This window comes from Lactococcus taiwanensis, from assembly GCF_017068355.1.
In the GTDB taxonomy this organism is placed as follows: Bacteria; Bacillota; Bacilli; order Lactobacillales; family Streptococcaceae; genus Lactococcus; species Lactococcus taiwanensis.
On sequence record NZ_CP070872.1, the window covers coordinates 1,900,912 to 1,958,582 of the forward strand.

Annotated in this window: 53 protein-coding genes (2 of these 53 only partly in view); 5 read left to right on the forward strand and 48 right to left on the reverse strand. The window is 38.7% G+C overall.

Going from position 1 to position 57,671, the window contains the following annotated elements; translation table 11 throughout:
- From JW886_RS09375 to typA, 20 genes are all read right to left on the reverse strand, one after another.
- Positions 1–128, reverse strand: partial view of a pilin N-terminal domain-containing protein gene (locus JW886_RS09375; protein ID WP_205871947.1) — the 5' portion only. Its footprint begins 592 nt before the window's first position; 128 of the gene's 720 nt are visible here — the first part of the coding sequence; it begins with the start codon at positions 126–128; the stop codon falls past the left edge of the window.
- Positions 125–1,396: a class C sortase gene (locus JW886_RS09380; protein ID WP_205871948.1), complete on the reverse strand. Its 1,272-nt coding sequence runs from the start codon at positions 1,394–1,396 to the stop codon at positions 125–127. Before JW886_RS09380 ends, JW886_RS09375 begins: the two co-directional genes overlap by 4 nt.
- A 23-nt stretch (positions 1,397–1,419) precedes the next feature.
- The gene (locus JW886_RS09385) at positions 1,420–3,099 is read right to left on the reverse strand and encodes a SpaH/EbpB family LPXTG-anchored major pilin (protein ID WP_205871949.1); all 1,680 of its coding nucleotides are present in this window, start codon (positions 3,097–3,099) and stop codon (positions 1,420–1,422) included.
- Between the two features lie 67 nt (positions 3,100–3,166).
- Positions 3,167–6,661 (reverse strand): hypothetical protein, encoded by a 3,495-nt coding sequence (locus tag JW886_RS09390; protein ID WP_205871950.1) that lies wholly within the window; start codon positions 6,659–6,661, stop codon positions 3,167–3,169.
- Between the two features lie 248 nt (positions 6,662–6,909).
- Positions 6,910–7,599, reverse strand: coding sequence for a 50S ribosomal protein L1 (gene rplA / locus JW886_RS09395; protein WP_075525911.1), 690 nt, complete (start codon positions 7,597–7,599; stop codon positions 6,910–6,912).
- 217 nt (positions 7,600–7,816) lie between these two features.
- The gene (gene rplK / locus JW886_RS09400; protein WP_075525912.1) at positions 7,817–8,242 is read right to left on the reverse strand and encodes a 50S ribosomal protein L11; all 426 of its coding nucleotides are present in this window, start codon (positions 8,240–8,242) and stop codon (positions 7,817–7,819) included.
- Positions 8,243–8,424: 182 nt separating this feature from the next.
- The gene (locus JW886_RS09405; protein ID WP_075525913.1) at positions 8,425–8,634 is read right to left on the reverse strand and encodes a YozE family protein; all 210 of its coding nucleotides are present in this window, start codon (positions 8,632–8,634) and stop codon (positions 8,425–8,427) included.
- A 16-nt stretch (positions 8,635–8,650) separates the two neighbouring features.
- Positions 8,651–9,187 (reverse strand): peptide-methionine (S)-S-oxide reductase MsrA, encoded by a 537-nt coding sequence (gene msrA / locus JW886_RS09410; protein ID WP_205871952.1) that lies wholly within the window; start codon positions 9,185–9,187, stop codon positions 8,651–8,653.
- A 113-nt stretch (positions 9,188–9,300) separates the two neighbouring features.
- Positions 9,301–10,161 carry a CvfB family protein gene (locus tag JW886_RS09415; RefSeq protein ID WP_205871954.1) on the reverse strand — a complete coding sequence of 287 codons (861 nt, stop codon included), beginning with the start codon at positions 10,159–10,161 and terminating at the stop codon, positions 9,301–9,303.
- A 215-nt stretch (positions 10,162–10,376) separates the two neighbouring features.
- Positions 10,377–10,931 (reverse strand): ribosome recycling factor, encoded by a 555-nt coding sequence (gene frr / locus JW886_RS09420; RefSeq protein WP_075525916.1) that lies wholly within the window; start codon positions 10,929–10,931, stop codon positions 10,377–10,379.
- 4 nt (positions 10,932–10,935) lie between these two features.
- Positions 10,936–11,751 (reverse strand): DUF817 family protein, encoded by an 816-nt coding sequence (locus JW886_RS09425; RefSeq protein ID WP_205271980.1) that lies wholly within the window; start codon positions 11,749–11,751, stop codon positions 10,936–10,938.
- A 5-nt stretch (positions 11,752–11,756) separates the two neighbouring features.
- A complete protein-coding gene (gene pyrH, locus JW886_RS09430; protein WP_075525918.1) occupies positions 11,757–12,473 on the reverse strand; it encodes a UMP kinase in 717 nt (238 codons plus the stop codon).
- Between the two features lie 86 nt (positions 12,474–12,559).
- Positions 12,560–13,012 carry a hypothetical protein gene (locus tag JW886_RS09435; RefSeq protein WP_205871956.1) on the reverse strand — a complete coding sequence of 151 codons (453 nt, stop codon included), beginning with the start codon at positions 13,010–13,012 and terminating at the stop codon, positions 12,560–12,562.
- Between the two features lie 148 nt (positions 13,013–13,160).
- Complete coding sequence (locus JW886_RS09440) at positions 13,161–14,351, reverse strand: acetate kinase (protein WP_075525920.1); 1,191 nt, start codon at positions 14,349–14,351, stop codon at positions 13,161–13,163.
- Between the two features lie 255 nt (positions 14,352–14,606).
- Positions 14,607–15,797 carry an acetate kinase gene (locus tag JW886_RS09445; RefSeq protein ID WP_205871958.1) on the reverse strand — a complete coding sequence of 397 codons (1,191 nt, stop codon included), beginning with the start codon at positions 15,795–15,797 and terminating at the stop codon, positions 14,607–14,609.
- A gap of 112 nt (positions 15,798–15,909) precedes the next feature.
- Positions 15,910–17,133: an MFS transporter gene (locus JW886_RS09450; protein WP_205871960.1), complete on the reverse strand. Its 1,224-nt coding sequence runs from the start codon at positions 17,131–17,133 to the stop codon at positions 15,910–15,912.
- Between the two features lie 63 nt (positions 17,134–17,196).
- Positions 17,197–18,093 (reverse strand): Rgg/GadR/MutR family transcriptional regulator, encoded by an 897-nt coding sequence (locus JW886_RS09455; RefSeq protein WP_205871962.1) that lies wholly within the window; start codon positions 18,091–18,093, stop codon positions 17,197–17,199.
- Positions 18,094–18,103: 10 nt separating this feature from the next.
- Positions 18,104–19,057 carry a class I SAM-dependent methyltransferase gene (locus JW886_RS09460; RefSeq protein WP_075525924.1) on the reverse strand — a complete coding sequence of 318 codons (954 nt, stop codon included), beginning with the start codon at positions 19,055–19,057 and terminating at the stop codon, positions 18,104–18,106.
- Between the two features lie 84 nt (positions 19,058–19,141).
- Complete coding sequence (locus JW886_RS09465; protein ID WP_075525925.1) at positions 19,142–19,393, reverse strand: DUF3165 family protein; 252 nt, start codon at positions 19,391–19,393, stop codon at positions 19,142–19,144.
- Between the two features lie 102 nt (positions 19,394–19,495).
- Complete coding sequence (typA, locus tag JW886_RS09470; protein WP_075525967.1) at positions 19,496–21,334, reverse strand: translational GTPase TypA; 1,839 nt, start codon at positions 21,332–21,334, stop codon at positions 19,496–19,498.
- Positions 21,335–21,614: 280 nt separating this feature from the next.
- Between typA and JW886_RS09475 the strand changes: the two genes are divergently transcribed.
- From JW886_RS09475 to JW886_RS09485, 3 genes are read left to right on the forward strand one after another with little or no spacing between them, the layout of a single operon-like run.
- Entirely contained in the window at positions 21,615–21,833 is a 219-nt protein-coding gene (locus JW886_RS09475) for a YqgQ family protein (protein ID WP_075525926.1), read from the forward strand.
- A gap of 25 nt (positions 21,834–21,858) precedes the next feature.
- Positions 21,859–22,830 (forward strand): ROK family glucokinase, encoded by a 972-nt coding sequence (locus tag JW886_RS09480; RefSeq protein ID WP_200407539.1) that lies wholly within the window; start codon positions 21,859–21,861, stop codon positions 22,828–22,830.
- A gap of 2 nt (positions 22,831–22,832) precedes the next feature.
- Complete coding sequence (locus JW886_RS09485) at positions 22,833–23,219, forward strand: rhodanese-like domain-containing protein (protein WP_082272337.1); 387 nt, start codon at positions 22,833–22,835, stop codon at positions 23,217–23,219.
- Positions 23,220–23,300: 81 nt separating this feature from the next.
- Here the strand turns inward: JW886_RS09485 and JW886_RS09490 are convergent, their stop codons facing one another.
- Positions 23,301–23,750, reverse strand: coding sequence for a Dps family protein (locus tag JW886_RS09490; protein WP_205871964.1), 450 nt, complete (start codon positions 23,748–23,750; stop codon positions 23,301–23,303).
- 164 nt (positions 23,751–23,914) lie between these two features.
- On the opposite strand from JW886_RS09490, the gene JW886_RS09495 reads away from it, so the two are divergent.
- Positions 23,915–24,574 carry a prepilin peptidase gene (locus JW886_RS09495; protein ID WP_205871965.1) on the forward strand — a complete coding sequence of 220 codons (660 nt, stop codon included), beginning with the start codon at positions 23,915–23,917 and terminating at the stop codon, positions 24,572–24,574.
- Here the strand turns inward: JW886_RS09495 and dinB are convergent.
- The 10 genes from dinB to argS form a co-directional block, all read right to left on the reverse strand.
- Positions 24,516–25,625: a DNA polymerase IV gene (gene dinB / locus JW886_RS09500; protein ID WP_075525930.1), complete on the reverse strand. Its 1,110-nt coding sequence runs from the start codon at positions 25,623–25,625 to the stop codon at positions 24,516–24,518. The genes JW886_RS09495 and dinB overlap by 59 nt on opposite strands.
- A 49-nt stretch (positions 25,626–25,674) precedes the next feature.
- On the reverse strand, positions 25,675–26,166 hold the full coding sequence (locus JW886_RS09505; RefSeq protein WP_205871966.1) for a prolyl-tRNA synthetase associated domain-containing protein: 492 nt from the start codon (positions 26,164–26,166) through the stop codon (positions 25,675–25,677).
- Between the two features lie 23 nt (positions 26,167–26,189).
- The gene (locus JW886_RS09510) at positions 26,190–27,683 is read right to left on the reverse strand and encodes a basic amino acid/polyamine antiporter (protein ID WP_075525932.1); all 1,494 of its coding nucleotides are present in this window, start codon (positions 27,681–27,683) and stop codon (positions 26,190–26,192) included.
- Between the two features lie 189 nt (positions 27,684–27,872).
- Positions 27,873–29,003, reverse strand: coding sequence for an aminotransferase (locus JW886_RS09515; RefSeq protein ID WP_205871967.1), 1,131 nt, complete (start codon positions 29,001–29,003; stop codon positions 27,873–27,875).
- A 221-nt stretch (positions 29,004–29,224) separates the two neighbouring features.
- Entirely contained in the window at positions 29,225–30,169 is a 945-nt protein-coding gene (arcC, locus tag JW886_RS09520) for a carbamate kinase (protein ID WP_075525934.1), read from the reverse strand.
- Positions 30,170–30,200: 31 nt separating this feature from the next.
- Positions 30,201–31,145 carry a carbamate kinase gene (arcC, locus tag JW886_RS09525; protein WP_205871968.1) on the reverse strand — a complete coding sequence of 315 codons (945 nt, stop codon included), beginning with the start codon at positions 31,143–31,145 and terminating at the stop codon, positions 30,201–30,203.
- 16 nt (positions 31,146–31,161) lie between these two features.
- Entirely contained in the window at positions 31,162–32,742 is a 1,581-nt protein-coding gene (locus tag JW886_RS09530) for a basic amino acid/polyamine antiporter (RefSeq protein ID WP_075525936.1), read from the reverse strand.
- A 142-nt stretch (positions 32,743–32,884) separates the two neighbouring features.
- On the reverse strand, positions 32,885–33,949 hold the full coding sequence (argF, locus tag JW886_RS09535; protein ID WP_075525937.1) for an ornithine carbamoyltransferase: 1,065 nt from the start codon (positions 33,947–33,949) through the stop codon (positions 32,885–32,887).
- A 99-nt stretch (positions 33,950–34,048) separates the two neighbouring features.
- Entirely contained in the window at positions 34,049–35,281 is a 1,233-nt protein-coding gene (gene arcA, locus JW886_RS09540) for an arginine deiminase (protein WP_075525938.1), read from the reverse strand.
- A gap of 295 nt (positions 35,282–35,576) precedes the next feature.
- Complete coding sequence (gene argS / locus JW886_RS09545) at positions 35,577–37,271, reverse strand: arginine--tRNA ligase (RefSeq protein ID WP_205871969.1); 1,695 nt, start codon at positions 37,269–37,271, stop codon at positions 35,577–35,579.
- Between the two features lie 67 nt (positions 37,272–37,338).
- Here argS and argR point away from each other — a divergent pair, with 67 nt between their 5' ends.
- Entirely contained in the window at positions 37,339–37,797 is a 459-nt protein-coding gene (gene argR / locus JW886_RS09550; RefSeq protein ID WP_075525940.1) for an arginine repressor, read from the forward strand.
- Positions 37,798–37,983: 186 nt separating this feature from the next.
- On the opposite strand, the gene murC is transcribed toward argR, so the two are convergent.
- From murC to JW886_RS09895, 17 genes are all read right to left on the reverse strand, one after another.
- The gene (gene murC / locus JW886_RS09555) at positions 37,984–39,315 is read right to left on the reverse strand and encodes a UDP-N-acetylmuramate--L-alanine ligase (RefSeq protein WP_200407546.1); all 1,332 of its coding nucleotides are present in this window, start codon (positions 39,313–39,315) and stop codon (positions 37,984–37,986) included.
- 246 nt (positions 39,316–39,561) lie between these two features.
- Positions 39,562–40,164 (reverse strand): hypothetical protein, encoded by a 603-nt coding sequence (locus tag JW886_RS09560; protein ID WP_075525942.1) that lies wholly within the window; start codon positions 40,162–40,164, stop codon positions 39,562–39,564.
- 250 nt (positions 40,165–40,414) lie between these two features.
- Positions 40,415–43,552 carry a DEAD/DEAH box helicase gene (locus JW886_RS09565; RefSeq protein WP_205871970.1) on the reverse strand — a complete coding sequence of 1,046 codons (3,138 nt, stop codon included), beginning with the start codon at positions 43,550–43,552 and terminating at the stop codon, positions 40,415–40,417.
- A 190-nt stretch (positions 43,553–43,742) separates the two neighbouring features.
- Entirely contained in the window at positions 43,743–45,014 is a 1,272-nt protein-coding gene (locus JW886_RS09570; protein WP_205871971.1) for a tyrosine-type recombinase/integrase, read from the reverse strand.
- 58 nt (positions 45,015–45,072) lie between these two features.
- Entirely contained in the window at positions 45,073–45,282 is a 210-nt protein-coding gene (locus tag JW886_RS09575) for a DNA-binding protein (protein WP_205871972.1), read from the reverse strand.
- Positions 45,283–45,344: 62 nt separating this feature from the next.
- On the reverse strand, positions 45,345–45,644 hold the full coding sequence (locus JW886_RS09580) for a hypothetical protein (RefSeq protein WP_205871973.1): 300 nt from the start codon (positions 45,642–45,644) through the stop codon (positions 45,345–45,347).
- Positions 45,645–45,899: 255 nt separating this feature from the next.
- Positions 45,900–46,394, reverse strand: a complete 495-nt coding sequence (locus tag JW886_RS09585) for a hypothetical protein (RefSeq protein ID WP_205871974.1) — start codon at positions 46,392–46,394, stop codon at positions 45,900–45,902.
- Between the two features lie 57 nt (positions 46,395–46,451).
- On the reverse strand, positions 46,452–46,784 hold the full coding sequence (locus JW886_RS09590) for a hypothetical protein (RefSeq protein ID WP_200406924.1): 333 nt from the start codon (positions 46,782–46,784) through the stop codon (positions 46,452–46,454).
- The gene (locus JW886_RS09595) at positions 46,771–47,112 is read right to left on the reverse strand and encodes a type II toxin-antitoxin system RelB/DinJ family antitoxin (RefSeq protein WP_205871975.1); all 342 of its coding nucleotides are present in this window, start codon (positions 47,110–47,112) and stop codon (positions 46,771–46,773) included. Before JW886_RS09595 ends, JW886_RS09590 begins: the two co-directional genes overlap by 14 nt.
- Positions 47,113–47,256: 144 nt before the next feature.
- The gene (locus JW886_RS09600; protein ID WP_205871976.1) at positions 47,257–48,294 is read right to left on the reverse strand and encodes a phage tail tip lysozyme; all 1,038 of its coding nucleotides are present in this window, start codon (positions 48,292–48,294) and stop codon (positions 47,257–47,259) included.
- Between the two features lie 20 nt (positions 48,295–48,314).
- Positions 48,315–50,411 carry a hypothetical protein gene (locus JW886_RS09605; protein ID WP_205871977.1) on the reverse strand — a complete coding sequence of 699 codons (2,097 nt, stop codon included), beginning with the start codon at positions 50,409–50,411 and terminating at the stop codon, positions 48,315–48,317.
- A complete protein-coding gene (locus JW886_RS09610) occupies positions 50,411–53,014 on the reverse strand; it encodes an ATP-binding protein (RefSeq protein ID WP_205871978.1) in 2,604 nt (867 codons plus the stop codon). Before JW886_RS09610 ends, JW886_RS09605 begins: the two co-directional genes overlap by 1 nt.
- Entirely contained in the window at positions 53,011–53,427 is a 417-nt protein-coding gene (locus tag JW886_RS09615) for a TcpE family conjugal transfer membrane protein (RefSeq protein ID WP_200406919.1), read from the reverse strand. Before JW886_RS09615 ends, JW886_RS09610 begins: the two co-directional genes overlap by 4 nt.
- Positions 53,428–53,444: 17 nt before the next feature.
- Positions 53,445–53,702, reverse strand: a complete 258-nt coding sequence (locus tag JW886_RS09620; RefSeq protein ID WP_241003765.1) for a TcpD family membrane protein — start codon at positions 53,700–53,702, stop codon at positions 53,445–53,447.
- A 9-nt stretch (positions 53,703–53,711) separates the two neighbouring features.
- Entirely contained in the window at positions 53,712–54,746 is a 1,035-nt protein-coding gene (locus JW886_RS09625; RefSeq protein ID WP_205871979.1) for a conjugal transfer protein, read from the reverse strand.
- Positions 54,747–54,768: 22 nt separating this feature from the next.
- Positions 54,769–55,413 carry a hypothetical protein gene (locus tag JW886_RS09630; protein ID WP_205871980.1) on the reverse strand — a complete coding sequence of 215 codons (645 nt, stop codon included), beginning with the start codon at positions 55,411–55,413 and terminating at the stop codon, positions 54,769–54,771.
- 142 nt (positions 55,414–55,555) lie between these two features.
- A protein-coding gene (locus tag JW886_RS09895; RefSeq protein ID WP_241003766.1) for a SpaA isopeptide-forming pilin-related protein crosses the window boundary here: on the reverse strand, positions 55,556–57,671 show its 3' portion. It continues 1,508 nt past the right edge of the window; only the last 2,116 of its 3,624 coding nucleotides appear in the window; its start codon lies beyond the right edge, outside the window — the gene reads right to left on this strand; the stop codon is at positions 55,556–55,558.

The window sequence follows — 57,671 nt, forward strand, 5'->3', positions numbered from 1 at the left end:
GTCAATCCATATTTGACGATGACTAGCTGTTGGGTATGGACCTCTTCAGCTAAACTATTTTTTGTAAACACAACATTTCCCAGAAAAAGGAGTAAAATCATCCAGCTATATTTCATTTTGTGCATCATGATTGCTCCTTTCCTTTTCTGAGGGGAACGCTTTTGAGATAATGGAGGTGGTCAAGTGCTTTTGGGGATTTTAGACAATATTGTTGCGCTTTTCTTGCGGTTGGGTGCGGTCCAATAATCAACTCATGTTCTTTATCCACGAAATTTGAATTTTTTACTTTTGACAGATATTTTTTCCAGTTTTCACTTTTATTTTTAAAAATCCAACGTGACAGCTCTTTATGTTTTCTCAAACGATAAACGTTCAGGTAAAGGGGCTGATCAGGATATATTTTTTCTGCTTGTGCAATAGCGACTGATTTGCTTGTGACCAAGTAGAAACCCGCTCCAAAATCTCCTCTCAAGCTGTCATGGGCTAGTGTTGGTTTTTCTAATTTTTCCAAACTAACTTGGTAAAGGGGGCGTTGGTTGGCTAAAAGCCAATAGAGGAGAATGACCAACCCTAACAGCGCTAATACTCCAGATGCTAGCATGACCCAGAAATTATAGCCAAATGAGTTTCTGTTGATTGCTTCATTAGGTAGCTTTTGGTTATAGGGAACACGCTCCCCTGTGACCAAGAGGCGCTTATTATTTATCCCTGTTGGATAGCAAGTGACAAGCGTCACCAAATCTTTACCTTTGATCACGTTGAGCGACGAAATATCTTTGGGGTCAACCACTTTGATATTATCAATTTTGTATTTTAAGTCTAAATCCAGAACACTCAAATAGAAAACATCACCAAGTTTCAGTTTATCAAGTTCTGTAAAGAGGGTATTATTTATCCGTCCAGAGTGGGCTGGTAGAACGGCGTGTGTATTTACTCCACCTATCGGGAGGCTGGTTTGTGGGATGTGGCCGACACCTGCAAAAAGAATCTTTTCAGAATCGCCGTGATAGATAGGAACATTCCGGACATTGATTTGTGGAATCGCGATATAACCCATCATCCCACTCTCATCGAGGGATAGCTGCTTGTTATAATCAGGGAGAGCCTTCTTGAAGGCGACACCTTGACTAACAGCATAGATGTATTCGTTGTATAATCTTGCACTAGCCAACAGTTCATGCTCTTTTTGGGCGGGAATTTTACTGACTTGTGCGCGATAGTTTTGAATGGTTGTAAGATTTTGCTGAGCCACCATGAAATTTACCACGATTGGATAAAAAAGCAACCCTAGAGCAATAATTGCTAGCAGAATACTTAGAGCATTGCGCAGGATAAGACGGCGTTTTTTCTTTGGCCTCTGCTGTTTTTGAGAGGCCTTGTGTTGAATAAATTTCATAATAATCCTCTCAAAATGAAGTCCTAGTAGCTGGCTTCTTCATCGGTCGTTTGGTGACGACGAATCAAGAACGCTGTTGTTCCAATCATGCCTGATAGTACAAGAATTCCCAAAATTCCTTGCCCACCAGTGAAGGGTAAATCCAGTGTCCGATTATTGTCAATTGTGACGTTTGACAGAGGAGAGCTACCTGTTGAGACAGTCAACTGAGTGGCTGATGCGCTACCACTTGGTAGCTGATATCCTGTGGGTGCCTTGGTTTCAACTGCCCAGTAAGTCACTCCGTCTGTGGTTGCTGTGCCGTCTCCTGTGGTCCCAACAGGTAAACTCAAGCCTTCAAAGGTCGTGATGCCTGTACTAGCTGTAGTGTGATTGGTTGCTGTGCTATCAACAATAGTGCCTTTGGTCGTATCACCTCCTGCTACGGCGACTGCATCAGCAGCACTAGCTGCAGCAACAATTGTAAATTCTGCTCCTGCAAGTGGTGTTTTTGTCGAAGCATCTTCTTTGGTTAATTGTCCACCAGCGACGTTGATCGTTTCTTTAGTCGTTGACGTGTCAGTATTATCTAGAGTTGTCCCATAGGCATTGGTCACCGTTGTGGTATAGGTGGAGTTGACCGTTCCGACAAAATCCGAGTCAACGGTAGTTGGGACGGTCACTTTCAGTTGGGTATTTGTCGCTGTAGCATCGCCATCTGTTGTCAATGCTGCCGCCTTAGCAATCCCTGCAGGAGTTAGTGTAATCGTCACAACTGATGGCGAGCCAGAACCTCCTGTCACTGTAGTCGTGTAGTCTGTCCCTGACGTCAAGCCATCAATCGTGATTCCACTGCTGCTTACAGTGACACCTTTGTCGATATTTTCTGTGATGATGTATTTGGCAGTTGAATTTGCTGCACCATTGGCAATGGCTTCGGTAGTCATCATCGAAGCGTCAAAGGTTGGGGTTAAAATCATGTCTACTTGCTTTCCTTCGGCAGCTGTTGTCGTTTCATTATTGGGCGACCAATCGGCATTTGTGGCGCCATTTTTTACAGGAATAGCAGAGCCATCAATGGGATTAGTGTCGTGATTAACCTCCGTTCCTGTATTATTATTTGCCGTGGTCAAGCTAAGTTTGGGATAAACTTTGGTTGTATTGCCATTGACGACTTGGACGATAAAATCAGCAATCGGCGTAATCCCGCCAACAATTGTTGTTTCGTGGATCAGATAATAGCCATCAGGGAGGCTCGTTGCGGTAGCAATGCCTGTACTGTCAGTAGTTATCGTCGTGTCACCATTGGGTCCAGTTTGGTAAGTCGAGCTGTCAGTCGCTGACATATCCCCTGGCGTTTTCCCATCGGCTGCAACGATGGATTGGACATGGAAGGAGACATTCGCCATCCCATAGACACCACCGGCAGCATCGGGGGTGGCTGCTCCACCAACATTGGTATTGCCCGTCCCATCACCTGCTACACCTGATGTATCTAAGCTCGCTTGGTCCGAACCATCATTGGTCGTCCCTGGATAATTGGTCACATTGCCAGAAGTATCTTTACTGGGCGCTGCTTGTTGGGCATCAATGACGATAGAGCCTGTTCCTGTGCCCGTAATATCCGCCAAGACCAACGGTGCGCTAAAGCCTGTAAAGGTCGTGGCAGAGATTAATAAAATACTTGCGATATTGAACTTTTTATGGAGTCGTTTTAAGGTCATTTCTGTTTGCCTACCTTTCCTGTAAGTATTGCTGGTAACACTATCGAATCAAAAGAAGTTATGAAAATCACTGATCCTCCTTTCTGCTTCGCCATGCCAGTCCTGAAAGTGACAAGAAGCCACTGAGCGTGGCAAGCGCTAAAAGCGTACTCAAACCAATGCCCCCTGCATGTGGTAGCTCAAAATATATGACCTCAAGCTGGGTGATGGTACTGACAGTATTTGCAGCGCGCTCGTCACTCGTCAGCGTCGTTAAATATTCACTGACGGAACCGTCAGGATTGGTCGTCAGCCAGTTTTGATAAGCGATTTGACCTGACCCATTGAGCGCAGTGTAACGTTCGGTGTAAGTCCCTGCGCTCAGGGTATTCGCTGGTAAGGTATCCGTAGATAAGCCTTGCCAGACCGTCTGGTTATTTTTGTCCGTAATGCTGACGAGAATGACATTTCCATTGACAGTATTTTTATTGCTGTCATTATCTTGTCCGTCAGCGTCAAAGGCACTGATCAGATCGCTTTCTGGCTGATAGTCGAGGATTTTAGAAATTGTGTGCTGGCTGTTACTGCTCAGGGCTGTATCATCAGTTACCGTAAGAAGCGTGGTGCTACTGACCGTTTGGTCAGCATTTTCATCAGCTGACAATGTCGCTAGATAATCACTGACGGAGCCGTCAGCGTGGGTCAGCAGCCATTTTTGATATGCGGTATAGCCTGCGCCATTGAGGGCGGTGTAGGTCACGGTGTAAGTGCCTGTTTTACTGCTAACATTCGCTGCATCAATAACATTTCCTGAGCTATCAGTAATTGTGATTTGCACTGGTCCATTGACTGTCGAAAAATCATTGTCTGCATTGGTTCCGTCACGATCAAGCCCTGCGGTCAAATCACTGATCGGATTGTAAGTTGCCCCAGGTAAGATTTGGTCCGTTGCCTTACTTGTCAACTGTGTTTGGTCAAGCGCAACTTCCATAGCAATGACAGGATCAGAGCTTGTCACATTAGGGTGTGCTGCAAGCAAATCGGCCCAGGAGGCGTAATGTGTCAACGTATTATAGCCTTTATCAGTGGTTTGGGTGCTGACCGTGTCATCAGTATAACTATAACCGCCCGTCAGATAATAAGTTTTCCCTGAGCCATTTACGTTTGTCAAATCAGCTGGCGTTGCCTCCAGCTCGCCAAGCTGTGCTGCTGTTTGATCAGTGAGCGGACTTCCTGCTAAAAGGCCTGACGTAGCACTCCCTTGGTTAGCAAAATAGCCCCGGGTTGGATTACCTGCTTCGCCAAAGTTAGGATCGTCTGTCAGCGGCTGACCACTGCTATCTACTGCTAGCGTTGTCCAAATGACACTCGTGCTGTTAGGAATAAGCACTGTCGTAAAGGTATTGCCACCGACGTGGTAAGTATTCGTCGTGCTGTTTGACAGATAATAATCGAGCGGACTGCCTGGCATTGTCACATTGGACGAGTTGCCACTGCTATCAAAGCTTTGACCAGAACCACTACTAGTTTTGAGTGCTGTCGTCGTCACACCAGCTTGATTGATGGCGCTCGTTGCGACTTCATAAGGACTACCTGAATAGCTCGCCAGTAGTGCTCCAGTAACTGGATTGCTCATCTGCCAACCAATTGAGGAGCCTAGTACTGCCGAGGTGAAAGGATGAGCACTAGCAGATGCTGGATCGCTCCAAGTAGGTAAATTTGGACTTGGGTTGGCAATAGGTGTGTCTGTACCACCAGTCGCTGTCGTGTTCGCGGGCAAGCTGGTTGTTGACGGATTGCCAAAAGGAATCAAGCTCCCTGCATTGCCAGTGGTACCAGGAGTATTGCTGGCCCAAGTGTAGTTAAAAGTGGCCGTTTGCGTCAGTGGAGTTAAGGTCACTTGGTAAGTGTAAGCTCCACTATAAACCGCATTAACACTGGTTTCCAATAAATTATATTCATTTGGATGAGCCGCTAGAAAATTAGCGATGGTCGTTGCTGTGTTACCACCAGTGATTGCAGGGTCAGCTGCTCCATTATAATCCGTATTAGTAGATTGAATAGCCGAAATATAGTAACCTGCAGGGACTTTCGCTGTCAAATCAGCTGACAATGTACTGGGCATGGCATCATCAGTAATGACAGAGCTGTAAGTTTGCGCTGAAACTGTTGATGAACTTCCTGTGAAGTTAAAAGTGGCCGTATTATTGATATAAGGCGCATAATTGATATTAAAAGTATTAACCGAAGTATTGGTAATCGCTAGCGACGCTCCTGTCGCTGTTCCATTGACATTTGTGTATTGGTATCCTGTCGGTAGAGGTGCCACATAGGTATAAGTTCCCTTCACACCTGGGGTGCTACTTGCCGACCCACCAGGGGCTGTCATCGTGACTGTATCACCCACATTTGCCAAAATGGTTGACGGCTTCCAGCCGTTTGAGCTAATTGCTTTGCCAGTATAGCTGTTAATATAATTAACAGCTACATCTTCTGTCCCACGTTGCGGGGTAACTGACGCAGTGGCGCTAGAAACATTCACGGAAAGATTCGAGCCATAACCCCCTGTAGCTCCAACAAAGCCTAATGTCGCTGAGTCAGGCAGTTGCGCAGCAACGGAGAGATATTGAGTCGTCCCCGAAGCAAGTGTAATACTGAGCTGGAGTGTGCCAGATTGGTAGCCAGCGGCGGCTGTATTTGTACTATCAGGCGTCCACAGGACTGTGGTGGCTTCACTAAAAGACGAAGCACTCTCAATTGCTAAATTATAAGCTTGTCCATTTGCATCATAATATGGACTATGACTGCTGTTTGTTCCAACGAGTGGGTATTGAGCTTGTTCTAGTTTCCCATAAGAGTCAGTCCGCCGTATTGCCATAACAGAACCCGACCCAGATACCCAACCGTTCGCCGTCTGCCCATCTTGTTGGCTGTTCCCATCACTCAGATTAGAATAAAGGTCCCGCCCTAAGAAGTAAGTATTAGCCAAGCCTTGGATGCCTAAATAACCTCCTGTTGCCGTAGGCATATTGGAGGACATGGTTGCAGGGGTGGCAGGGGTCAAAATAAGTCCCAAAGCATCCCCTGCATTGTTGTAGCCTGTTGAATAATTCAGCTGAACCGTTAGTGCCAGCGGCTTTGTCATATCAAGTGAACCATTAAAACTCGCCCAACCCACTTGACTGGTCGTCGTAGTCATATCAAGATATCCTGTCGGAGTTGATGAAGTGGTGCTCCCACCAGAAGTGGTCGTGTATCTCGCAGTCCCACCCAACGTATAGTTAGCTCCATTTTGAAAATCACTCATATTATAAGAATGATTACCCGTATCATAAGTATCATAGGTTGCAGGGTGTAGACTTTGGCCGCCCTGTATTGGCGATGTGGCCGCTATCGCTTTGATTAGCCCAACAGTTCCGATAAAAGGTAAAGCGATGGGATTTAAGCCAGCTACAAGAAGACTAAGCGTCATGCCCAGATAGAGCCACGTTTTACCTTTTTTCCACGCTCTAAAATGAGTCGTTTTTTTCTCATGAATAGAGTGATAAAATAACACGTTCCGATTGTTTTTCCTTGGACTCATCTGCTAGTCTCCTTTCCTAAGAATGCTTACCCTTTATTAGAAAATTATGAGCTCTTGCAATGAATAGTTTACGTGAAACAATCTCTTGTTACTTCTATATTACTATAAAAACCTTAGCTTTTCTAAAGATATACAAAAGTGTCGAATCGTAATATAAATAAAAAAACCTCCCCCACAGAAAACACTAAGGGGAAGGTTTAAATGATATTAAAAACGTAGCTCAATATAAGCTACGTCTTATTTTTCTATTAGAATGAAGCTGAATCAACTTTCACACCAGGACCCATTGTTGTTGTAACAGAAAGGTTTGCGATGTAAGTTCCTTTAGAAGCTGCAGGTTTAGCAGCTGCAATAACAGCGTTCAAAGCTTTAAAGTTTTCAACCAATTTTTCTGTATCGAATGATACTTTACCGATTGGAACATGAACGTTACCAGCTTTATCAGCACGGTAGTTAACTTTACCAGCTTTTGATTCTTCAACTGCTTTAGTTACATCCATAGTAACTGTACCAGTTTTAGGGTTTGGCATCAAGTTACGTGGTCCAAGGACACGTCCAAGACGTCCAACAACTGCCATCATATCAGGAGTTGCAATAACAACGTCGAAGTCCAACCAACCACCGTTGATTTTTGTTACGAGTTCTTCAGCACCAACGAAGTCTGCACCAGCTGCTGTTGCTTCTTCAGCTTTCGCACCTTTAGCGAAAACCAAAACGCGAGCAGTTTTACCAGTTCCGTTTGGCAATACCATTGCGCCACGGATTTGTTGGTCAGATTTTTTAACGTCGATGTTAAGGTTGTAAGCAACTTCTACAGTTGCATCAAATTTTGCAAATGAAGTTTCTTTTGCAAGAGCTACTGCTTCTTCAACTGAATAAGCTTTAGTAGCATCGATTTTTTCGATTGCTGCGCGCAATGCTTTACTTTTTTTAGCCATTTTTTCTATTCTCCTTGTGGTAATATCGGTTGCTAAAACCTACCTCAACATTAGAAAGTAAGTTTCGAGCCTTCCACGAACGTGGATTGCATGTGTGACTTTTTCTGAACTTCCTTTTTTGGAAATCTTGAAAATTTGTTTGAAATGCGAGGCAGCGGGTTCCGAAACGTACTTAGGTACATGAGGGTTCCGCTAACGAAGCAGTTCGGACAAATTTTTAGTCAGTAACAGTGAATCCCATAGATTTTGCAGTACCTTCGATCATTGACATTGCTGTCTCAACTGATGAAGCGTTAAGGTCAGGCATTTTAAGTTCTGCGATTTCCTTAACTTGTGCTTTTGTAACTGAAGCAACTTTGTTCTTGTTAGGTTCACCTGAACCTTTTTGAACACCTGCTGCTTTTTTCAAAAGAACTGCTGCTGGAGGAGTTTTTGTAATGAATGTAAATGATTTGTCTTCATAAACTGAGATAACAACTGGGATGATCATACCAGCTTGGTCAGCTGTACGAGCGTTGAATTCTTTTGTGAATCCCATGATGTTAACACCTGCTTGACCCAAAGCTGGACCAACTGGTGGAGCTGGTGTTGCTTTACCGGCAGGGATTTGTAATTTAACGAGTTTTTCTACTTGTTTAGCCACGATAAATTCTCCTTATATTTTGTTTTCGTGATGTGGTATGATGCTGAATTTTTCAGCTTCCACGCCTATATGTTAAAAACATACCCATCCATTCTACTGTTTTTTAGCGAATTTGTCAAGATTTATTTGACTTACAAATAAAAAAGTTTACTGACAGACTGGTCAGTAAACCTTCTTTTGTCTCAAGCTTCAAGATAAGCTTGCCAAATGTCATCAAATAGGCTGAGGTTAAAATAAAAAGGGGCCTGAGTTTCCAAATAGGTAGAAATTTCATTAAAATCTTTTGATTGCTTAGGAAATAAGGAGTCTTGAAAGACAAGATTAGCAAGCCGCGTCGCATCATCTTTCTCTACAGGCGCACGATGGCGCATCAGATAATTATAAAAAGTCATTTTCTCTTTCTAGTCTTTATTTAGTAGCAGAAGCTTTTGTCTTCCAATGTTCCTCCAAAAAATCATGACGAATTTTACTTGATTGGGCATAATCTTCTGGATTTTTTTTGTAAAAGCCTTGATGGTAGTCTTCCGCCGGCCAAAATTTTTGAACAGGTTCAATCGTTGTCACAATAGGTCCGTCGAAATTCCCACGGGCTTGTAAGTCAGCTTTACTCTTTTCAGCAATCTCACGCTGTGTGTCATTTTCCACAAAAATAACTGGACGATAGTTATCTCCACGGTCTTCAAATTGACCAAAAGCATCTGTTGGGTCCGTGAGTGTCCAATAAAGTTCAACAAGACTTTGATAGGTAATTTTACTATTATCAAAAATAATTTCTACTGCTTCTGTATGACCAGTCAGGTGTTTTTTTACTTGTTCGTAAGTTGGATTTTCAACATTTCCACCTGTATAGCCACTTATCACAGATAAAATCCCTTCTCGTTCTTCAAAAGGTTGCACCATACACCAAAAACATCCACCCGCAAATATTGCTCTTTCTGTTGCCATTATTTCTCCTTTACTTAATTGTCTTGTGAAATATTATAGCACAGGTCAAAAAAAAGGAGATTCTTAAACTCCTTTTAATCTTTAAATGTCGCTTTTTATTTTTCTTATCCTTCTCAAGATTCTTCAATTAGTTCCGTTCCCTCTGGACTTTGTTTGATTTTTTTAGCTTTCATTAAACCACCAAGCGCTTTTTTGAATTGTCCTTTTGAGATACCAAAAGTCGCCTTGATTTCATCGGGATTTGATTTGTCATTAAATGCCATTTTCCCGCCCATTGATTGAAGATAAGCTAAAATCATTTGGCTGTCAGCATCAAGCATTTCGTAAGCACGTGGTTTTGCTGACAGATTCAGACTACGGTCTTCTTTTCTAAAACCAATCACACGAACTTGAAGTTCTTGACCCACACGTGGAACTGAAAAGCGTTCATTCGGATGGATAAAGCCTAACATATTGTTATCAGGCAAATAAACAAATGTTCCTGATTCTTTATTTCGATAAACAATTGCTCGTAAATCTTGGTTTTGCATGTTGTCATAAGCAGGTCCAGCAAGTTCCCAGAAATCTTCATGCCAAGCTAAATGACCCCAAATCCGCTCTTTTCTGTCAACAATTAATTTCACATAAAGTTGGTCTCCAACTTTTGGCCATTGGTCTTTTTCAAGTGGCAAATCATCAAGAGAGACGACCACATCTTTTCCTGGTAAACCTGTGTCGACAAAGGCACCCAGGTCCTTACGAACAGCTGTTACCGTTCCCCAGCCATAATGCTCATTTGTTGCTTTTTGTTCCAAAGTCGTCAAACGACGATGGTCATCTTTATCCACATAAACAAAACCAGTCACCACATCGCCAACTGTATGTTCACCTTCTATTTTATCTAAACGTAATAAATCTTCTCCTTTTTGGAGAAAATAGAAACGTTCACTTTCTTCCACGATTATCGCGGAGATTGTTTGTCCAATAATACTCATTTGTTCCTCTTTATTAATTGTAATTGAGAGACGTTTTGCCTCTGTTTATTTGACATTGCCTGAAAAATGAATTACAGCTTTGAGCTAGCCTGTTTGCTCTGTCAGCTTGATTCAGTCTTGTAAATTTTTTCCATCCGATAGTTTTTTGATGTAAAAACGGCTCAATGGAGCCGTTAATGCTTTTTCAAATTGTTTGACCTATGAGAAAAATAGAATTAGATATCCAACAACTCTTTTTCTTTTGTCGCAGCAAGCTTATCAGCCTCTTTGACAGCTTCATCAGTCGCTTTTTGAATTTCTTTTTCAAGATCTTTCAAATCATCTTCTGTGATTTCGTTGGCTTTTTGCGCTTTTTTTGCAGCATCCATTGCATCACGTCGAATGTTACGGATAGCGATTTTGGCAGATTCAATGATTTTACCCATATCTTTTACCAATTCTTTACGACGTTCTTCTGTCAACATAGGAATAACTAAACGGATGACAGAGCCATCATTAGCGGGTGTAATGCCAAGATCAGACTCATACAAAGCTTTTTCAATATCTTTCAAGATTGATTTATCAAAAGGAGTAACCATCAATACACGCGCTTCGGGAATTGTGATTGAAGCCAATTGATTAAGTGGTGTGGGTGCGCCATAGTAAACCACTTGAATACGGTCAAGAAGGCTCGCATTAGCGCGTCCTGCCCGAATATGCCCCAAGTCACGTTGCAAACTTGAGAGTGAGTTTTTCATGCGGTCTTGTGCCGTTGTAACAATTTCATTCATTTTTTTAATCCTTAATAATATTTTTTATAGTTATTTTTTTAGCAAAAATCGGTAAATTAGCAATTCGCTGCAGTTCAACAACAATTACAATAGTGATAATAATCAAAAGTGTCCAAGAAGAAATCTTCCCCAAGTCAACAAGGCGCCAAGCAGTCAGTTGGTAACTGTAGCGCCACGCATTGAAGAAGGAACCAATATTCTCCGCAAAATAGATAAACAGTCCAATTAAGAAAAAACCAAGAACTGCCAACCACTCATAGCGCTGTTTTTTTACTTTAAAGCTAAACCTCGTCCTCCAAAATAAAACAAGAATCAGCACATAAAGCAGATTACGGTAATCCAAACCATGCGTATCTGTAAAGAAATTGAGATAAATTAGCCCGCATAAACCAAGAAGATAATACCATTTAGGCCACTGTTTGACTTCGATTTCCATCTCTTTGATGATACGCACTACATAAGAGCCAATTGCGGAATACATAAATGCCGAATACAAGGGGACTCCAAAGAATTTGAAGAGACCAGGCTCAGGATAAGACCATGATCCAAATCTTACTTTATAAATCTCAAGAATCATCCCCATAATATGAAAGATAAGTATTGCAATCAAATCAAAAGCTGTTTCAAATTTTGTAAGAAGTAAAAAAACCTGAATCAGAATAACATAAATTAAGAGCCAATCATAACGCTCTAGTCCAGGAAGAGCAAGATATTTTGAAACAGCAAGTCCCAATAAAATCAGTGCGCCAAATAAAACTGAGCGAAGCTGTTTAATAAAAAAGTCCCAGAGCTGCTCAAAGAGCGGAAAGACTGTTGCCATACCTTTTACTGAACGGTTGTCCCGATTTCTTCGCCACGAACAACACGAGTAATATTTCCAGGTTCATTCATATTGAAGACTACAAGTGGAATATGATTATCCATAGACATTGTAGAAGCTGTGCTATCCATAACTTGTAAGCCTTTGGTAATCACTTCCATATGAGTCAAATGTTCAAATTTGATGGCATCTTCAACGAGTTTAGGGTCAGCATTATAGACCCCATCCACACCATTTTTAGCCATTAAGATAACGTCAGCATTGATTTCAGCTGCACGTAGAGCAGAGGTAGTATCTGTTGAAAAATAAGGAGATCCTGTACCACCTGCAAAAATGACAACACGGCCTTTTTCCAAATGACGTTCTGCACGACGACGAATATAAGGTTCAGCAACAGCTTTCATTTCAATTGCTGTCATCACACGCGTGTCGACTCCGAGATTTTCTAGAGCACTTTGGATAAACAAACCATTTTGAATTGTTGCGAGCATTCCCATATAATCAGCTTGAGCGCGTTCCATACCGGCTTTCTCACCAGTAATTCCACGCCAAACATTTCCTCCACCGCAAACAATCGCAAGTTCTGCGCCCAAATCATGAACTTCTTTGAGTTCTTCAGCGACAGCTTTTGCTGTCTCAGGGTCAAAACCAAAACCTTTCTTTCCAGAAAGTGCTTCTCCAGAAAGTTTCAACAGTACACGTTTGTATTTAATCTCAGCCATATTGCACCTATTCTATTATATTTCTTCTATTTTACCACAAAAGCCCTTTAAAAAAAAGGCTGATTAACAAGCCTTTCTAAAAAGATTTATACCTTGAGGAAACCTAAAGAGACTGCAAGTTCTACAAGTAAAACAACCACAAGGAAAAGCCCAATAATCCAAAGAATTAAGCTTACACTTTTTACACCTTGCCAATACGGATGTGGAAGGGCTTCAAGTTCCTCTTTTTCACCTTCACGGAAACCATTAAGATGTCTGGTGCTATTTTTCCAGAGAAGTTCAGCAGGAATTAACGCTTTATTTAACAATACATCCCCATTGGGTTCAATAGTAATCTCATTACCCATCCAAGTCATCATGCCTCCTAGAAACAGATTAGCGCCATATGTTTCCTTGAGATGAGTTACATCAGCCGGCTTCATCAACAACTGAATTTGTTCACGAACTGGATAGTAGCGTATCTGACCATTTTCAAATTCTAAGCGTAAACGAACACCTGGTAGCATTTCAGCTTTTGTGACTTTTGGAATTTTTCCCATCTCCTCGCCTTCTTTCTTTTCACTTCCTTTAGTATAGCGCTTTCTTTTTCATAAAACAATCCCTTGAGATTAAAAAATAAAAAGCCATCAACACTTCACTGTGTTGATAGACTTTCAAAGTTACTGACAAAGCGGTCAGTGATATTTTTTAGGCTTTGGCTGCTTCTACATCACGCGCAATCACTAATTCTTCATTGGTAGGAACAACTAGCACTTTCACCTTAGATGAAGGCGTTGAAATTTCCCCAAATGCCCCTCTAATATTTTTTGACGCATCAATTTCCATCCCAAACCAAGACAAGCCCTCGACAATATCCTTTCGGACATCCGTATCGTTCTCACCAACACCTGCAGTAAAGACGAGCGCATCCGCTCCATTGAGAACACCAAAATACTGCGCGATATATTTTTTCAAGCGATCTACATACATTTCATAAGCCAATATTGCTTTTTTATCTCCCTTTGCCACTGCTTCTGAGAGATCACGCATATCACTTGAAAGTTCTGAAACTCCTAAAACTCCCGATTCCTTGTTGAGAATATCAATAACCTCTTGAGCACTTCTTAGACTAGGATCACTCTCTAACATATAAGGAATGATAGAAGCATCCATCTCACCAGCTCGCGTCCCCATCATTACACCTGCAAGCGGTGTAAAACCCATCGAGGTATCCACTGACTGTCCCTTATGATTTGCTGTGATTGACACTCCATTACCGATATGAGCCGTAATAAGTTTGAGCTCCTCAAGAGGACGGCCAAGGACTTTAGCAGCTTCTTGCGCAACATACATGTGAGAAGTCCCATGAGCACCATATTTACGGATGGCATAATCTGTGTAATATTTTGTCGGAATCGGATAACGGTAAGCTTTTTCTGGTAAAGTAGCATGAAATGCTGTATCAAAGACGGCCACAGCTAAAGCCTCAGGCAGCAAACGCTGAAAAGCTTCAATTCCTAAGACATTCGCCGGGTTATGAAGAGGGGCAAGTGTAGATAGCGCCTTAATTTCCTCTAGTACTTCAGCTGTGATGATAGTTGATCCTTTAAAAAATTCTCCCCCAGCTACTACCCGATGACCGATCCCTGTAATTTCCCGAAATTCACGAATCAATTTAAAATGGATCAACTCGTCCATTAACAACAATACCGCTTGTCGATGATCAACAATTTCTTGTTTTCTTACATGCGCTTCATCATTAAACTTTGTAGTAGAGACGGAACCAGGCAAACCAATCCGCTCAAAAATTCCTTTAGCAATAACAACTTCTTCAGGCATTTCATAAAGTTGCCATTTTAATGACGATGAACCAGCGTTAACTGCGAGTGTTTTTTCCATAGTTGATATCTCCTTTTAAGAAAGTGAGCTTTTCTTCTCTCTTCATTGTAGAAATTTATATATCTACGCAGACTAGATCAGTTAGCCTCGTTACTCTGTTTCAATAGTCCCACCTCACAAACGTGAAAGTTGGGTTATAAAAAGTAAAACCACAAAATGTATGCGTTTTATTTTCTCTCTTAGTATATCATAATTCTTTTCATTTTTTCATGAAAAAAAGACTTGGCCTCAGCCAAATCTTAGAAACTTAATGATTTATTTATTTTTTAAGCTTTCTACATCCCGAGCAATAACTAGTTCTTCATCAGTAGGAATAACATAAATTTTAACACGTGAACTGGCTTTTGAAATTTCACCCACAGTTCCCCAATCGTTCTTGTCAGGGTCAACTTCAATACCAAACCAAGTCAAACCTTCTAGAATCGCTGCCCGTACTGGTACAGAGTTTTCCCCAATTCCTGCTGTGAATACCAAGGCATCTGCACCATTTAATACAGCCAGATATTGTCCAATGTATTTTTGAATTCTATCTACATACATCTCGAACGCCAACTGTGCATCCGGATTTTCATCCTTTGCTGCAATAATATCACGCATATCTGAAGAAATACCAGATACACCAAAGAGGCCTGATTTTTTATTCATCATGTCTACGACATCTTGAGCATTTTTTAACTCAGAATCATTTTCAATGAGGTAAGGAAAAACTGACGGATCCATCTCTCCGGTACGTGTCCCCATCATAACTCCTGCAAGTGGTGTAAATCCCATAGAAGTATCTACTGATTTTCCACCGTTAATCGCTGTGATAGAAGCACCATTACCGATGTGTGCCGTGATAATTTTTGTTTCTTCAATCGGTTTGCCAAGTAATTTTGCTGCTTCATGTGCTACGTATTCGTGGGATGTCCCATGAGCTCCATACTTACGAACTGCATGTTCAGTGTAATACTTTTTAGGTAAAGGATAGCGGAAAGCTTTTTCAGGCATCGTCGTATGGAAGGCGGTGTCAAAGACGACAACTGATGTAGCATCAGGTAAAAGGTTCAAGAAAGCTTCAATTCCTGCAGCATTGGCTGGATTGTGCAAAGGAGCAAGCGCCGACAAATCTTTAACTTGTTGGAGAACTTCAGGTGTAACTACTGTAGATTTTTTAAAAAGTTCACCCCCCGCAACCACACGGTGACCAACACCTGTGATTTCAGTAAATTCTTCTACAATGCTCAATCGTTTCAAATCATCAAGCAAGACGTGCACCGCTTCGGTATGATCAGGAATATCAAAAACCCGTTCCTCTTTCTGATCGCCAAACTTGACTGTGATGATAGAATCTTTTAAGCCAATCCGTTCAATCAATCCTTTTGCTAGCACTTTTTCTTCAGGCATCTCGTACATTTGCCACTTCATAGATGATGACCCAGCGTTAACCGCTAATGTTTTACTCATGTTTAATAAACCTTCCTTGAATTTAAAATACGATTAAATTATAACACAAATCCTACTTCCTTGTGAGCTTTCAGGATGAAGAAAAACACTTTTTGAGAACGCTACCACTACTTTAAGTTTTTCGTGCTAAAATTCCTCGTATAAAAAAACATAATCCAAGCAACGCAATCAAATCCAAAGTTAATCTGACTCCGATAAGATTGGCTAAAAATATAAAGAATGCTCCTCCAAAAGGAATGGAGAATGTAAAAAGCGTTGTTATCCCTCCAGAAATTTTGCCCAAATCTTGACTGGAAATGTTTTCCATGATTAAACTATTGACCTTCGGACTGGCTTTGGCTACCGTATAAGCCAACACGAAAATTAGAAATAGCGCTAGCCCGGCTAGATTACTCAAAGTCACAGCGAACAGTGCAATCAGTGCAAATATAAGAACAAAGAGTTTCTGTAAAGTTAACTTTTTCAGAAAATCTTTCATCCATAGCGATCCTAAAAGCATTCCTGCTGATAAACTTAGATTGAAAATCAGCACGGCAACAGAGTAAGACATTCCAAATTTTTGCCCCGAAATTAATGACAAATCTGTCAGTGGTCCTATACCTGCAAAGAGGAAATTGAGTAAAATGACAGACAGTAAAATCAAAACAAAATTGCTATTCTTACTCTCTACCGTGAAAACCAACCGAATCTGAGCAAAAGTTTTTCGTAAATTCAAGTGACTTTTTTTATTTATTTTCCCCATCTCTCCCGTTAAATGCTGACGATTGAAATAAAGCACAGCTCCCGACAAAATAAAAAGCAAACCATTGACACAGCCGACCAGATAGAAGGATTGCTTAGTCATTGTCAAAATCATCACTCCGAGCGGTTGTCCGACCAGTTCAGCCAGCGAACTTAGCCCTTGCAGTTGTCCAAACGCTGAACTAATTTCATCATTTTTTACGTTTCTTTGCAAAATTGGAGCTCGTAAACCATTTTTATAACCTGAAATAAAATCGCATAAAGACTTCGCACCCCCAATAGCTAAGAAAAGTCCAAGATTTTTCCCACTCAAAAATAACAAGGCTATCGAGAAGTAAAGTAGGGCTTGCACCCAAGAACTAGCAATCATTTTTGAAGCTTTTTTGACTGTTTTATCTGCCAAAAATCCCGTATAAATCGCCAGAAAAACGGGAGCCAAAATGAAAAATTCAGCTAAAGAAACATAGAAGGTTGACTGATCAAAACTTGATGCGTAAATTAAAAATACGATGTTAAGCAAGCTTGTACCCAGCATGGTAAATAAGCTGCTCACAAATAAGGCTCGGAAACTTCTATTTTGTCTGATAAGTTGCATGAAACCACCTCCAATAGAAAAATTATAATACGTTTGAAAGTACAAAAAGAAAAGCGTCCCCTATTAGGGACGCTTTCCTTGCTTTTTTCTAAGTTTTTTGATTTCTTCACAATATATTTTTGCTGTTGCTGAGTTTCCAAATCGTTCAAAAACAAAGACCACATCTTCTAAAATTTCACTACTTTTTTGAAAATCCCGGTGGGCTTCATAAAGATTGGCACGGATAAGTTCGTAAGATATTCCAACATTGATGCTCCAATGAGTTTTCCCAACCTCTCGAAATTTTTCCAAAATAGCTTGTGCTTGAGGAATTTCGTTATGCTCGACCATGACGACTGACAAATTTCGTAAGGTCATCAGAATCAAGTTTTGATTTTCAGGAATTTTCTCATAAAATTTTTTTTGACTCAGCAGGTCTTTGGTCAACTCCTTAACCATATCATAGGGTAAATGGTGCAGTGTAAACAAAAATACATACAAGTCATAGCGTGACCAAGTGGTCAGGTCAACGAAATACTCAATCAAAATTTCTAATTCGTACTGCGACAACCTTTTGTATTTTCCATAATTACAGAGAACAGCTTTTAGTGCAATGCTGTTGAGATGGTGCTCGAATTTTTCTGATCGCTGATAAGCCAAACTTTCCTTTTTGCAAAGTTCTAAAAGCTCAGAAATTTTGCCATTTTGTTCTAGTAAACCAGCTTCTTCAAAACTCCTTGTATTTTTCTTATTCTCATGTTGGTCGCTGATTTCTAGAAATTCTGCCATGGAAAAATTAATATTTTCTAGTAAAAGTAAAAACTTGCTTAGTGAAATATCATTTTCGCCTAATTCAAATCTTGACAGCTGCGACTTTGAAAGAATCCCAAAAGCTGCTTCCCGCAATGAAATATGCTTCTGCTCTCGAAGTTCTCGAAAAAGCTTTCCATAAGATTCCGCATGCTCATTTTCCTCAACCATGAACCACCCCTTACAATTTCACATTTTTTGTAAATTCTTCCATAAAGGCTGCTAGACTTTCGCGATCGGTCAAAGATGAGAGGGGATGAGCAAAAGTAGCATGGGCTGCAGGACCTTTTTTTAGTACATAAATCGCCTTAGCATCGGCATTGAACAGAGAGCTGGGTAACGTGATAACCGCCATAATACTCCCATGCTGACTAATCCAATTTTTCAAAAGTGGTCCTTGGGCGCTTGTCAGCAAATCTTCCGGCGCTAGAAAAATAGCAAACGCCCCTTCTTTAAGGTAGTTGAAGGATTGCTCAATGAGCAAATGGTGCGCAAAAGTATGACCTTGAGGACTTGCCACTTCAAAATTTTTCGCTACACTGTCGTCAGGGTAAAATCCGATCGGTAAGTCACTGACCACCACATCAGCTGGTTCCATCAAACGTTTTTGCACTGCATCGATCTGCATATATTCAGCAGAGCTTTCCATGACCTCAGCCATAGAAGCTGACAAATCAAGTAGCAAATCATCGACTTCAAAGCCAACATATTCTACTTTTTTTTGTAAATTGACCAGCAAAGTTTGTGCCAAATTCCCTGTTCCAGAACCAAACTCTATAAGCCGTAGTTCTGAATTTTTATTGAGATGCTCAATGATGAAGTTAAAAATCAACCCTATCGCATCCGGCGTCATCGCATGATTGGCTTGCAACGGAGCCACTTGAGATCCCTTTAATAATACAAATTGAAAAAGTTTTTGCCACTCTTGTTTGTTTAACTGCAGCTGACGAAGCTTTTGATTGTTTACTGACAACTCTGTCAGTTCTTCGGTAGGTGCTTTTTGATTTTTTTCATCCAAAAATTGTCCATTCTGCTCTACAAAAGCATCATAAAAATCTGTATCCAATTTTTCAGAAAGAGTATTGATATTCGCAACAATCCACTCAAAACCTTGAGCAACTTTTTCCATATCCATGCTTTTTTCTCCATTCTTATGAAATCAAAATAAAACTGTCAATTCTGACAGTCTTGTTTTTGCTGTTTAAAATAACGCCACAGCTTATTTTTTCTTTTTCCGATTATCTAATTTTTCTAGTTCAATCCATGCTTTAAAAGTAATGACGAGCAGTGCTATGATACCCAAGACTTCTAAAAGGAAGGTTTGATGACTTACCGCTTGAGCAATTGCAAAAGCAATAATCAGCACACCAACTGCAGCAAAGAAGAAAATATCCATACTCCGTCGAACGTCTTTAGGCATCATGAAAATATAAGCAAATGTCCCCAAAATCAACAGGATAATATAAAACATTTTACTCCCTTCCAAATCGGGAGGCAAGTTATGAGTCAATGATGCTTTCTAGAAGTTATAAACCTCTAACTTACCATAGCTTTCAAAAAAATCTACTAATAATTAGTCTTGTTTTTTCTTTTTAGCTGATTTTTCACGCAATGCTTTATCCAAGATTTGCTTACGTAAGCGGATTGATTCTGGTGTTACTTCCATGTACTCATCATCACCAAGGAATTCAAGTGATTCTTCAAGTGTCAAGATTTTAGAAGCATTCAACACAGACGTAGAGTCTTTATTTGATGAACGGACGTTTGTTTGTTGTTTCGCTTTTGTCACATTTACAGTCAAGTCATTATCGCGTGAATTTTCACCAATAATCATCCCACCGTAAACTTCTGTACCTGCTTCAACAAACAAAGTACCACGCTCTTGCACATAACCCATTGCATAAGCTGTTACTTGACCTTGGTCCATAGAAATCAAGGCACCACGGCTACGTCCACCAATTGATCCTTTAACCATTGGCATAAATTGGTCAAAGGTATGGTTCATGATCCCGTAACCACGAGTCATTGACATAAATTCAGTTGTGAAACCAATCAAACCACGCGCAGGCGCAAGGAAAGTCAAACGTGCTTGACCATTCCCAACGTTTTGCATATCGAGCATTTCACCCTTACGTTCAGAGAGCGCTTGGATGATAGATCCTTGATATTCTTCAGGTGTGTCGATTTGCACACGTTCAAATGGTTCACAGTCCACACCATCAATTTCTTTGACGATTACTTCAGGACGTGAAACTTGCAATTCGTAGCCTTCACGACGCATGGTTTCAATCAGAATTGACAAATGCAATTCCCCACGACCAGATACGATCCATTTATCAGGAGAATCTGTATTTTCGACACGGAGTGAAACATCTGTTTGTAACTCAGACATCAAACGTTCTTCAACTTTACGTGCAGTTACCCATTTCCCTTCACGACCAGCAAATGGTGAATTATTTACAAGGAAAGTCATTTGCAAAGTAGGTTCGTCAATATGCAACACAGGTAAAGGATCAACATGGTCCGCTGGTGTTACTGTTTCACCTACAAAGATGTCTTCCATACCAGAAACTGCAATCAAATCACCCGCTTTAGCTTCTTGAATTTCTTGACGATCAAGACCGAAGAAACCGAAAAGTTTTGTAACACGGAAATTCTTAGTTGAACCATCAAGTTTTGACAAAGTAACATTGTCACCAACTTTGATTGTTCCACGGAAAACACGTCCAATACCAATACGTCCTACATAGTCATTATAGTCCAACAATGAGACTTGGAATTGTAAAGGCTCATCTGAATTATCTACTGGTCCAGGAATATGATCAATGATGGTATCAAAGATGTTTGCCATTGTGTGTTCTTGATCAGCTGGATCATCAGACATTGATGAAGATCCGTTAATCGCTGATGCGTATACTACTGGGAATTCTAATTGTTCATCATCAGCACCAAGTTCAATGAAGAGCTCAAGCACTTCATCAACCACTTCAGCTGGACGAGCAGATGGTTTATCAATTTTGTTAACAACAACGATTGGAGTCAAGTTTTGTTCCAAAGCTTTTTTCAAAACAAAACGTGTTTGAGGCATTGTACCTTCGTAAGCATCAACAACGAGGACAACCCCGTCAACCATTTTCATGATGCGTTCAACTTCTCCACCGAAGTCCGCGTGACCTGGTGTGTCCAAGATGTTGATACGAGTTCCGTTATATTCAACTGCTGTATTTTTGGCAAGGATAGTAATCCCACGTTCTTGCTCAAGTGCATTTGAGTCCATCGCACGTTCAGTCAATTCTTTACGAGCATCCAACGTTTGAGATTGTTTTAAGAGTTCGTCAACCAATGTCGTTTTACCATGGTCAACGTGGGCAATAATAGCGACGTTTCTAATATCTTCGCGTAATTTAGTCAATTTTATCATACCTTACTTTCGTATATATCTAACCCATTATAGCACACTTTTTCGAAAGCTGTAAATGCACACGTTTACAAGCCTCAGCTCGTTTTTAACTAAGAGTAGCATTAAATTATAAAAAGAGCTTAAGAGTCATTTCATTTTAAGTCCGAACCAACACCTCCTTGCCATCCCAACCTCTTTATTATCTTCATTAATAAATGAAAAAACGACGATAAAATGCAGTAAAATATGGTCCAGACTTGAATACCGCTTTCAATTACGGTAAAATGTAATAATGAAAACTCTCTACGATGTACAAGAAATGCTGAAAAAATATGGCTATATCAACCTTTTTCCAGATCGATTAGATGCTATAACTTTCATGCAGATCGAACTTTCAAAAATGCTTGAGACTGGGATATTTCAAAAAAGCGACCATGATTATTTAACTGCTCGGCTTATTTTGGCGCGTGAAGAGAGAATAGAAAAGGAAAAATCGGAGACTAAAAATTAATTTAGTCCAGATGAGGAGAATTGTAATGACTGCAAGTAAAATTATCGGAATTGACCTTGGTGGAACTTCTATCAAGTTTGGGATTTTAACCCTCAAAGGTGAAGTTCAAGATAAGTGGTCAATTCCAACTAATATTTTAGAAGATGGAAAGCATATCGTTCCAGATATTGTTGCTTCTATCAACCATCGTTTAAATCTATACAATTTAGATAAATCTGATTTTATCGGAATTGGTATGGGAACACCTGGTTCTGTTAATATTGCTAAGGGAACTGTCAAAGCAGCCTATAACTTGAACTGGGGCGATGAGCATGAAGTAGGAAAACCAATATCTGAAGGGGTTGGGCTACCTTTTATCTTGGATAATGATGCTAATGTAGCAGCGCTTGGTGAGCGTTGGGTAGGTGCTGGTGAAAATAATCCTGACGTTGTATTTATCACGCTTGGAACTGGTGTTGGCGGTGGAATCATTGCGGCTGGTGAATTAGTCCATGGGGTAGCCGGTGCTGGTGGTGAAATTGGTCATATCTGTGTAGAACCTAATGGTTTTGACTGTACTTGTGGTAATAAAGGTTGCCTCGAAACCGTTACATCTGCAACGGGTATCGTTCGCTTAGCTCATCAATTTGCTGAGGAATATGAAGGAACCTCTGAAATCAAAGCAGCTATTGACAATGGGGACGAAGTCACTTCTAAAGACATCTTCGTCGCAGCTGAAGCTGGTGATAAATTTAGCCTTTCTGTAGTAGATAAATTTGCCTACTACCTCGGCTTTGCTTCTGCAAACCTTGGTTCAACTTTAAACCCAGATTCTATCGTTATCGGTGGAGGCGTATCAGCTGCAGGTGAATTCTTGCGTGAGAAAGTGGAAGCCTATTTCAAAAAGTACGCTTTCTCTACCGTTCGTAATACAACAAAAATCAAACTTGCCGTACTCGGAAATGATGCGGGGATCATTGGAGCTGCAAGCCTGGCACTCAAGTTTAAAGGAGAATAACTTTGTTCATTATTATCATTGATATCATCCTCGTTTTGGTTATTATCGGGATGTTCGTTTATCCACGTTGGAATCTTAAAAGAAACGCTAAAATAGTCGAGGAAGCGGAATTCGCTCGATTGATGCCAACTTCTCAATTAATTGATATTCGCGAACCTAACCAATTTCGGGTCAGTCATATTTTAGGGGCTCGCAATCTTCCTTCTGGACAAATCGATCAAAGCTTGAATGCGTTAAGCAAGCATAAACCTGTCCTAATCTATGAAACTGGAAAACCCGTAGGGGCTGCAAAAGTTGCTAAAAAGCTAAAAAAAGCTGGCATTCCTGAAGTTTATATCCTCAAAAAAGGGCTGAATGACTGGACGGGTAAAACCAAATCAGGCATGTAAAAATAAAAAACAGATAAGTTATTTCTTATCTGTTTTTTTAATCTTACATAGAAAGGTTTCTCCAAAAGAAAAACTTTCTGCTTATTTACCAAGTTCTGCTTCAAGCATCCAAATCGTTTTTTCAATATCACCCAAAGCTGTAGTATAGAGGTCAACAGTAACTGCGTCCCCTTCCTTTTCAGAAATCTCAAGAGCTTGTGTGAATTGTTCAGTTAAATACTTATAGGCAATAACTAACTCTGACAAACGATTAGCAATTGATTTATCCCAAGTTGCTGATGTCATCTTAATCTTAGAATTTTCATCAAACTCTGACAAAGTTGAGAAAGGTGATCCACCGATGGTAATTAAACGTTCAGCAAATTCATCAAGGTGTTCATCCAACTGATCTTTTAACTCATCCATTTTAGGGTGCAAATAAAGAAAACCTGCGCCACGCATGTACCAGTGTATTTGGTGAACAAGAGCTGATGCTTTTGACAAATCAGCAACGGTTTGATTCAATACTTCTTGTGTTTTTTCGTATGACATAAATAACCTCCATTTTTTAAACATTAAATAGCAAACACGCTTTTAACGTTAACTTTCCTATAAATAAATTATAAACTAATGAGAGTCCTTTTCCAAGTAATTTACTTTTTATTTCCAAGTCTACAAAGAGGATACATTTGCCTCTTTTTTACGTATAGCCCTATATGAAACTTTTTTTCGCTTTTTTATTTGGCAGTGTGCTAGGTTCTTTTTTTGGTGTGATTGTGGATCGTCTCCCCTTGCATCAATCCATTATTTGGGGACGCTCCCACTGCACAAGTTGCCAACATCTCCTCTCAGCTTTTGATCTCATCCCACTCGTGTCCCAAATTTTCCGTAAGTTTAAATGTCGCTATTGTCGGGCACCTATTCCAAAACTTTACCTTATTTTAGAATTTAGTTGCGCCTTAACCTTTACTTTAGCGGTTTCTCATAAACTCACTTCTATTCAAGCACTTTTTACGCTGATGTCCATTCTCTTATCGGCCTTTGATAGCCGCGATCACCATTTTCCCCTTTCTGTCTGGCTATTTTTTACACTAATTTTTATGATAAGTTTTCCTTTTCACCTCGTCTATCTATGCTGGATTGTTTTGGCTTTGCTTGCTGAACGCTTCTCTCTAAATATTGGAAGTGGTGATTTTCTCTGGTTCTTTACCGCATCTTTTGTTTTTGATTTCTTTCACCAAATGTTAATTTTGGAGATTGCTTGCTTTCTTGGTATTGGCTATTATCTCTTTACAAAGAAACGGAATGAAATTCCTTTCATTCCGTTTCTGACCATTGCATATCTAGCGTTGCTTCTTGTGCCCCAAATTCTGTGACTGTTACCCCAAGAAGCCGCACTCCCAAACTCTCATCATAGTCTAATTCTTCAAAGATCTGATGAGCAGCCTGTGCAATCTTAAGTTCATCATCCGTTTTTTCAACCAACCGTTTACGTTTCGTCAAGGTCGTAAAATCTGAATAACGCAGTTTTAGAATAACAATACTCCCTTTAAGCTGATGTTTTTTTAAGGACTGGGCAACTCGCTGAGAAATATTCGTTAATTCAGCAGTAACATCATCTGGTAAATAAAGTAACTTGCCATAAGTGCGTTCTTTTCCTACGGACTTGCGTTCTCGATAACTATTCACTTTTGAATGGTGTATCCCATTTGCTTTTTGATAGAGTTCCCATCCATAGATTCCAAACCGCTCTGCTAAATCTACTGGGTCTGCCTTTTGAATATCTTCTCCAGTAAATAAACCGAGCGCATGGAGTTTAGGAACCGTTGCCTTACCTACACCATGAAATTTTTCTACTGGTAGCTCTGCTAAAAATTTTTGAGCATCTTCGGGCATAATGACCGTTAAACCATGTGGTTTTTCATAGTCAGAAGCAATCTTTGCCAAAAACTTGTTATACGAAATTCCTGCTGAACAGGTCAAACCAAGTTCAATATATATATCGTGTTGGATCAATTTTGCGATTTTTATAGCTGATTGAGAACCAATTTTATTTTGAGTTACATCAAGATAAGCCTCGTCAATCGATGCTGCTTCAATGGCATCGGTATAACGGCTAAATATTTCTCTTACCTGCTGACTCACAGCTGTATATTTTTCATAATTTCCAGATATAAAAATGGCTTGCGGGCAAAGTTCATAAGCTTCTTTAGCACTCATTGCCGAATGGATACCGAAGGCACGAGCCTCATAGGAACAGGTGGAAACAACCCCTCTTCCTCCAGTTTGCAATGGGTTGCGAGCAATGACTACGGGTTTGCCTTTTAACTTTGGATTATCACGCACTTCAACAGAAGCAAAAAAGGCATCCATATCAATATGAATGATTTTTCTTGAGGTATCATTGATGAGCGGAAAAGTTAGCATAGTTTTATTATATCAAAAAAAGCTTCCTGCAAAGCAAGAAACTTTTTGACTAAAGGTCAACTACCTCATAAGTATACCCTTGAGCTTCAAGGATTGTAAAACATGCTTCCGTTTTGATAAAAATGGTTTTCGTATTGTCGTTAGGATGGAAGGTTTGGATACGATGCTCTTCAAGCATTTCACGATCAAAGTAAATATGCATATTATCATAGCGCGTACCTACTAAGCCAAATAGAGAAACTATACCCGAAGAGAGCCCTAGCATCGCTTCTAATCGCTCTTCAGATACAAAATGGAGCCTTTTCACTTTTAATATATTTGATAAATGATCCATTTCTATACGCTTTTTGTCATCCATGATAATCATATAAAACTGGGTGGACTTTTTGTTAGCCAAGACTAGCGTCTTTGATCGGCAACCTTCGTATCCTTGGATAAAAGCATCTGATTCTTCCGTCGAGTGGCTTGCTGGATGCTCTACAATCCTGTAGGGAATAGAAAGTTTTACCAATAATTCTTTTACCTCACCAAAACTTCTCATGACTTATTCCAATCTTCTTTAAATTAAAACCCTAATAATCCCCGTAAATCAAGAGCTGTACCCGTGTGACCACCACGAATTAAGAAAACAAGCGCCATAAGAGCACACAATGTCACTATTCCCATTGCTACCCACTCTCTTTTAGTTACTTTCCGCCCGTTTTCTCGTTTGGCTTTCACAAAGAGAATAAAACCAACCGTGTAAAGAATCATGGCTAACCATACATATTGCCATCCTGAAAGATAAAGAGCTAAAGCTTGAAAAGCAAAAGTGAAAAAGCCAATTAGAATACTACTCCATGATTTTTCTTGGATACCTAATTTAAGGAGATAGGCGCCTACCAAACCGTAACAGATCATGATTACAGCTGTTGCCATATAAATAAATACATTATAGGCATTAGCGACAAAATAAGTGATAATGATAAAGATCTGAATCATCAACTGCGTAATCAAGAGAGAATTACTTGGAGAATGAAATTTATTTAATTTCCCAAACCAACGAGGAAGTAATTTTTGCTCTGCAAGAAGTTGAGTTGCTTCTACAGGAAGCATTGTCCAAGAAAGCCACGCTCCTAAGAGCGAGATAATGAGACCGACAGCCATAAGTGTACCGCCCCAGCCACCGACCATTTCGTTAAGAATATAAACTAGACCAGGCGCTTTGACATTAGCCAATGTGGCTTGATCCATAAAACCGTAAGGCAGTAATGATAAAAGAATGTAGATGACAAGTAAGACAGATAAACCAATAATTGTGGCTTTCGCCGTGTCTGATTTTTTCTTCGCACGGTTACCCATCATAGCAGCGCCTTCAATCCCTACAAAGACCCATACCATAACCATTAATGAGGTTTTTATTTGTCCAACTAAAGCCCCACCCGTCATGGTATGCCAGATTACTTCTCTGACAGAGCCATCAGCAGCAAGATTGGTGGTAAAAGTTTCCCAAAAATGCTGGGTGAAAACATTGGCTTTAAAGAGCACGATACCTGTGATTGAGAAAACTACAAGGGGGATAAGTTTTGCAATCAAAACGATTGCATTAACTACAGCAGCTGTTTCGATACCGCGATCAACTAAAAACATCAAAATCCAAGAAATAATAGAGACAATAATTACTGACAGAACCGTCAGTGAGCCGTTGGCTTCTGCAAATTTCCCTGGAAAGAAATAATCAGCTGATGTCATCATCAAAACAGAAAAACCAATCGTACCCGTCCATGCAGAAATCCAGTAGCCCCAACCAGATAGGAAGCCTACAAAATCTCCAAATCCAGCTCGTGCGTAATCTGACACACCAGAGAGTGCCGGTTTTGTTGTAATCAGCCTATTGAAACTTAGCACAAGCATCAGCATCCCAAAGCCTATGAAAAGCCATGAAACCACTACACCTCCAGGTGCTGCACCATTGGCAAGATCGTTAGCAAGGTTAAAGACTCCCCCACCAATAGCACCTGAAATAATAATCGCAACGAGCGCGAAAAGGCCTATCCCTTTTCTATTTTTCTCTTCCATTCATCTACTTTCTAGCTTTTAATTATTATTTAATTAAATTTTTTGTATAATCTTAGTTTAAAAATTAATCTTCTAACTTAAGTTCGATTTCCCAAAGGAAGAAAATTGTTATAATTATACTTTTACTTTATCTATTATATACTTTTTATGCATTATATCAAAACAGAACTGCCCTTTCAGGAAAATTTATTATTTTTGATACGCTCGTAAAAATTCAGACAGCTTACGTAAGCCTTCTCGTAAGGTTTTTTCGTCTGTACAATAACCAATTCGTGCATAACCTGGAAGGTCAAATCGATTACCAGGAATAATTAATACTCCTGTTTCTTTGAGCAGCTGAATCGCAAACTCTTCAGTTTTATTCGGTGGTAGTTCTTCAAATTTCAGAAAACTAACAGAAACAGCTTTAGGGAAAATCATAGAAACCAGAGGCTCTTGCTCTACCCAATCTTTCAAAATCGCTAAATTTCCTTTGACAATTTGGCGCGCCCTTGCCAATACTTTTTCCCTATGTTTCAATACAAGGCTAGCCACTGCATCATCAAAAACACCCGTACTAATCATTGTATAGTCCCGAATTTTCCGAAACTCATAGCAAAGATTACGATCTTGTGTAGCAATCCAACCCACACGAATCCCCGGGACAGAGTAGGTTTTTGAAATAGAGTTGGTCGAAATTCCTTTTTCGTATAAATCAGCAATAGGTGCATAGTCTGTTTCTTCGTCCAAAGGGAGGTAAACCTCATCACAAAGAAGATAAGCATCTACACTTCGAGCTATTTCGATCACTTCCGACAAAAATGACGGAGTCATAATCGCACCTGTAGGCTGTGCAGCGTTATTTAAGCAGATAAGTTTAGTGGTAGGTTTGACCATTTGTCGTAATTCATCAATAGCTGGTAACCACCCATTTTCCTCTTTTATCTGCCAATAATCAACTTGAGCACCAAGTGTCTTTGGCCAATCATAAAGTTGTTGGTAGGAAGGGTATTGTGCAATAACATGGTCGCCTTGCCCTACCAGCCCTAAAATACTTAAGAAGTTCGCTCCGGTTGCCCCATTCGTGGAGAGAATGTTATCCTCAGGTACTCTTTGATAAAGCTTAGCCACTTCTGTTTTGAAAGCAGGCGACCCCTCAATCCAACCGTAGCTGAATTGTTCTTTCATTAACTTCGCCATGAAAGCTTTCCCACCATCAGGTTCAAATGATAAAATCTCTTCTAAGCTGAGGGCTTCAATAGTGGATTGAGCAATATCAAGGGTAGCAGATTTTTCCCAGACATTTAACCAATCTTCGCAACCAAATTGTACAAGTTCCATAGTTGTGCTGTGCAAATCCTCTTTATTGTTTAGCCGGATTTGTCTTCCTCTCGTAATTTTTATGCACTGACAGCTCTGTCAGTTAGAATAGTATTAATGATAAATAATCATACATTATTATCATAGCTTATTTTAATCAGAATCACTGACATTAAGTCTATGAATTTTAAATAATATTTTTATAATCAAAAAGAAGCTGCACTTAAAATGCAGCACCTTTTTTAGGGAATAATCTTCGTTCCTGAATCATTATTGAGGAAGTCTTCTAGATTTTCCAAAGAAGTGATTGTTGCAGGACGGCCTGTACGAGCAACAAATTCCATCGCCGCTTGGACTTTTGGTAACATCGAACCTGCAGCAAACTGACCTTCTTGAATGTATGTTTGCATTTCTTTCACTGTTACTGTTTCAAGTTTTTTCTGATTTGGTTTATTGAAATTAACAAAAACATTATCCACCGCTGTCAATATCAATAAATCATCCGCTTCGACCAGTTCTGCTACTTTCGCAGCTGAGAAATCTTTATCTATTACCGCTTCGACCCCTTCATAACCATCAGAAGTTTCAACGACGGGAATTCCTCCACCACCAGAAACAGTCACCAATACACTTGATGAAATCAATGGTTTAATCGCTTCAGCTTCGACGATACGTGTTGGTTTTGGACTAGGAACTACTCGGCGATAACCTCGTCCTGAATCCTCTACAAATATCCAATCTGGATACTGTGCTTTCATCTCAGTAACACCAGCTTCGTCGTAAAAAGGACCAATTGGTTTTGTTGGTTTTTCAAAAGCGGCATCATTCGCATCAACCACAGTACGCGTTACTACAGATATCACAGGGACGCGTTCCATCTCATTTTTTATAAGTGCTCTTGTAAAAGCTTGCCCCATCCAAAAGCCAATCTGACCTTGGGTCATTGCAACAGCAGTATCTAATGGCATGGCTGGATTTTTTGGACTATTAGCTGCGAGTTGTTGCAACAAAAGATTGCCAACCTGTGGTCCGTTACCGTGAGTAACCACCATCTCTACATCGTTATTTCTAATCAACGGAATGAGTTGTTCAGCGGTCGTTTCAAGTGCCTTTTCTTGCGCTTGTGCTGATGGGTCATCTGTTAAGATGGCATTGCCTCCGAGCGCTACTACAATACGTCTTACCATTATTATTCTCCTCTATTCTCTCCTACATATTTTAAGGTACTATCTTAGTTCCACTACCAAATTTCACAAAATTTTCTACATTATCTAAACTCGTAATGGTCGCTCTTTTCCCAGTACGTTCAACAAAGCTTACTGCTGCTTCGACTTTTGGTCCCATGGAACCTTTAGCAAAGCGCTCTTCCTCAACGTATTGACGCATCTGCGCTACACTGACTTCCTCAAGGTGAACTTGATCTGGTTTGCCATAATTGAGGAAGACATCTCCCCCATTGGTTAAAATGAGCAATTCATCTGCTTCTACCATTTCAGCAAGTTTTGCAGCTGAGAAATCTTTATCAATGACAGCTTCTACACCTTTATAACCTTTACCATCTTTTATGACGGGTATCCCTCCACCGCCGGAAGCAATCAAGAGACTTCCTGATTCCAAAATCGGCGCGAAACCTTCCGCTTCCACGATTTCAATAGGTTTGGGACTAGGGACCACACGACGATAGCCACGACCTGCATCTTCCATCAACTCCCAGTCAGGAAACTGATTTTTAATTTCCGGAAGTTGTTCCGCAGTATAAAAAGGGCCAATTGGTTTAGTCGCATTTTGAAAAGCAGGATCATGCTCATCCACTAAGGTTTGCGTAACCACAGAAAGGACAGGGTAATTTCCTAAACCGTTGTTAGCCAGTGCTTTTATAAAAGCCTGTGCTGTCCAAAAGCCGATTTCACCTTGTGTCATTGCTCCTACTGTATCAAGTGGCATGGCTGGATTTGTTTCACTATCTGAACCAAGCTGTTGTAAAAGTAAATTCCCGACTTGCGGTCCATTACCATGCGTCACAACCATTTGTGTATCATTATTCTTGATTAAGGGCATAAGCTGTTCAGCAGTTACTTCTAAAGCTTTCTTTTGTGCTTTTGCTGATGGATCTTTGGTTAGGATAGCATTCCCTCCCAGAGCCACAACAATACGTCTTACCATTTTCTCTACTCCTTAATTAATTTTTTAATGATTTTTTATTGATATCGCTTCGTACCACAAAGTATACGATAAATGTCACAACAATCAAGGGTACGACAGCCACCAACAAGGTATTGCCATCAATGCCCAGAGCATCTTGTAGACCTAGCCAGTTTCCATATACACCAAATACAGCGAGAATACCTAAGACCGTTAAAACAATAGTTGCTACCAATTCAGCACCAGACATTTTGTTGCCATACTCTTTTTTACCCAAGGCATAAAGTATAAAACCAACCGCATAAAGGATAAGTGAGAGCCAAACAAATTGCCAACCTGAATAGTACAATGCCAAAATTTGGAAAGCTGCTGCAATAAAACCAATCACAATATTTTTAGCATGTTTTTCTTGGATACCTAATTTAAGGAGATAAAGTCCTACCAGAGCGTAACAGATCATAATCACTGCTGTACAAAGATAGACGAAGACGTTATAAGCATCCGCTACAAAGTAAGTGACAATCAAGAAAATTTGAACAATTAATTGAGTGAGCAATAAGGAATTACTTGGTGCACCTTTTGCGTTAAGTTTACCAAACCAGCTAGGAAGTAATTTTTGATCAGACAGTTGTTGTGTCGCTTCTACTGGAAGCATTGTCCAAGAAAGCCATGCACCTAAAAGTGAAATCACAAGACCAATCGCCATGAGTGAGCCACCCCAACCACCGACCATGGCATTTAGGATGTGAACCAAACCAGGTTGTCCTGTATTGGCTAATTCTTGTTGACTCATAAAACCAAAGGGCAATAAAGAGAGCAAGATATAGATTACTAACAAGGCAATTAACCCAAGGATTGAGGCTTTACCGGCATCTGATTTACGTTTTGCACGGTCACCCATCATGGCTGCCCCTTCGATTCCGACAAAGACCCAAATCATAACCATGAGCGATCCTTTGACTTGACTGAATAAATCACCGCCAGTCATGTTCGTCCAAGTCAAACTCTTAATGACCCCATCAGCATTTGTATTTGCCACAAAGTTTTGCCAGAAATGAGCACTGAAGACACCTGCTTTGAAAGTTACAATCCCTGCAATTACGAAGACAAAAAGTGGAATCAATTTTGCCACAAGGACAATGGCATTAATGACCGCTGCCCCTTCTACACCACGCATAACAAGTAAGGTCAATCCCCAGGAAACAATTGAAACAACAATTACTGACAGAATGGTCAGTGACCCATTTTTGGCTTGAAAAACACCTGGGAAGAAGTAATCAACGGAGGTCATCATTAAAACCGCAAAAGCAATATTACCAGCCCAAGCAGATAACCAATAACCCCAACCAGAGATAAACCCGACCATATTACCAAAGCCGGCACGTGCATAATCTGAAACCCCAGAAAGTTCGGGTTTATTAATAACTAAGTGATTGAGTGACAAAACGAGCATCAAAATCCCAAAACCAATCACAATCCAAGAAATGACTACGCCACCCGGTGAGGCATTTGTTGCCAAATCGTTAGAGAGGTTAAACACCCCACCTCCGATGGCGCCAGAAACAATAATTGCAACGAGGGCTGCTAGCCCTATACCCTTTTTATTTTCTGTTTCCATATTAATCCTTTCGATGATGTCAACTATCAAAGCAGCCTAAAGAACTTTTAGACTGCTGTAAATAGTTGTCAATCAAAGTTTTTCGTCAGCTACTGACAGATCTGTCAGTAAAGCCAAACAAAGCTCCTCTTTCTGTTTCTTCTTATTTAAAATCTTCTGGAACTGCTGGGATGAAGAGATTACCCAAAGTTGCAGCCATGATGGCTTTGATAGAGTGCATCCGATTTTCTGCTTCTTCAAATTGGCGCGCATATTTAGAACGGAATACTTCGTCAGTCACTTCCATTTCTGTCAAACCATATTTTTCTTTGATTTCTTTACCATATTCAGTTTCAGTATCGTGGAATGCTGGTAAGCAGTGCATAAAGATCAATTGACCATTGTCAGCATTTCCAGTCATTTTAAGCATATCCATTGTGATACGGTATGGTGTCAAAAGTTTAACACGTTCTTCCCAGTTAGATTCTCCCATTGATACCCAAACGTCTGAGTAAATAATGTTTGCGCCTTTAACACCTTCTTCAATATTTGAAGTTGCAAGAGGTTTAGCACCTGATTTTTCAGCAAATTTATTGGCAATATCCATCACTTCTTGAGAAGGATGAAGTGAATCTGGAGCAACAATATGAACATTTACACCAAGCATCGAACCAGTTACAATAAGTGAGTTTGCCATGTTGTTACGACCATCACCTACGTAGACTAATGTCAAACCTTTAAGATGTCCAAAGTTTTCTTTAACAGTCATAAAGTCGGCAATCATTTGTGTTGGATGCCAATCATCTGTCAAACCATTCCAAACTGGAACACCAGAGTATTTTGCCAAATCTTCAACTTCTTTTTGAGAGAAGCCACGGCGTTCAATCGCATCAAACATTGAACCAAGCACGCGAGCTGTGTCTTCTGTTGATTCTTTAATTCCCAATTGAATATCGTTAGCACCAAGGTATTCTGGATGAGCACCAAGGTCAATTGCAGCAGTTGTAAAGGCAGCACGCGTACGAGTTGAAGTTTTTGCAAAGAGCAAGGCAATATTTTTACCTTCAAGGTAGTGGTGAGGAATATTTTGTTGTTTCAATGCTTTCAAATGAAGCCCAAAATCAACAAGATAGTTAATTTCAGCTGGTGTAAAATCTTTTTCAGCAAGTAAGCTGCGACCTTGGAATACTGAATTTACTTCTGCTTTTGTAATAAGTGGTGATGTCATTATTTTCTTCCTTTTCTTTGTTTTGATTGACTGACAGAGCTGTCAGTAACTTTCGAATCATCCTAATATTTTTTATACGTTTTTAAATGAGCTTGTTCATTACAAGTCTTCACGCCAGAGTGGTTGAGACATACAACGTGCACCACCACGTCCGCGACCAAGCTCACTTGAAAGAATTTCATGAACTTTGATTCCATGTTCTTTCAATAACTCAATGGTTACATAGTTCCGGTCGTAAGTCACGATTTCACCTGGTGCAATGGCAAGTGTATTTGAACCATCGTTCCATTGTTCACGTGGCGCTGCGATTGGATCACCACCACCACATTCAATCAAGTCAAGTTCTGAGAGATTTAAGACTTTTTTGAGCGCAGCTTTCAAATCATACAAGCGTTCAATCTCTACTTCACCATCTTTACCTGGACGGAGAATGAAGACATTGATATTTCCTGCACCATCCATGATTCCTGGAAAGACAGTAAATTGATCATGATTAATCATTGTAAAGACTGTATCCAAATGCATCATTGCGTGATTATGAGGAATTTCCACTGCCAATACTGTATCAAATGTTGAACGTGGGTTTGCAAATAACTCTTTAGCGAGATTTTGAATTGTTTTAGATGAGGTACGTTCTGAAACCCCGATAGCTACTGTTGTCTTGTTAAGAATTAATTCATCACCACCTTCAATACGCGTGGTATGGTTACGGTCGCGCCAGATTGGAGTGTCTTTGAAACGTGGATGATTAGCCATCACATATTCAGTAATTAAACTTTCTGGTTGGCGAGCTGGGAAAGTCATTTTATTAATGGTCATTCCGACACCCATTGAAGCTTGGGGGTCACGTGTGAAGTAGGCATTTGGTAAAGGATTGAGGTAGAAATAATTTTCAGCATCAGATCCTGCCATATCGCTAAGTGCTGTACGTTTGATATCTACTTCACTTTTGCGAACACCCGCGTAGATTTTATCAACCATTTCTTTAGTAGACATAGAAGATAAGTATTGGGTTAATCCATCGTACGTGCGTCCTGGACGATAACCGGCTTCGTGCAAGAGGCGATCCAAGAATTCATGTTTCACATCTGATGAAGCATCGAATACTTCAGTTGCAAGATTTTCAATATATACCGTTTCAGCTCCATTATCACGCAAAGTTTGAGCGAAGAAATCATGCTCTTTTTGGGCGATTTTGAGATAAGGAATATCATCAAAGAGTAACTGATGCATTGTATCAGGTGTGATATTCTCCACTTCTGCACCTGGACGATGGAGAAGCACTGATTTTAATTTCCCGATTTCTGAATTGACATTAATTCCGTTGTTCATTTTGGGTATCCTTTCCTAATCCAATTTAGTATTATTGGAATCGTTTACAAGGAAATTATACATCTACTCCTTACTTTTGTCAAGCGCTAACAATGCTTATTTTATGGCTTTTGTTCCTTTTTTATCTTTTTTTATATTCTGACAATTTCACGTTTTATGCAAATCTTGCTTAACCATGCTGTTTCTCACTGTTTTCTTAGAATACATTTTTGTGATTTTTGTATCAAATGAAATGTAAAAAAAATACCCTGCTGATAAAAATTAATATTTTCATCAGCAAGATATTCATTTAATTTTACATATTTTCAGGGGCAGCCACACCAAGTAACCGTAGCGCTTCTTTCAACACTGTTGCTGTTGCACTAATGAGCGCAAGGCGTGAGTCCAATTCTGCGTTATCTTCCAAGACACGTACATGAGCATAATATTTGTTAAATGCTTGCGCCAATGAAATGGCATACTTAGCGATAACAGAAGGTTCATAGTTATCAGCAGCACGTTTAACGATCGTTGGGAAGTCTTTCAGATATTTCACGATTTCCCAAGCCTCAGCATCTGAAATCTTAAGCTCAAGGTTATCAAGATTAACTGGACGGTTAGCTTTACGCAAAATGGATTGAATCCGTGCATGAGCATATTGCACATAAGGTCCCGTTTCACCTTCAAAAGAAACCATCTCGTCCAAATCAAAATCATAACCATTGTTACGGTCGGTCTTCAGGTCATAAAATTTCACCGCACCAACACCAACTTGTTTTGCTACTTCTTCTTTATTCGCTAGGTTTGGATTTTTTTCATCAATTTGTTTTTCAGCACGTTCGACTGCTTCGTCAAGCGCCATTTCTAGCTTAACCACGTGTCCTTTACGTGTAGAGAATTTTTTACCGCCCTGTGTGACCATGCCAAAAGGAACATGGACCATATCATCAGACCAGTCATAGCCCGCTTCTTTCAAGACTGCTTTCAATTGTTTGAAGTGGTTCGTTTGTTCTCCACCTACTACATAGAGTGATTTTACAAAATTAAAAGTATTTTTCCGATAAACAGCGGTCGCTAAATCACGCGTGATGTAGAGGGTAGCACCATCTGTTTTCTTAATCAAGGCAGGATTAAGATTGTATTTTTCAAGATCAACAATCAAAGCACCTTTTGATTCATGTAGAAGATTTTTATTTTCTAAATCTTCAACAATGGCATCCATTTTATCACTATAGAAACTTTCGCCCATAAAGTGGTCAAATGTTACACCCAATTTCCCGTAAATTCGATTGAATTCAATTAATGAGACATCAGAAAACCATTTCCAAATGCGAAGCGCTTCTTCATCACCTTGCTCCATTTTAAGGAACCATTCACGGCCTTCCTCATCAACTGCTGGATCTTCTTTAGCCTCAGCATTGATTTGAACATAAAGTTTCAGCAACTCGTCAATAGGATTGGCTGTGATTGTTGCTTCATCCCCATATTTTTTATAGGCAGTAATCAACAAACCAAATTGTTTGCCCCAGTCACCCAAGTGATTGATTTTGATCGGTTGATAACCTAATTTTTCATAGATTTTGGCGATGGAGTCCCCGATAACCGTTGAACGCAAATGTCCAATTGAGAAAGGTTTAGCAATATTTGGCGCTGACATATCAATAGGCACATTGCCGCCTGCGCCTATATTTTCGTCACCATAATGTTCTCCAGTGGTCAAAATTTCATGAATCACACCAGAGGCGGTTGCATTTTTATCAAGGAAAAAATTGACATAAGGTCCAACAGCTACAACTTTCTCGAACCCACTAGCATCTATCTTTTCAGCGAGTTCAGCAGCAATGGCTTGAGGAGCTTTTCGGAGGGTTTTAGCTAATTGAAAAGCGGGGAATGCTAAATCACCTAAATCTGATGATTTAGGTTTTTCGATAATAGCTGCGATTTGGTCAACTCCAAGGGCACCATCAAGAGCAGCGGACAGTGCTTGGCTTACTAATTGTTTTTCATCCATTTACCAATTATACAGAAAAAATACTAATTTTGTCAATATATTTGATATTATATGGTATAATTATGCTATGAAAAGAGACGAAAGATTAGAAATTATTAAGGATATCGTGACTAATAACCGTATTTCTACCCAAGAAGAGTTACAAAATTTATTGGTAGAACGTGGTGTATCAGTTACACAGGCCACCCTCTCCCGTGATATTAGAAAATTAAATATTATTAAGAAACGAGATAAAGGCGAAAGTTTCTACTCGTTTCTGACCTCTGGAAATGATAAAATAAATTCAGATCTCCACCTGTATTTTTACAACTTTGTCATTTCGGCAACCTCTGTAGGAGCGTTAGTAGTTATTCGCACTAAGCTCGGCGAAGCAGATTTGCTAGCCAATGCTCTTGATGATGAGCGTGATAGTCGTACTGATATTCTAGGTACAATCGCTGGAGCAGATACGCTTTTAGTTATTTGTGCTTCTGAAAAAGATGCTACTGTACTCACAGCAGAAATAAAATATATTTTAATGGGTTAAAATTATCGTCCGTTAAGGCTCAGTTAAGCGATTACATTTATAATGTTTTTACTCCCTAAATAATTTCTTCATAAACCCCTTTAGTCCAAGTCACCTTATGTGGCTTGGATTTTTACTTGCTCATCTTACTGACAGACCGGTCAGTAATAAAAAACACACTGAGCCATATGCAGTGTGTTTTTTATTTTATTGTAGATTTGTAGAAATTTGGCTAAGTAATTTTTCAAAAGCCAGTTCGTACTTTTGAATATTTCCCGCACCCATAAAGACATAAACTGCACGTTCGTGGTCCAACAAAGGAGAAACATTTTCAAGTTCAATCACTTTAGCTGGTTTACGAACTTTATCTGCCAAGTCTTGCGCAGTGATTTCATGATGATCTACTTCTCGAGCAGAACCATAAATCTGTGCTAAATAAACCGTATCAGCATGGTCTAAAACGCTAGCAAATTCGTCAGCAAAGGCAATTGTTCTTGTGAAAGTATGGGGTTGGAATACTGCAACAATTTCACGGTCTGGATATTTTTGACGAGCAGCATCTAGAGTTGCTTCGATTTCTGTAGGATGGTGAGCAAAGTCATCAATGATTACTGTTTCGCCCACTTTCTTTTCTGTGAAACGACGCTTCACTCCGCGGAAAGTCAAAAGATGATCTGCCACCTCCGTCATATCTAAGCCCAAATTATGACAAACTGCAACAACGGACAAAGCATTTAAAACGTTATGTTTACCATAAGCCGGCACGACAAAGTGTCCTACTTTTTCGCCACGGAAAAAGGCATCAAAGGAAGAGCCACGTGTACTGCGGATAAGGTTTTCTGCGCGATAATCATCATTTGCTTCAAAACCATAATAGAAAATTGGGGCTTTTGCAGTCAACTTACGTAAGTTACTATCTTCACCATAAGCAAAAATACCGTTTTTTATATTATTAGCATAATCCTGAAAAGCAGCCGTGACATCTTCAATTCCTTCAAAATAGTCCGGATGGTCAAAGTCAATATTTGTCATGATGGTGTACTCAGGATGATAAGGCATAAAGTGGCGCTCATACTCATCAGATTCAAAGACAAAATATTTACTTTGAGCGTTCCCGCGTCCTGTTCCGTCCCCAATCAAGTAGGAAGTATCGACAATATTCGCCATCACATGTGCTAACATACCCGTTGTTGACGTTTTACCGTGAGCTCCCGCTACCCCAATGCTTGTGAAATCTTCCATGAAATGGCCCAAGAATTCGTGGTAACGTTTGAAAGGAAAACCATTTTTATGCGCAAATGCTATTTCAACGTTATTGTCGTCACGAAAAGCATTTCCAGCAATGAGTTCAAACTCAGGTTTAATGTTCTTCTCATCAAAAGGTAAAAGAGGAACACCTGCTTGTTCAAGTCCACGTTGCGTGAAGAAATAATCTGTTGAATCTGATCCTTGAACTTTTTTGCCCATTTGATGCAACATTAATGCAAGTGCGCTCATGCCAGAGCCTTTGATTCCGGTAAAATGATATGTTTTTTCCATGTTAAAATATTCCATCAGCTTCTGACCGAGCTGTCAGCAGATAAGTGAAACCTTCGCTCAACTTATCAGAGCCCCGTTAAAAAAGTCAACATTCTCTTTTAACGACTCAATCAATGATAGAAATTTCCCTTCTTTTCTTACAGTTAAAGTGTATTTTGCTCAAAATGATTCTGCCAACATTTGCTGACAGAACCATCAGTTCTAAAGTTAAGTCCCTCTTAGTGGGTTTTAACAGTATTCTATAGTCTAAACAATTCCTCGGTCAAAAATATTCTTCCGTTTATTTTCGAAATAACTCCCTTTTTGGGCCTCCGTTGTTGCGCCATGTGGCGTAGCTTTTTTCATAGCTGAGGGATCTTTCGCTACAGCATCTGAAACGTTCATGCCCCGTTTTTTCATGTCCTGAATTGGATTATCATTTACAGAAGGACGCTTATTTAAAATGGCTGAGGTTGAGCGACGTACTGACAAATCTTCTTTATCACGCTCCAAGGGCGATACATATTGCTTAGGAGGTTTTGGAAGTGTTGCCGCAGCTCGTTTTGCTCGTTCTTTTGATTCATCTACGCTCGTTTTTTTCGGCATTTTATCGTAAGAGCTGACCCCACTGTGATTCGAACTCAAAGGACGATGTTGCGTGCTAAAACTCGTTTTTGCCTTATACGGTTTGAAATTTTCAGAACGCTTTGTTTCTGGTTTTGCTGGACTTTTCGTCCCACCAATCGAAGCTTCATCTTGAAGGCTCGGATTTCTCGTCAGCAACTGCTGGTTCGTAAAAATCACACGAGTATCTTTTTGGAGACTTTCATCATCCCCGATGATTGGAAATGTAACTCTTCTTTCTACCATTTTTTGCCCTACTTTTTTAGTTTATTTATTTCATTTATGATTATTCTATTTCAAATTTTTTGAATCATCATTCTCTGACTAAAACAAGCAGAAAGCACTGACGATGCTGTCAGTAGAGCTTCATATCACTTCTTATCAATAGCAAGAGAACCTCATTCCTCATTTTAGCTCAATGCTTATTCCAGTAAGTGTTAGGCCAAAATAATATGATTCCATTATCATTATAGCTTAATTTCGCCGTTTTTTAAAGTCAAACTCCGAGAATTTCCCGAATTTCTGACTCACTGAGCACTTTGTCGACCACATCTCCTTCAAGGACATTTGCAATCAAATCTTTCTTGCGCTCTTGTATCTCCATGATTTTTTCTTCAATCGTCCCTTGAGTAATCATTCGAATCACTTCAACCGTGTTCTTTTGTCCCATCCGGTGTGCACGCGCAATAGCTTGCTCTTCTACCGCAGGATTCCACCATAAGTCAACCAAAATAACTACATCTGCGCTGGTTAGGTTCAACCCTACCCCGCCAGCTTTAAGTGAAACTAAGAAAGCATCTCGACTTCCAGCATTAAACGCCTGCACCATAGACAATCTGTCTTTGATTGGTGTTGAGCCCGTCAGTCTGTAACTTGCCATCCCTTGCTCTTCCATCAATTCCTCAATATAAGGAAAAACTTTCGTAAACTGTGAAAAGATTAGTGGTCGATGTCCAGAATCTTTGATTTGAGCTAGAAGTTCACGCAATCGTTCTAATTTTCCAGATGAGCCTGAATAGTTTTCCATAAAGAGGGCTGGCGTGTTACAAATCTGTCTTAACCGTGTAATTCCCGCCAAAATTTCTATCCGTGAGCGAGATAGAGCTGCGCTATCCATTTCCATGACCTGCTGTTGCATCAGCTCAAGCTGGGCGAGATAGATGACTTTTTGATCTTCCGCTAATTGATTATATAAGGTGATTTCCATCTTTTCTGGTAATTCTTGGAGTACCTCTTCTTTCTTACGACGCATGATAAAGGGCTGGATTAAACGTGAGATTGAGGACGGTGCCATTTTATTAAATTTTTCACGTTTAGGTAAGAAACCAGGCATTACTACTTGGAATATCGCCCAAATCTCTTCAATCCGATTTTCCAATGGTGTTCCCGATAAAGCAAAAGTATGTTCTACATTGAGCGCGCTTAATGCCTTGTTGGTTTTGCTGCTATAATTTTTAACCACCTGCGCTTCATCAAGCAAAAGATAGTTCAATTTTTTACTTTGATAAGCTTCGAAGTCCTTCAGAAAACTTCCATAACTCGTAATAAAGATTTGGCGATCACTCTCAAGTTGCTCCATGCGCTCCGTTTTGGTACCATCAACAACAACAAAATTATCTTCATCAGTGAACTTTTCAAATTCACTAGCCCAGTTATAAGTTAAGCTAGCTGGTGCCGTAACTAAAGCTCGTTCGCCTTCTTTTAAGTTTGACAATAAAAAGGTAATGGCTTGGACTGTTTTACCCAGTCCCATATCGTCCGCTAAAATCCCTCCCAAGTCATAATGACTCAGCATACTCATCCAACGTACCCCTGTTTCCTGATACGATCTCAAATCAGCTTTAACATGCTCAGGTTTTTCATAAGGGAAAGTTTCTGGGTGTGTCAAATGTTGATAAAGGGATTTGAATTTTTCTGAAAAAGACGTACCCTTGATGTTTTCAAATATTTTTGAGACTTGAAAACTTCTATTTACATTGACTTGAAGTCGGTTGCCTTTAAGGGTAAATTGATCATCTAGTTCATGAAGTGCTGATTTCAAGTGATCAAATTTTTCGTCAAAATGATAAAATTTCCCACTTTCACTGATGTAAAATTCGGCATCTTCTTGGAGTTTCGCTATTACTTCTGCAAATTCATTCTCTCCAACTTGAGGTAAATCAAAGGAAATATCTAAAAGCCCACCACTGTTATCAATGTGAATATCCGGTACTTCGTCCATTTTCAGTTCTTCAAGATTTTCAGATAGCCTAACAGTACCCACCTTACGAAAAGCAGGAAGGATTTTTATAAAAAATGTCTCCGTAAGTGCTCGCATTTGATCATAAGTAGAAGCTTCTTTTGCTGACGGGATGGTCAGTGTGGAATTAAAAGATTTTGGAAAACCAAAACGCTCCATCAGCGCAAATATCTTTTGCTCTTTGCGCAAATCCCGAGAAAATTCCAAAGTTTCCAAGTCATGGAAGCTATCAATGAAGAAATTACCATAATCAAAGCGAATCCCCAGACTCAAAGTATCTTGGCTTACCATTTCAAAAGAAAAGGTTGCATCAAAAGGTTTAACTACAAAATGTTCTGGCGCAATTACCTGACCTAGTCCAGCTAACTGTTGTAAGGCTTGGGCTAACTTATCTTTATCACTATATGAAAATTTAATGGATGCTTCCTGAGCAAATTGTTTACTTAAAACTAGAAGTAAACGGCGTTGCTCTTGGGTAACTTTATAAAAAATATGATCAGCATACAACAAAGCATAGTCATAAAAATTATGATAATCTTCGTGAAGCATTTTTAACTCAATATAATCTTGTTGGCTTTCTACCACAAACCGATAAAGCTCAGATTCATTATCTAAAGGAATGAACGTATAATAATTAACTGGACTTCCCGCAATTTTGAGCTGATGATGCGCCAGAGCAGAAACTAAGTCCATTGCCTCTTCCAAAAATAAAAAAGGGATATTGAGGTAACGACCATTTTTAATATAGAGTGAGCGCGTTAAAGCTTCATCTGATTTTCCATCAATTTTTAAAAGGAAGCTCAAAAAATCTTGACTTGCTTCATCAAAATGTTCGAAAAATAAATCAATATAGTGCAATGATCCCAACGAGTACTGACTATAATTTTTTAAAGCGCGCAAAAAATAGGGAATATCTTTAATGACATAAGAACGCCCTAATTTTTCACTCTTCAAACGGAGATCAAAATATAAAAAGTAATCCATTGAAAAATGGTCATAGAGCTGACTATTATCCTCAACTAGCACTTCAATTGAATATTGATCAGCATTAAAATTAAGAGACGTTTCACCATTTATGGCATTCAAAAAAGCCACATTCTCGGTATAAAGTGGTCGCTCAATGCTTCCTGATTCGTTTTTATGTGGCTCTGAAACTTCTGGACCTTTATTCTTTAAATATTCTTCTACGGCTGCAATATGTTTACAATAGCGATGATTTTGCTGAAAAATTGTACAAGTACAATTATCCTGCGCACCATCTAAGTCATAAACTACCTGTTCCCCATCAATTTCTACTGAAAGTTTGAAATCTACTTCCACTGGATCTTCCAAGAACCCTTGGTTGTATAAGGCAATTCCTTCACTCCTTACGCGCGCTGGCATCATTCTACTCATAGTTAATTATTTCCCTCGATATCGTTCCCAAAATTTGCGTATATTATACCATAATTCCCCTGTTTTTGCTTGAATCTTCCCCGTTCTTCCTTATTCTCTTTAAATGAACCTTTATGTAAGTTACACTTAATAGTATTCTTCCTCAATCTTCCCTTATCTTCCTCAACATTTGGTTAGTTTTTGGTTAGTTTTAAGCACTTTTTCCAACTCTTAGTAATCTAGGTTGCTTTTCAAACTGACGTTGTTCGTTGAAATTCAGAGTATCTCTCACGTGAGTGTACAAGGTGTGAACTAAGTTAGGATTAACATGCCCAACTTTTGCCATAATTTCCGTTTCCGTATCTCCTGCTTCAGCTCTTCTTGTGATATAAGAATGTCTTAACGAGTGCATTACAAATGAACTAGGAAGCTTTTCAGGCATTAATTTTTCAAATCTATGTAAGTATCTATTCATTGTATCATCTGATAAGAGATGACCGTTTTTTCTAACAAAAATATAATCTTTATTAATCCCCGAATTATTATGGTCTAAAAACCATTGAATAATTTCCTTACTTCTATTGTCATCTGTTTCAAATGCTTTTATTCTTCTAGAATTTATAGTCTTAGTCTGTTTATTGATTGGATTCTTTACCGAACTTCTTCTACTATATTGGTCTTTAATCCAAATTCCACCATGATTTACTGTGGAAAATTTTAAACCTGCCCCTTCTCCATATCTATTTCCGTTGAGATAAGTAAACTCTATAAAGAGTCGTTTTCTAATACAATCCTCTCGTTTAGCATTTTGTGTATTTTCATATTCCTTCATATGATTTAATAATACTTCCATCTGATCAGAGAAAAAACATTTATCTTTTAATTTATTATATTCTGCTTCTGTTTTCTTTTGCTTTTTTATACGAAGTGCTGACATAGGAGAAGATTGGATATAATTTTTTTCGAGCCAACAATACTCAAAAAATAATAATATTCTTGACCTAATATTTCTAAGTGAATTTGTAGAAGGTTTACGCTCTTTAGGTGTCCCCCTGAACACAACAAATTCATCAAAATATTTTTTTATGTGAACAGTTTTAATCCCCTTCAAACTCCAACGCCCAAATTCAGATTTAAAATCTCTAGTATAGTTTATATCGCATTCATAGGTACCCTCAGAAATCACCCCCTCCTTTACCTCCGATTTTCTTTTGGACAACCATTCACTAAGAGCTTCTGATACTGTTACATTAGTCTTTAATTCAGAATAATTATATACCTTTTCTCGTACTCGTTTTTCTAAATAGTTATATACTTCTGGTGGACATTTTTTAGTATGCTTCCCCTTTGGAACAGTCTTTGTCACAATTAGCCACGCCTGTATTGGTTCACTCCAATATTTTAAATGCCATACCTGATTTCCATTCTTTGCTTCAGTAAAAAATGGATCTAAAAACTTTATTCCATCTTCTGATATTTTCATCTTCTAATATATCCTTTCATCCATGTTAGAAGATTTGAACACTTCTATTCTAACATTTTTAATTTATTGCCTGAAGTCTTTCACAATATTTAATAAATTCTTCATATCCAACAACATTCACTAATGTAACTTTATAACTTTTTCTAATTACATATTGTGCAAATTTCGGATTCCTCCTCATTTTTGTTAAATCATTATTTAAAGTTCCTTTTTTTACTCCAAACATTTCTACTATTTCTTGTTTAGTTCCATATTTTTTTTCAGTCATTTTTTCTCCTTAAAATAAAAAAAAAGAGCAAGATTTCTCTTGCCCTTTGCTTCTTCAATCAATTACTCATAATTGAGTTCAATTTCTAAATCTTTAGAATAAATTTCATTTTTACTAAACTTCTGTACACCTAATTTTGATAAAATCCTACCTTCTTCTCTTCCAATATAACAACGTCTAAAGTCAATTTCAAAGTAATAATCCGTTTCAGTATCTCGAATAATTTCGGGTGAAATTGAAAAACACTTAAACAATTTTTTTGTTTGTGCGTTAATTATAGCAATTTCTATATCTGCCGTACGTGTGTTAACTCCCTGTTGTAAACGGTCAAAGTTCGACTTTATATTTACTTCATAAATCATTATTTATTCCTCTATCTCCATGTAGTTCTCATATTCAATAATTCCAAACGCATAGTCATCTTCAGGAGCAATATAAAAAACATATTATTGACTTCACTATAAGCATTTACTAATTGACCATACACTCGAAATCTTCTACAAGAAATTTTTAATTCAAGTTTACCCCACCGAGTATTCACAGTCTTTATCTCTGAATTTTGGAGTATTTTTTCTAATCTTGTTTTCGCTACATATTCCATCTATTCTCAATTTACCTCAATAATTTGTGATACTTAACCAATTCATATCACTTAAGTTTCTACTTTCCGCAAGTATTCCTGACAAGGAGAAACCTTGCTTTTCTAAATCCTCTATATAAGACTTCAAGTAACGAACACTGTTATCCAACTTATTAGTAAAAATGTAGAGCCTTTGGCGGTATCGTTCGTCCAACTTCGCAAGATAAAGAATATGTTTTGATAGAATACTGATAAATGCTCTATCTATCCTGACATAATCAAGCATAGAATCTTCCAATCTATTCCATTCTTTTTGTGAAGCTTCTATACTATACTCACGAATTACCCTTAATTTACCGACACAAATTTTCAAATGTTCTGCCCATGCAATAATTTCCGTCAGCCTTGCATAAGGATATAATTCAAGCTCTGCTTCCATTTCTCTTAAACGTCTATCGAAACTAGCGTATCGTTCTTCTAATCTATCTTCTGAACGTAATTCAGCACTCTTAAATTCAGCAAGTTCTAACATTTTTTCCTTTCTGAACAAACAAAAAAAGGTTGATATTTTCTATCAACCTTTTCGCTTTTATAATACTTGTTCCAAAAAATCTCGAAGTCGTGCTTCATCTCTTCCTGATAAGTAACCTATAACTCGTATCTTTGTTTCGTTGACATTAATGTTATAAGCTTGTACTGTGTCAATCCAAGAACGTTTCCTTAAGCCCGCTTCTATATAATCAATTATCTCAAAATACTTGCTCTTAATATAATCTGATTTCTGCTCATACTGACTTGTAATCCGATAAGTCTTAACCAAATTACCATCTAACTTAATAACAAAAGCAGGACGAACTTTCGAGCCCGTCCCGTCTGCATATGTAATTTTAGCAATTACTACTGTATGCTCACTTAGTTCCACTGAACAAATCCTCATATTCTGAAAAATCTTCATCAAAGAATTCTTCAATATCTTTCTTCTTTGAAAAATCAAGCGTTTTAGCTTCTACTTGTGATGTCATACCAGCTATTTTATTTCTATTTTCTACACGATCTGCTGAAAACCAGCCTTCTGGATAACTCACTGATGGTGAGGAGGTTAACATAAGCGGAACTTGTTGCTCATAAGCTGTTTTTGTAATAAGCATTTTTATTACTGTCGGAATATCCAGCCCCTGTTTAGCAAGCACTTTTTGTGCTTCCTCTTTCAGGTTTTTATCAACCCTTGCGGATACTTGAATCACACTCATCTGTTTTCCTCCTTCACTTCTTTTACTAACATTATATAACAAATCGGTGCAAATGTAAACACTTTGCTAGCGTTTGTAGAAATTACTTTAAATTTTTCAAACATCATAACTAACTACCGCTTTTTCCTATTTGACATATTATTTTTATTTCCCTATCACGTAGTGGTACTGACTAGCTTGTGCTTTAGTTAAGACTTGGAAGGTATATTCTGTTCTAAAACCTGTTCCTGATTGTGAAATCAAAACTGAACCGTCTGAATGGATAGCCTCCACAAAAGCAGCGTGACCGTATATAGGGTCTGCGTTCCATTGACCACCAACACTTTGTCCTCCGCTAAAGCTAACAGCACTATGAAGGGTTGGAGTGTTCGTTACCGTATAGCCTGCCTGATTTTGCCAATCAGCGCCATTTCCCATATACATACCAAATGTAATTCCAAAATCTCTTGCTCGATTCCAAGTGAACCAAGTACATTGTTTATAAGCATAGCTTGTTGCAAGATAGCCACTTGTATTAATAGGCTTATCAAGTTTCCAACCAGCGGGAACATCTGGCGTAATCCCTCCTGAACTTCCTCCTGAGGTTCCTGAGGTCATGGTATCATACCAATATTTCGCATACGCTTGACGTTGATTTAAGCTATCAGTTGCACCTGCCCTCTCCCACTTGCGCATAATAGCTTCAGTAGTCTGGTTGAGGTCTTTTCCTTTAACTAATTTCTTTAGCAAGTCTGTATCCGAACCATCATGCTCAAACATAAACTCTACTTGCAATTGCGCATCTGTCCATGCTTTCTTTTCACTTTTAGCATAGTTCAATAAATTGACACGTCTTCCACTATCCCATTGCGCTAAACCAAAGGCATAACCTCCCACACTGGCATCCATTGCTTTCTTTTCATCAAAACTTGCATGAGATTGGATAACAGACGGTTGAAGCTGACTTTCTACTTGGTTATTACCTAAAAGAGCAGCTGCTCCTTCTTTTGTTCCCCCTTCCTTTAATACTCTATCCCAGATAATTTGCGCTGTCTGAACTTGTGGGTCATTTATATTAGCATCTGCACTAGAACTTTCGTCATCTGATGCTGCAAAAAGAGAGAAGAAAGAAAGGATGATAAGTAAAGGAACTAAAAAAGGAAGGCTGTAAATTAAGACCTTCCGTTTAAGTCGCTTTTTCATTTTTATCTCCATTATTTTTACTATTTCTCATCTACTAAAAAAGGATGTTCTGGCACTTTTTGAGTAAAAGGATTTTCATTATCTTTTTCCCAAGGTTCTATTTTCTTCTTTTTAGGTTCGAAATTAGCTTTGGGAGTTTGATTACCATGTAAAACCTTTGGTTTCTTTTCAACTTCCTTCATAATTGGTGAGGGTGTCATCTTTTTATCTGCGGATGGTGTGGCTTTTGGAAGTTCCTCCTTAGGTTTTTTATCCTTTGGAACTACTGATTTTTCTTTCATCATAGCATCCACATTTTTCAATTGTTCTGTTTTGGTTTTGGTTTCTCCTTTTTCAGATTGATTAACCTTGTTCTTCAGATATTCTTCAGCTTTCTTATTCGTTGAATCATACATGGCTTTAACTTGATTAATTTTATTAGGATTTTTCTTTTGTTCTGCTTGTAGTTTTTTATAGGCTTCACTTTCTTCACCACCCAAGCGTTGTTTTGTATAAGCTTGACGGAATTTTGTACGAAGACTATTTTCTTTTTTATTCACTCGATTATTAAAACGATCCTGTCTACTTCCCATTTTTCCACGAAGCTTTTCTTCACGTTGACTAAGCGTTTGAGCTTTTTGAGTGCCAGGTTCTGCTTTGTTAAGTTTATCTAGTGTATGATTATAACGCTGATTATCCCAACCATGGCGCACTGAACCTGTACCTGCTGTGGTTTTGTCTTTAAGAAATGAGCCTGCCATCATCCCAGCAGTAATCCCTCCTGTAACACCTGCTAAGACTGGAGCTTTTAGAGCGCCCACTGTTTTTTGTTTCGCACCCGCCAACAGATTATCCAAACGCCCCGAAAATTTACCTTGCCCCATATGATGAGCGGAGAAAATACGTAATATTTTCGCTCGATGTTTATAGGCAAAAATGTAAAGACCAATTTTGGAAATTGTCACAAAGAAGTAATTGCTTCCCAAAAGACCACTTAGCACCATTGAAACAAGCCCATCAAACAAGCCAATAAATGCTGTGCCAAAGACACCTAGTCCTGAAAGAATCAGAATACCAAAGCTTGTCTTCCCCCAATCAAGAATAGTTTTATCAAATGCTGGAAAGAAGGAGGCAATCGATGCAAAAGGTAAGATAAAGACTAAAATAATAAAGAGGAAATCCATAAAGAAAGAAAAAACTGAAAAGAAAAGGTAGATTGCACCCAATAAAAGCGCATTAATTACGCTTCCAAAAGCAGTTAAAACTTTATCACCCAACTTTTTAACCGTCAGATGACTGTTTTTCAAATCTTCTTGAATACTCTTTAATTCATCATTATCATCATCTGAAGTAAGCAGACGGTCAATATCATCCTGTTTTACATTACTTGTGCCATCATTATTAATTTTTACACCATCAAAGTTAAGATAGAGAAAGGGCACTTTTACCATTGTTGTAAATAAATCATTCTTATCTGTTGAAGACACACCAGCCACTGAAATAGTCTTGACGACACTTGTCGTCACATCATTCATCGCGCCATGAACTTTTTCAACAAGGCTGTTTCCTCCATAAACAAAGAAGGTCGTCATGACAATAACTAAGAAAACTTTTCTAAGTCCTTCCATCATCCGCTTGTGTAAAAAATAATAGAGAAGCGTTGAAATCAGTCCTATTGCAACAACAGGAATCAATTCAGGGGTCATAAACTTACTATAAATAGATTTTGCAGTATCAAATAGTGCTGTTCGCCACGTACTGATGACAGAATTACCATTCAAGCCCTGATTAACAAAATTAACAAAGCGATAAATCGTTTTTGTCACAAAAAATTGTGAACGAACAAAAAAGGTTTGTAAGCCTGCATTCATCGAGGGCGTAATTATACCTTTATCGTTAACATACATATAAGAGGTATAGTTGTCTAAATCTTTTCTAGCTTCTTCTTTTTTCGCTTCACTCATCGTTTTACTTGGAGAATCTGAACTAGAATAATCATCCATGTTATCACTTATAGGAGGTGTAAGTAGTTCACTATTAGATGAAGAGGATGACGTCGTACCTTCAGCCTGTACTAATGGAGAAAAACTAAAGAAAAAGACAACTAACCCCATAAGTAATAACACCTTCTTTTTCATTAAGCCACCATCCTTGTATTCTTCATTTTAGTTTCGACCGTATCAAAGAGAACCGTTACCTCTGGAAGTTGGAAATCAACTGTAATGCGAGCTGTTCGACCAAACGGATCACGCATGATACATTGCCCTTTCGTCATATTATCGTACCAATCTTGTGTTTCTTCTTCCACTGGAAGTTTAAAGTAACTTAATACTTTATCTGTTTCATTAGGTTCTCTAAAGGCGAAGATTGTACCAAAAGCTGTCGAATCGTCTTCTGTCTTCACATCATCAATAGACTGAGTAATTAGACCTAGGAAATTATTTTGCGAACGTCCCACACGTTTCATAGACATTAAAATAGAAGCACCAATTGCTGTCTTGTTAAAGAACCATGCTTCATCCACAAAAATAATCGTTTCTTTGGTACGGTCACGTTCGCCAAACTCACGACAAAACTCTCCCAAAGCATACATCACAATCAGTGATTCTTTATGGTCACTGGTAATCTTCTCATTTGCTTTAGGAAGATTTAAACCTGTTACTCCTAACACAGTAATATGAGCATCCATATCTACTGCTGGATTTTCACCGTGTGAGAAGACAAGTTCCATTTGAGAGTTTTTAATTTTTCGTAGAGCAAGATTAGCACGGGTTTTAATCATTTCATCTTCTGATGCAAGTAATTTTTCAAAGACATGAAGCAAACCGACCTTTTGTCCTTGTTCTCGCTCAGCCATGACCTCATCTAAGCTTTCAAGAAAAGCAATCTCAAACTTATCCTCTTTCGTATATTTCTCACCCAAAAGCTCTTCCGTAACCTTGACAGAAATTTTCTTGCAAGCATCGCCATGTAAAAAGACTAACGGGTCAAGTGCTCCATGATTACTCTTTTCTTTCGCATCCAATGAAACAAAATGAATCGTATTAATATAATCTACAACAGGTTTATAATACTTGTATTCAATTCCCTTAATCACCCAATAAAGCTGTTCATCATCTTGAATCGCTTCACGTGCTTCTTGAATTTCCTTTTCCATTTTCGGAAAATTAGCTTCATATTTTGCTTTAATTTTCATATATTGTGCTTTCATTTCATTTTTAGGGTCAATATAAAGCGTTAAAGCTTTCAAAAGAGAGTGACACGTAAATAACCCTTTGGTCAAGAATGATTTACCGCCCCCTGTTTCACCCACAATGGCAAAGTGTGGGTTATCTGTGATTTTACCTACAATTCCTTGCTTGTTCGCTTGAAATAGATTAAGGAACACGGGATGTGTTGAACTTGCAAGAGCTTTTTTATAATCTCCAGCCCAAGATTCAACTGCATGGTCAATCCGACCAATAGTAAAACCAATGTCCGAACCTATTTTCTGACTGGTAAAAAAGAGATTCTCACAAGCCGAGGAAAGCTTCATGGCTTGAATACAGTATTTATCGGATTCTTCAAGTTGTTCAATAAAACGGTTTTTATAGAAAAAATAGAGTTGGTCAGACATCCCCGAAACAACTTGAACACCTAAATCACCAATATCTTGTTGGATAATTTTTTTATAATAATTAATTTCCTTCATGCTTTGACCAGTAATCACAAAAGAAGCCATGTAATTCACGAAAAGTTCATGTGCATCCACTCCATCAGTCATTTCATCGAGGATAATTCGTGCTGTCGCCAGAGATGTTTTTTGATTAGAACCATTCTCATAAGCTTCAATCTGATTTTCTTTAATCCGATCAGACGCACGTTCTCCTTTCGCAGCTAAAGAAAAAGCTCCCTTCATTTTAGAAAAATGAAATTTCCAATGAAGCTCAACAGGAAACGGTAATTTTTGGGCATGTTCAACCAAATGAAGGTTATTCACTACATTGGGCATATTGGCTATTGGAAGTATTTTCACAAGACTTTTCCCATAACTATTTTTAAGTCCTAACACACCATTTGCCAAAGGCTCAACCACCGTGTCATCAATATTTTGAACACTGGATTTGATAGAAGCAACTTCTTCGTCTCGGTGATAATAAAGCCCCCGTAAATAGTCTACTCGCTGATAGAAGCCTGTTTCTGCTTGCGTTGTCTTACGCCCCTGTATTAAAGCAAGGTTAGTTTCCAAATCATTATTGACTTTTTCATAGTTTTCAAACCATTTGATGTCAAATTCCAGTGTACGACTTACAGCAGATACTGCTTTTTGACGTAACCGCCCCCACGCATCGCCAAGCATTTGCTTTAAATCACCTGTAATCTCAAATGACTTAAGCGGTATGGTCATGAAAAATTTATAGTTGATTAGTTGACCAATTGAGCTATACAGGTCATCACTCGATTTTTCCAACAGATACAACGCCATCTCATAAGTATCTTCTTCACAGTCTTCTAAAAGCGCACTATACCGCTCTTCCAAGTCAATTGGTACAGGAAGCATTCCTATATCAAACGATAAGTTCGGAGCGAGACTCGCAAATACGGCTTCTGTCCTTTTTTTAAATTTGATTTTTCCTTCAACATCCATACTTGAAATAATAGATGCTGGCACTTCATACATTGCGATAACTGAGCCATCATCTCGAAGTGCTAAATTATCATGAATCGAAATCACTCGATTTTCTATTTCAACTTTATTCAATTCTCACCATCCTCCATAAATTCATCCGCATTTCTTAAAGCTTCTTTTTCATATTTTTGACCTTTATATATTTCAATATTTTTCATCCCATAATTAAATTGATAAACGAAAAAATCCCACACAAAAACAGGTGGCAATTTATCGTCAGGGCGTAAATCTGAAATTTTAACTGATATTTGCCAAGAAATAAAACCAATAAGCATTGCTTTTACTCCCCATTGAAAATAAGGAATCAATTTGCCAAGCGTAAAATACAAAAGGATAAATAAGATGAAGAAATAAGCAAATAAAGAAAGGCGGACTGCCTTTCTTAATGCAAAATTATCTGTCAGTTGTTGTATCCAAAATGGCTGGTCTAAAGAAAGCTTATAAGAATATTTAGGCACTTCTTTTCGTTTACTTTGCTCAGACATACCGCCTCCCTTCTAGCTTATAAACCGAGCAGTTTTTTCACGAGATTTCCAACAGGTGTCAAAATACCTGCTGGATTATTGACTACAAGCGCAAGGAAAGCACCGAAGACAATAACAATTGCCATTTTCCCATATTTTCGCCCCAAAAATTCCTTCCCTGCAAGAAAGATAAGTATCATCCATACTGCATACTGCCCTTGTTGCTGGAACCATGACCATCCACCATTTAATCCAATTTCTCCAAACATGACATTATTAACTAAAAATGCTTTCATTATTTTCTCCTATTCATTTGTTTTACCTTCAGGTAAAGTATGCTTAAATTCAGTCGCAAAATAGGACTGCTTTTGTTTTTCTATGATGAAGCGGTAATTTTCTACATGTGTTCCTAGTGCATTTTCCATCGTAACCTGCACCGTTGCTTCATAAGTATTTCCTTTAGCTTTATACACACTTTGATCAAGTGATTTAAACTTCTCACTTGTGTTAAGGGTAAGCCCATCTGAAATTAATTTCAAGGTATCTCCATCAGTTGTATAAGCTGTGAATAAAGATTTTGTAAACTTATCTAAAGCTTTTTTTACAGAAGGCTTATTATCATCCGCATCCGAAAATGTTTTCGTTGGAATCTGGCTTGCCTTTGCCTGTAAATCCTGTAAACTTGTAAAATAAGGTTGGTCAGACACATAATAACTTGACCCTGCTTTAATATAAGGCACTGTAAACATGGTTGTTTCATCATGGTAAGTGACAATATTTTGTTTTGTCGTGCCTTTACCTTTTTTGACCGTTTTTGTAGTCGTTTTCCCAGCACTATAACTGACTTTATAAGTGGCTTCGTCATTTGTTAAGCGCATTAGCGTTGCATTCTTAAGTTTAGAAGGCTTGCAAACCTGTCCTTGACTAATAACTGGCAACGGCTGACCATAGTAAGTATTGAGGGCTTTAACCGTTCTTTCCTGTGCTTTTTCTTCTTCAGGAAAATTAAAGTAACGCTTTACAAAACTATCCAAATAAACCTTAGCTTGCCAGTCTACACTTGCGTTTGTAGTAGATTTTGTAGCATTATCACTAACATGAACTACTTTCTGTGTTGGTTTATAGCCACTTGCAATAAGTATGACCAGAGCAATATTTAAAATAACCACACCACCAACAACACCTTGTATTAATCGGTCAGCTTGTTTTGCGGATACCGTTTTAAGTTCGGGTGGTTTTTCGTTAGAAGGCTTTTTTATCGTTTCACCTTTACCCTTTTTACTGAGTTTTAATAATATAATGATTTCCTCTCTTTCTAAATAATCATTTTTTATAAACAAAAAAGCAGGTTTTTAACCTGCCTTATTCTTCACTGAGTATTGCATTTTTGAGTGTTTTTTTAAAATCTAAGATTTTTTTAGAACCTTTGCCATCTAGCCACTCTACATTCCCATGTATATCCTGACCACTATAAATTTGGTAATATTCCCAATAGAACTTGCTAGCTTCACTCTCATCCTCTGAACGTTTAAGGTATTTCTTATCTATCCGCTTGTATTCTTCATAAACATCCACCATTGAGTTAGATATGTTTCCCAACCTATGCTGAAAAAACATTAACTCTTCACTTGTTTTTTCACCTAAGTATAGACTTGCAAGCAGGATTTGCTTTCCCACATCTTTTTCTAACTTTAAAGTAGAATGATACAATTCATCATATGCTTCTGGTCTTTCAAAAATCATTTCTTGAAACGCTATTAAACCTTTATTCATAGCTAAAAGATTAGAATAATAAACTGAAATCTTTTCATAGAGCTGAATAATTAGTTCTGCTCTTTTTTCATAATACATTGAAGAAACCTTCTTGCGCCTATCCAATGCAAGTTTATATTCTTCAATAGTTTTATCATACTCTAGCTTCTGCTTATTTAGTTTTTGGTTTAACCAAAATGAGTTTACCAAAGCGATAATCAATGTACCTGCTATAGTTACTAGTGCTGCATCCATTAATTCAATTTTCCCAATCAAATATTTTACCTCATTCTACCACTATTTTTTCATAAATAAAAGCAGATCTATGGACCTGCTCTTTTTCTTTTTTCAATGTAGTTTTTGATTATTTTAAACATCCCTAACCCTAATTAGTTTTTTATTCTCCAGTTGCTTTATTTTTCTTATAGTAGTAAACCCCACCTGTTCCAAGGGCAAGGATAATTACTGCAGCACCTGCATAGGCAACCCAAGGATTATTACTTTCTCCCGTTTTTGGCATAACCCCTTTAGTTGGTGTAGCACTAGTAGCGGTTGGTTTATTATATACCACAGTCAAGGTTTGGTCTTTGTTCTTCAAGTCATTGTGTTCAGCTTCAGGCTTATCTGTTTTCGGATTTGTACCTTCATCAAACAATTCTTCAGTCCAAACATAAGTAACCGTTGAACTTTCTGGAACATCCTTATCTTTGGTTGTGTCGATTTCAGTTTCAATTTTCTTTTCTTGTTCTTTGACAGTGAAATCATCTACTGTAAAGTTAAGGGTAGAAATGACTTTAGATTCAGTTTCCTTACCATCTTTATCCGTTACGATACGGTGAAGTTGTGCGACCATTTGGTCACCTTTTTCTGCATTGGTAAAGACGACATCATCATAAACTGGTGTTTTAGTTGAAATTTCTGCATTTTCAATTTTTTGGTCACCATCTTTACTGTGAGCTTTCGTCTTAATCGTTGGAGCAGGAACTTCTTCAACAGTCAAGGTTTGGTCTTGATTTTTCAAATCATTGTGTTCAGCTTCAGGCTTATCTGTTTTCGGATTTGTACCTTCATCAAACAATTCCTCAGTCCAAACATAGGTAACAGTTGAGCCTTTAGCTACATCCTTGTCTTTAGTAGTATCAATTTCAGTTTCAATCTTCTTTTCTTGTTCTTTGACAGTGAAATCATCTACTGTAAAGTTAAGGGTAGAGACGACTTTAGATTCAGTTTCCTTACCCTCTTTATCTGTTACAATACGGTGAAGTTGTGCGACCATTTGGTCACCTTTTTCTGCATTAGTGAAGATGACATCATCATAAACTGGAGTTTTCGTTGAAACTTCTACTTTTTCAATGGTTTGGTTACCATCTTCAGTATGAGCCTTCGTTTTAATCGTTGGCGCTTTTTCAACTGTTAGGGTTTGTTTGGTATTATTTAAATCATCATGAGTCGCTTCAGGTGTATCTACTTTGATGTCCTGTTCATCATCAAAAAGTTCACCAGTCCAAACATACGATACTGTATTTTCAGCCTTTTCTTTACTGTCTTTGGTCGTATCAACTTTAGCTGTCAGTTTTATACTTTGACTTTCAACTGCTTCAGCATCCAGTGTCACCGTTTGGTCAGAGACAACTTTATCGTCAAGAATTTCGCCATCTTTATCTTTAACAAGGCGGTGAAGATGACCGAGATACTTATCACCAAGTTCACCATTAGTTAACGTAATAACATCTGTCAGCGGGGTTTCTTTTGAAACTTCTGTCAGGTCAACGACTTGATTTCCATCTGCTGTTTTAGCCTTTGTTTCAATAGTTGGTTTAACTTTGTCAGTTGGTTTATCTGTCAATGTACCAAGATCAAGCTTAAACATCAAATTGTTATCTGTTAGCTTATCTGCTTCGATAGTCGTAGATGAAATTTGTTGACCTGTGACTGTGTCTTTAAGGACGACTGTGTAAGACTTAGGCGAACCATCTTTATTAAGCTCAGGTGTGCTTGTGACAGAGATTGGATTAATAGCTTGTGTGCCTTTTGGAACATCCGTTTCTTCTAAGAGATAATCCCCAATAGCTAAACCGTCCGCATTCGCATTTCCTGCTGCAACATTGGCTTTTCCATCAAAGAGAACAAAACCATTTTTAGTAAAGCCATCGGAATCAGTACTTGATTTTGAAACGGCTTTGATGGCTTTTCCTTTTGTCCCATTTTGAGGTGTAAGTGTAAACCCTGCACCATCAAGACCAGTTAGAGAATCGTTAACACTTTGTGCTTTCCAAAAGCGCAATTGGAAAGCGAGTACCTTGTCTTGTGCCTTTTGATTGTTCGCAAAGTCATTGGTTGTCACATCAACACTTTCTTTACCTGTAAAGTTGACAGGAATTTTCTTAGTTGATAGTGAATAGCCTTCAGACGTTCGCACTTCTTTCCAGTAATACTGGTCGTTGCTTGCTAAGTTGAGATTTTGAACACCGACTTTATTATCTTTATCAAGACTCAATTCTACATTAGTGTCA

Coding starts and splice junctions, on each gene's coding strand:
- JW886_RS09380 (WP_205871948.1), bottom strand. CDS start 1,396: ATGAAATTTATTCAACACAAGGCCTCTCAAAAACAGCAGAGGCCAAAG.
- JW886_RS09385 (WP_205871949.1), bottom strand. CDS start 3,099: ATGACCTTAAAACGACTCCATAAAAAGTTCAATATCGCAAGTATTTTA.
- JW886_RS09390 (WP_205871950.1), bottom strand. CDS start 6,661: ATGAGTCCAAGGAAAAACAATCGGAACGTGTTATTTTATCACTCTATT.
- rplA (WP_075525911.1), bottom strand. CDS start 7,599: ATGGCTAAAAAAAGTAAAGCATTGCGCGCAGCAATCGAAAAAATCGAT.
- JW886_RS09405 (WP_075525913.1), bottom strand. CDS start 8,634: ATGACTTTTTATAATTATCTGATGCGCCATCGTGCGCCTGTAGAGAAA.
- msrA (WP_205871952.1), bottom strand. CDS start 9,187: ATGGCAACAGAAAGAGCAATATTTGCGGGTGGATGTTTTTGGTGTATG.
- JW886_RS09415 (WP_205871954.1), bottom strand. CDS start 10,161: ATGAGTATTATTGGACAAACAATCTCCGCGATAATCGTGGAAGAAAGT.
- frr (WP_075525916.1), bottom strand. CDS start 10,931: ATGAATGAAATTGTTACAACGGCACAAGACCGCATGAAAAACTCACTC.
- JW886_RS09425 (WP_205271980.1), bottom strand. CDS start 11,751: ATGGCAACAGTCTTTCCGCTCTTTGAGCAGCTCTGGGACTTTTTTATT.
- pyrH (WP_075525918.1), bottom strand. CDS start 12,473: ATGGCTGAGATTAAATACAAACGTGTACTGTTGAAACTTTCTGGAGAA.
- JW886_RS09435 (WP_205871956.1), bottom strand. CDS start 13,012: ATGGGAAAAATTCCAAAAGTCACAAAAGCTGAAATGCTACCAGGTGTT.
- JW886_RS09440 (WP_075525920.1), bottom strand. CDS start 14,351: ATGGAAAAAACACTCGCAGTTAACGCTGGTTCATCGTCATTAAAATGG.
- JW886_RS09445 (WP_205871958.1), bottom strand. CDS start 15,797: ATGAGTAAAACATTAGCGGTTAACGCTGGGTCATCATCTATGAAGTGG.
- JW886_RS09450 (WP_205871960.1), bottom strand. CDS start 17,133: ATGCAACTTATCAGACAAAATAGAAGTTTCCGAGCCTTATTTGTGAGC.
- JW886_RS09455 (WP_205871962.1), bottom strand. CDS start 18,093: ATGGTTGAGGAAAATGAGCATGCGGAATCTTATGGAAAGCTTTTTCGA.
- JW886_RS09460 (WP_075525924.1), bottom strand. CDS start 19,057: ATGGATATGGAAAAAGTTGCTCAAGGTTTTGAGTGGATTGTTGCGAAT.
- JW886_RS09465 (WP_075525925.1), bottom strand. CDS start 19,393: ATGTTTTATATTATCCTGTTGATTTTGGGGACATTTGCTTATATTTTC.
- JW886_RS09475 (WP_075525926.1), top strand. CDS start 21,615: ATGAAAACTCTCTACGATGTACAAGAAATGCTGAAAAAATATGGCTAT.
- JW886_RS09480 (WP_200407539.1), top strand. CDS start 21,859: ATGACTGCAAGTAAAATTATCGGAATTGACCTTGGTGGAACTTCTATC.
- JW886_RS09490 (WP_205871964.1), bottom strand. CDS start 23,750: ATGTCATACGAAAAAACACAAGAAGTATTGAATCAAACCGTTGCTGAT.
- JW886_RS09495 (WP_205871965.1), top strand. CDS start 23,915: ATGAAACTTTTTTTCGCTTTTTTATTTGGCAGTGTGCTAGGTTCTTTT.
- dinB (WP_075525930.1), bottom strand. CDS start 25,625: ATGCTAACTTTTCCGCTCATCAATGATACCTCAAGAAAAATCATTCAT.
- JW886_RS09505 (WP_205871966.1), bottom strand. CDS start 26,166: ATGAGAAGTTTTGGTGAGGTAAAAGAATTATTGGTAAAACTTTCTATT.
- JW886_RS09510 (WP_075525932.1), bottom strand. CDS start 27,683: ATGGAAGAGAAAAATAGAAAAGGGATAGGCCTTTTCGCGCTCGTTGCG.
- JW886_RS09515 (WP_205871967.1), bottom strand. CDS start 29,003: ATGGAACTTGTACAATTTGGTTGCGAAGATTGGTTAAATGTCTGGGAA.
- arcC (WP_075525934.1), bottom strand. CDS start 30,169: ATGGTAAGACGTATTGTAGTAGCGCTCGGAGGCAATGCCATCTTAACA.
- arcC (WP_205871968.1), bottom strand. CDS start 31,145: ATGGTAAGACGTATTGTTGTGGCTCTGGGAGGGAATGCTATCCTAACC.
- JW886_RS09530 (WP_075525936.1), bottom strand. CDS start 32,742: ATGGAAACAGAAAATAAAAAGGGTATAGGGCTAGCAGCCCTCGTTGCA.
- argF (WP_075525937.1), bottom strand. CDS start 33,949: ATGACATCACCACTTATTACAAAAGCAGAAGTAAATTCAGTATTCCAA.
- arcA (WP_075525938.1), bottom strand. CDS start 35,281: ATGAACAACGGAATTAATGTCAATTCAGAAATCGGGAAATTAAAATCA.
- argS (WP_205871969.1), bottom strand. CDS start 37,271: ATGGATGAAAAACAATTAGTAAGCCAAGCACTGTCCGCTGCTCTTGAT.
- argR (WP_075525940.1), top strand. CDS start 37,339: ATGAAAAGAGACGAAAGATTAGAAATTATTAAGGATATCGTGACTAAT.
- murC (WP_200407546.1), bottom strand. CDS start 39,315: ATGGAAAAAACATATCATTTTACCGGAATCAAAGGCTCTGGCATGAGC.
- JW886_RS09560 (WP_075525942.1), bottom strand. CDS start 40,164: ATGGTAGAAAGAAGAGTTACATTTCCAATCATCGGGGATGATGAAAGT.
- JW886_RS09565 (WP_205871970.1), bottom strand. CDS start 43,552: ATGAGTAGAATGATGCCAGCGCGCGTAAGGAGTGAAGGAATTGCCTTA.
- JW886_RS09570 (WP_205871971.1), bottom strand. CDS start 45,014: ATGAAAATATCAGAAGATGGAATAAAGTTTTTAGATCCATTTTTTACT.
- JW886_RS09575 (WP_205871972.1), bottom strand. CDS start 45,282: ATGACTGAAAAAAAATATGGAACTAAACAAGAAATAGTAGAAATGTTT.
- JW886_RS09580 (WP_205871973.1), bottom strand. CDS start 45,644: ATGATTTATGAAGTAAATATAAAGTCGAACTTTGACCGTTTACAACAG.
- JW886_RS09585 (WP_205871974.1), bottom strand. CDS start 46,394: ATGTTAGAACTTGCTGAATTTAAGAGTGCTGAATTACGTTCAGAAGAT.
- JW886_RS09595 (WP_205871975.1), bottom strand. CDS start 47,112: ATGAGTGTGATTCAAGTATCCGCAAGGGTTGATAAAAACCTGAAAGAG.
- JW886_RS09600 (WP_205871976.1), bottom strand. CDS start 48,294: ATGAAAAAGCGACTTAAACGGAAGGTCTTAATTTACAGCCTTCCTTTT.
- JW886_RS09605 (WP_205871977.1), bottom strand. CDS start 50,411: ATGAAAAAGAAGGTGTTATTACTTATGGGGTTAGTTGTCTTTTTCTTT.
- JW886_RS09615 (WP_200406919.1), bottom strand. CDS start 53,427: ATGTCTGAGCAAAGTAAACGAAAAGAAGTGCCTAAATATTCTTATAAG.
- JW886_RS09620 (WP_241003765.1), bottom strand. CDS start 53,702: ATGAAAGCATTTTTAGTTAATAATGTCATGTTTGGAGAAATTGGATTA.
- JW886_RS09630 (WP_205871980.1), bottom strand. CDS start 55,413: ATGGATGCAGCACTAGTAACTATAGCAGGTACATTGATTATCGCTTTG.